The sequence below is a fragment of the Pantoea sp. GD03673 genome, assembly GCF_029844725.1.
Taxonomy (GTDB): Bacteria; Pseudomonadota; Gammaproteobacteria; order Enterobacterales; family Enterobacteriaceae; genus Pantoea.
Map to the genome: position 1 here is coordinate 57,672 of NZ_JAOCKJ010000009.1, position 57,671 is coordinate 115,342.

Sequence of the window (57,671 nt, forward strand, 5' to 3'; positions counted from 1 at the left end):
TGAGCAGGGCGAGCTGCAACCGGTGGGCGAGGCGTTACCGGCCAGCGAGCCGGATCGTGCGATTGCGAAATGGAGTTACAGCAAAGGCCAGCCTGCGGGCGCGGGCACCGATACGTTACCGGCGGTGCCCTATCAGATTCTGCCGCTGAAAAGCGGCGCGCACTGCCGGGGTCTGCTGGTGGTGGAGCCGCAGAACCTGCGTCAGCTGATGATCCCCGAACAGCAGCGACTGGTCGAAACCTTCACGGTGCTGATTGCTAACGCCCTGGAGCGGATGACGCTGTCGCACAGCGAGGCGGCGTCCCGGCTCTCGGCAGAGCGTGAACAGCTGCGTAATGCGCTGCTGTCGGCGCTATCGCACGACCTGCGCACCCCGCTGACCGTGCTGTTTGGTCAGGCGGAAATGCTGATGCTCGACCTGGCCAGCGACAACTCAAAATATGTGCCGCAGGCCAGCCAGATCCGCGAGCAGACGCTGAGCACCATCCGGCTGGTGAGCAACATGCTGGATATGGCGCGCATTCAGTCGGGCGGTCTTAATCTGCGGGAAGAGTGGCTGGCGCTGGAAGAGGTGATCGGCGGTGCGCTGAGCAGCATGGCCCCGTCGCTGAAAGGGCATGAGGTTCAGCTCGATCTGCCGGACGACATCGTGCTGATCAAAGGCGACAGCACGCTGCTGGAACGCGTCTTCACGAATCTGATCGAGAACAGCCTGAAATATGCCGGTAACAGCGCGCCACGTGGCATCCGCGCCTGGCGTGCGGCATCACGCCTGGAGATTGCGGTGTGGGACAGCGGTCCGGGCATTGCCGAAGCTGATTTAAGCCGGATTTTCGATAAATTCTGGCGCGGCGACAAAGAGTCGGCGGTGCCGGGCGTCGGGCTGGGTCTGGCAATCTGTAAAACCATTATCGAGAGCCACGACGGCCAGATTTGGGCAGAGAACCGGCCCGAAGGCGGCGCGGTATTTCGTCTCTCCCTGCCGCTGCCGCCGGTCCCCGAAATTTCTGACGAAGGGCTGAAATAACTTCACAGTGGATCGGTTATACTTTCGGACCTGTTTGATTATTCGTGGGATTGTATGGAACGTTTTACCGAAAACCTGATGTATGCATCGCGCTGGTTGCTGGCACCGGTTTACATTGGACTTTCGCTGGGATTGCTGGCGCTGACCATTAAATTTTTCCAGGAAATTTTCCACCTGCTGCCCAACATTTTCAGCATTGCGGAAAACGATCTGATCCTGCTGCTGCTGTCACTGGTGGATATGACGCTGGTTGGCGGCCTGCTGGTGATGGTGATGCTGTCAGGTTATGAGAACTTCATCTCCAAACTCGATATTGATGAAGACAAAGAGAAGCTGAGCTGGCTGGGCAAGATGGACTCCGGCTCGCTGAAAAACAAGGTCGCTGCTTCTATCGTGGCTATCTCCTCCATTCACCTGCTGCGGGTGTTTATGGAAGCGCGCAACGTCGAAAACGACAAGCTGATGTGGTACGTGATTATCCACCTGACCTTTGTGCTTTCTGCCTTTGTGATGGGCTGGCTGGACAAGATGTCGCGCTACGATAAAAAGTAAAGTCATTCGCTTTCCGGCGCACCGCTGACGCGGTGCGCCTGTTTTATCCTCGCCTCAACGCCTCAACGCCTCAACGCCTCAACGCCTCAACGCCATGATCCGCTGACTCTGCCCGCTGTTACTCCGCCTTGCCTGCGCGAGCCGGTTGCGAGGCCGGGCGCGTGCCCGTCAGCTGCGGCATCACCTCTTTGATCAGGGCAAAAAAATGTTGCAGCCGGGCAGGATAGTAGCTTGCCCAGGGATAGGTCAGCCACACCGGCAGCGGCGGAGCCTGCCACGCGGGCATCAGCTGAACCAGTTTTTCTTCGGCCAGATCCTCCTGCACCGCCCACGAGGAGACAATCGCTGCACCCATCCCGGCCAGCGCCGCTTTGCGCACCGCGTAGAGACTGTCACTGCTCAGCCGGGGGGTAATCGCCAGGTTCACCGGCTGGCCGTCGTCAATCTTCTGCAACGCCACTTCGTTACGGTAAAAGCTGGTCAGCGCCAGCCACGGCAGATCACGCAGCTGTTCCACCCGTTCAACAGGGGGATGCCGGGCCAGCAGATGCGGAGCCGCCACCACAATGCGCGGCACTTCAGCCAGCAGAATCGCCACCACCGAGGGATCGGTGGGCGCACCGACCTGAATGGCGCAGTCCACGTTCTCCGCCATAAAGTCGGGCGTGCGGTCATTCAGCATCCACTCAATATTGAGCCGGGGATAGCGGTGAAGATAGTCCACCAGCGGGGCGATCAGCTGATCCTGACCAAAGGCGTGCGGGGCACGAACCCGCAGCGTGCCCACCGGGTCCGCGCTGGCACCGGTCAGCTCATCTTCCAGCGCATGCCAGGTTGCCAGCAGCTGCCGTGCCTGGGCGTAGCAGCGTTCGCCATCATCGGTGAGCTTCAGCGCATGGGTGGTGCGCAGGATCAGCTTCAGGCCCAGCCGCTGCTCCAGGGCCTGCAGGCGACGGCTGACGGTGGGCTGCGTCGTGCCGAGCTGCGCGGCGGCGGCAGACAGGCTGCCGCTCTCGACAATACGGATAAAGGTCTGCATCAGGTCAATACGATCGCTGCTGCCGGGAGTGTTCATACGCACCACGCATAACGGTTTTGTCTGGCGTCAGTCTACCGCGTATAACCGCAATGCGCTTTAATGCTGTGACGAAATGATGAGGATGACACCATGTCAGCAATAGAAAACGCAACCCGAAACGAACCGCTCTCCACGCCGCTGGTGTTTACGCTGGCCGCCGGTGCCGGACTCAGCGTCGCGTCGATTTACTACAGCCAGCCGATGCTGGATATCATCAGCAGGCAGTTTAACGCAGGCATTGGCGCAGTCGGTATGGTCCCCATGCTGACGCAGGCGGGCTATGCGCTGGGGATTCTGCTGCTGGCCCCGCTGGGCGATCGCCATGACCGGCGCACCATTATCTTTATCAAAGGCTTATTGCTGGTCGCGGCGCTGCTGCTGTGTGGGTTTTCGGGTGGACTCAGCGCGCTGCTGATTGCCAGCTTTGTGACCGGCCTGACTGCTACCGTCGCGCAGGACATCGTGCCCGCGTCGGCGGCGCTGGCCCCGGAACGCAGCCGGGGTAAAACGGTCGGCACGGTGATGACCGGCTTGCTGGTTGGGATTCTGCTGTCGCGGGTGGTCAGCGGCGTCGTAGCGGAATATTTCGGCTGGCGCACCATGTATATGATCGCCGCGCTGGCAGTGCTGCTGATTACGCTGACGCTGTGGCGGGTGCTGCCGCGCTTCGCGCCGGGCACTTCGGTGAGCTATCCGCGCCTGTTGCTGTCGCTGGTGCATCTGTGGCGTCATCATCAGACGCTGCGCCGGGCCGCGCTGGCTCAGGGTCTGCTGTCCGTGGCCTTCAGCGCCTTCTGGTCGACGCTGGCGTTAATGCTCAGCGACCGCTTTCATCTGGACAGTGCGGTGGCCGGGGCGTTTGGACTAGCCGGTGCAGCAGGCGCGATGGCCGCGCCGCTGGCGGGCAGTTTCGCTGACCGCATCGGTCCGGCCAGGGTCACGCAGGCGGGTGCCGCGCTGGTGACGATCTCTTTTGCGCTGATGTTTCTGCTGCCGCTTTTGCCCATGCCCGCGCAGCTGGCGCTGATTGTGGTCTGTACCATTGGCTTTGATTTAGGGGTGCAGGCCACGCTGGTGGCGCATCAGACGCTGGTCTACGGTCTGGCACCGGAGGCACGCAGCCGCCTGAATGCGTTGCTGTTTACCGTGGTGTTTATCGGTATGGCGACCGGTGCGGCGCTGGGGAGTCTGGCGCTGGCACACTGGGGCTGGAATGGCGTGGTTGCGCTCGCAACCTTAGCCGGTGCCGCCGCGCTGGCGGTCCGCTTCGCCAGCCGTCACCTGAAAAACTGACACCTCGCCCGTCAAATAATGTGCCAGGCTTATTCATAAACCCGAAATATCTGGAGTGTTATGAACTTTTTAGCCTGGACAGCAGCGACGGGCGGCCTTCTGCTGTTGATGTCGCTGGCTTCCGGTTGGATTCACCGGGGGCCAGTCACTTCATTCGGACTGTTCCTCATCGCGGGTATCCTGTGCGGCCCGTGGGGATTTGATCTTATTCACATCGACATCGTCACCCATTCCGAAGCCGTGGCCCACATCACGGAAATCACCATGGCGGCCTCGCTGTTTATCACCGGTCTTAAGCTGCGTCTGCCGCTGCAGAACAACTGCTGGCACACCGGGCTGAAACTGGCCTTTCCCGCGATGCTGCTCACCGTAGCGGCAATGACGCTGCTGGCGCACTTCCTGGTGGGGTTAGACTGGCCAGTTGCGCTGGCGTTTGGTGCCATTGTCGCACCCACCGATCCGGTACTGGCGAGCCTCATCTCGGTAAACGATGCGCAGGATGATGACTCGCTGCGGGTGGCGATCTCCAGCGAAGCGGGTATGAACGATGGCTCCGCGCTGCCGCTGCTGATGCTGGCGCTGCTGCTGTTCAATGGCGAGAGCCTGAGCGGGGGAATGCTGGCGCACTGGGGGGCGGTCGAGGTGCTCTGGGCGATTGGCGGCGGTCTGATCATCGGTTTTGTTCTGGGGCAGCTGGTCGGCATGCTGGCGACCTGGCTGCGTAACGCCAACGGTGACGTCGCGCCCAACGATTTCCTCGCGCTGGCGCTGATTGCGCTGAGCTATTCGCTGGTGGAGTGGCTGGGTGCTTCCGGCTTCCTGGCCGCCTTTGCCGCCGGATTGGGCCTGCGCCGTGCCGAGCTGGGCGTGTTCCGTCGTCATCAGCCGGAGGATCTCTCAGATGATGAGCGCGTACTGCCTTCGGAAGCGCTGGTGAATCCCAACAAACGCCTTGCGCATCAGGGCGACAACAATATGGTGAAGTCGATTGGGTTTGTAGTAGGCGATGCCCTCTCTTTTGGCGATACTATTGAACGTTTACTGGCGGCGGGCATGATGGTGGTGCTGGGCGTCACGCTGGCGCAGCACTGGAATATTTACGGCGTCCTGACGGGACTGGTGCTGTTTGCTGTGGTGCGCCCGCTGGCCGTCTGGCTGGTGACGCTACGCGCCGGACTGCCGCTGGGGCAGCGGCTGCTGATTGGCTGGCTGGGCATCCGGGGAATTGGCAGCCTGAACTACATCGCCTATGCCTGGACGCACGGCATGCAAGGCCCGCAGATGGAAATCATGACGAATATGGCGTTAACGCTGGTGGTCTGCAGCGTGGTCATCCACGGCACCACCGTATCGCCGCTGCTGAACTGGCGTCAGAAGCGTATTGATGCCCTTCAGCGTAAGAGTTAACCCGAACGAACAGGAGTTAAAACATGAAAGTATCTCAGATAGTGCTGCTGAGCATCCTTGCCTCCGGCAGTGCGCTGGCGGCAGACGACGCTGGCACGGAGCAGAATGTCTACGCCAGTCAGTTGTGCCACATTGTCAGCGGCGAAAAAAAGGTGGCTACGGCGGATCATTACGTCGAGCAGATGAAAACGACGGTGGCGGGCGGCCAGTCACCGTCGGCGATGAATCAGCCTGAATTTGATGAAGAGTCTGCACGTGAAGTGGCCAGTGCCTGGCTGCAACTGGGCGACGATGAGCGGGCTAAACTGCGCGTCAATGAACAGCAGTGCGAGCAGGCCGTAATGGCGCAATTCCAGCAGGAAGATTAACCCCGCCGGAGAAGATAAAAACGCGCCTGCCGGGCGCGTTTTTTTATGGCTTTTCAGGGGGCATTGCGTACATAATCGCCACCCATGGCACCAGACTTGCATCTGTTGATTCTTCTGCAGCCTGCCGCAACGGTTCGCTGACATTTCGGGCATCATATAACAGGCATTATGATTACGCGTCGACGCTTTATTCTCGGCACGGGAGCGCTCGGGCTCTCCATGACCACCGGCAAATTATTTGCCCGCGATGACATTATTCCCCTCTGGCCGGACGATCCGCCCGGCGGCGGCGGCCCGTCGGGCCAGTTGCACATTAACAGCACCGGTTCCTGGTCAAATATCGTCAGCCCGGCGATTCAGCGGTTTAAACCGGAAAATCCCAATGGTGAAGCGGTATTAATCGCCGCTGGCGGCGGCTATCGCTGGATCGGCATGGGACGTGAAGCCTGGCCGGTGGCACGCTGGCTGAACGCCAGTGGCTACACCGCCTATGTGCTCAGCTATCGGCTGCCGCATGAAAAGTGGCAGGCGGGGCGGCTGGCTCCGCTGCAGGATGCGCAGCGTGCTATCCGGCTGGTGCGATCCTTTGAGCGCAAGGTGCATGTGCTGGGCTTCTCGGCCGGTGGCCATCTGCTGGGACTGGCGGCGGCGCGCCCGGACTTTGAATCCTATCCGGCCATCGATCCGCTGGATGAAGTGGTGCCCGCCGTAGACAGCGTGGGCCTGATCTATCCGGTCATCACCCTGGAAGCGCCTTATCAGCACACCAGCACGCATCTGATGATGGTCGGCAAAAATGCCACCCCGCAGGATGAGGCGAACTGGTCCGTGCAAAATTTCGTCACCCGGCAGTATCCCCCGACGTTCCTGGCGCAGGCCGAGGATGATCATACGTCCAACCCGTTTAACACCGAACTGATGCGCGACACCTGTCGCCGTAACCGCGTGCCGGTTGAGCTGATTCAGATCAGCAAAGGCGGACATGGATTTGGTCTGGGCAAAGCGGGCACGCCCGCGGCGTTGTGGGATCAGGCGTATGTACGCTGGCTGGATCGCGTGAGCTGAATTGCACTGGCGCGGTGCTGCACTGCACGGTCAGCAAGCGGATGTGGATGCGGCATAAAAAAACAGGCGACCGGGGTCGCCTGTTCTGTTTCTGAAGCCCGGTGCGGCTTAGCGCATGGTCTTGGCTTACTTCTACACATGCCCACTGTAGAAATCTGGAAACACTTTGATCTGCTCGCCATTCATTAATACACCACGATGGTTGTATCAAATGTGGGGCAGATTGGATCAAGTGAAACATGTTTTGGGACAAAAGCAAGTTAGTTTAATTACGCTAAAACGTTTCTATCAAACTAGAAAAAATATGCTAAAGACTTCATCGTTTGATATTTATAAAACTACTTCTGTCTCTATAATTTAGCTAGGGGTAACAGCTCCCTCTAGCATATCTATGCAACAATGCACAACGATACCAATGTGACTACCAATTAATTCTCTGTTGGACGGAAGTAGTGTCAGGGTCATATGTATTTTGACCATGACTGCGTATTACAGCATTTACTTTTATCGCATCGCCAATGACTTCCCTGATTTTTTCAACTGCCTCGTCAGAGGCAATGACAAGCCATCCATTCGAACAAATATCATCCATTTTAGGTGGTTGTCGAGATATAGGACCATCTTTCCAGTAGATGCTTTCAACCATTACATCCCCTTTCTCATTGATCCAGCGGAATAATCGTTCATCAGAAACAGACCAACCTAGGAAAAAACCAATAGCTGGATTCAGTGCTAACCACTCAATGCCTCCATGATCGACGTATGCACCTGTACCATAAATTACCAAGGATGGTTTGCTAGTGGCAGTGATTTCAGGGTAATCAATTGCAGACCAATGCATCATACTTGGGAAGAAACCATAAGGTGACGTAACTACTACATCATCATTCCATACAGGATGACAGACTGTAGACATACGAACCTCCGTCGGTAAATCCCAATCTAACCAGCGCCAGGTTGTAAATTCACCAATAATTTTTTTTCCAGTGTCTATACGATCAGGAAATTGTGCAATACATTGTTCTATATTTTCCAACCATTCATCATGATTATGAGATATGTTTCTATCTTTTGCTTTCGGTACAAAAATACACTCAGGTTTGATAGTGGGTTCAAGATCCAATAAAAATTCGTCACTACGTTTGAAAATATCTCGCAGAAGATCAACTGCTTGAGGAGGTATTCTCCCTGCATCTAATAACTCGCATACCACATACGACAGTGCTAGCTTTGCCACTTTTGGTCTCAGCCGATGATAAGTCAGCTTGAGTCCAATCCCTTCCAACCAGTTTCTATAACTTTCTTCAGCTTGCTTATTCCATTCATTCTCTGGAATCAAGGTTTTCATAAGCTCAGACACTCTGTAGGCTAAGTTCTCAAACGGTACGTTTGACATATCAGCCACAAGCTTCGCTTCATTCATTAAAGCTCTCAGCAACTCAATCGGGTCATCAACATCAGGGAGTGTTTCTCCCGGAAGGATAGCTGAAAAAGGAATAGCTTCATTTTTATTACTTATTTCTGGTAACTCCAATTCGTATATCAAAGGTAACTTTGAGCGTTCATGTGGAGGTAGCCTACCTTCGATTTCTAGCCTAATAGATAAATCCAAGGCAATCATCCTGACACTAAAGTCTTCCGACGCACAAAGTGAAGATATTTCCTGCTCAAATTGAAGAGCAAATTCTTTGAAATCCTTTGCCAAGCTACTTAACAAAGATAATACTTTTACCTGCGTCAACCCAATTTTTTCTATTCTATGAGTTACTTGCCTAAGAATATCTGGCCAATTTTCTTCATTTTTAGTCAACTCAACGATTGCCTGATGAGCCATAACCCCTAATTCTGGAATAGCGATATCAAGCATATCGAATGCAAACTCAATGAGTAAACTGGCATCATTCTTCTCGCCAATGTCATCTAACAGTGCTGGTGGTTTCGTATGGCCTTGTTCAAAAGCGTCTAGCTGGTATACATGCTCTTTGATTTCCTTCCAAATTGGCAGGACATCTTTATTCTCAAAGAGGATGTCGACAATTTCTGGTAAGTTCCAAATTAAACTGCTTGGATACCTATATTCACTAATATAATCATCAACTAAACAAGCGAGCGCTTGAGGTCGCCACTTTTTAGCATCAATTTTAATAAGGGCTTTAAATATCGACTGCCTAGAACCTCCATCCCAATGCAAATCCCAGCCTTTAGCATCCGAGTTATCGAATAAACCTTCTAATAGATTGTTCGCTTTATCTATTTCACCATGTGAAGCCAATGCGCCAGCAATACAAGAAATAAGATTATTATCAGGCTTAACTGGCTTTAGTAGCTTATAGAGTTCCTCTAATTGAGTGACGCTCATACCTTTCAAAAAAGGTTGAATTAAATTCATCCAGCGAAAATAATCAACGGATTTCACAGTTCGAAGAAGCTGAAAAAGGCCTTCAGAAGAATTAACTTTCAGCTGAGCCTCTTCATACGTAAGTCTTTCCCCGGTATTTAATATCAGATGGGGTTCATGAGTAGTATATTTTTCTTGGGGTGTAGAAATCGCCAATGATGCATAAGAACTATTGTCTAATCCTGCTTCTCTGACGCCAAGCGCTACCCCCTCTAACCACGAGTAACGATTTGAAGGTAATAAATGTATGTTAATAGATGAAATAAGCTCTTCGATCTCATCCGCAACACTATTATCAGAAGATTGGCAGCATCGAGATACTAATTTTTTAGGCAGATCAGAGGGATTGTACTCTTCGAAAGGGATCAGCAGATTTTTCACCATCACTGATATTTCTTTCAATGGCGGACTTGAGCCATCAAGCATTCCAGATAGCAACCCTGTTAGGCCCGGAGCATAATCAATTCCTTTATGATCGAATAACCACCGCAAGAGCTTTAAACCATATGCCGGATTCCAACGTGTAGTATTAGTGATGAGATCGAGCCCTGCTTCCTGAGTACCACGACCGTTTCCCGACTGTTGCAAATCTACTAACGCCAAAGAAAATCGACATATTTCATCGTAAGCTAAATTAGGATATTGACTGATGAACTTACCTAACCACGATACCCAATGGGAAAATTGCCTATCTTTCCTATGATATATTCCAAAAGAACTCATAAAGATTTTTGGTAACAAACTAGCCGCTCGATTTGCTTTACCAATCTTTGACCACATTATAGAAAGTTCATAGTACTCAGATATTTTGGAGTGAATTTCATCAAAGTCTGGAATCTCTTTTTCGATTTGATCCAGTATGCCAATTAAAGCATCCCTGCTATATCCTTCCTTATATAAAGTGAAAGCAATTTCTCTGCGCCAGCTAGTCGGCCAATATCGTCTATCCCAATCTTTTCTAAACGCATCGGCTAGAGCAAAAATACAATCATTTCCATGTTGAGAAGTAGCATTTATCGCGAATTTAAAATAATCAACAGCTGCCGATTCAAACTCATACCACCCAATCCAGTCCCTTGTTTGGTTAAAAGGTTTTCGTAACAATTCAAATGATGGTTTTATTTCTTGTACAATAAAGCTTGGTAGCAGCTTCTCTCCAGCCCAACCTCTTCCCCAAATGCTCGAAAATCTCACTAAAGCGCGTTCAAATAACACATTCCCTGTATATTTTTTTTCTCTTTCATTTGGAACAACTTTAATAAGGTCAGTGCCTTGTCCCAGAGCTGCTCGTAGTCTATTAAGACGAATTCTATCTGCAAATGGACTTAGGTTCTTCCATTGGCCATGAACACCATATTTATAAAGTTTTGGCTGTTCTAGATTTTTAAACCATTCATTAGTTTTTTCTAAACTTCCATTTACTCTGTAATCCAGTTCAGCAACCAACAGCTTGTCCGAAAAATCCAAGTCATTATTTTCAGACCAGCCAATAACAGCCTCGAATGCGGTGTCTACCAAAGCCAATGGAAATTTGTTAATGCATATGGAGACACATAAATCTATAAGGCTATAAAAGTACTCATTTTTTTTGGATAAGAAATAAAAAAGCTCAGTTGTTTTCTCTTCATCTTTTGTTTCATAAACACCCTTAACCAACCGTCTCATTAAGCGAACATGCAGGTCTTCATCACTTTCACTCCATGCTCCTGCATCATCAACTTCATACTTCGTTTGGTGTATAGTTGAGACAAGGGCGCCTAGCGGCATGAAATAATGAGCTACATCAGCCCATAGTTTTAAATCTTCAGTTCCACCATGCTGCGGAACAACAGCATCTCCACCCGACAAGTAACTTAGCGGTTCAGCACATTCAAATACTCTTTTAGCTTCATTAAAGAATTTATTCTCAGCTAGAACTTTAGAAAATTTAAGTGCTTGTGAATCACTAACCCTTAGCAGTTCCCCGTCGAATATATAGTTAAGCGCTGAACTTACCCCCTTCGATGAAAATAAGAGATTAAGTACATCAACCTCATCAAGGGCATCTCTTCGTTCTCTAACCTCATGTTCAATTAAGAGACATCTCACTATGGCAAGCGGATCATTGAGCTCCTTAGCCGACAATAGAACAGCGTCAATATCATCTGTCAAACTCGAAGTATTCCGAAGATTAAAGAACTGGTCTCTAAAGTAACCTTGAGTCCCTGTGTCAATTACAGCTTCCATCTGCTTAGCATTAAAAAGATGGTAAACTGCCTCCCAGCGCATTGGATTATTATCCTTAGAAGATTGAATACAGTATTCAGCTAATACCTTGTGATATTCAATATTTTTTGAATTATCTAAATTACCAAATAGATTTCGGCTAGTTTTATCTAAAATAAACTGTCGAAAACTGTTATGAAAAAAACGCCAACTTACATCACTATCCTTCTTGAAATAGTGGGATGCACCTGAAATAAAATCGCGAATAGTTGAATTATCAGACCATTTCTCAAGCAGTTGAGTATCAATTGGTACTCTCAATCTTGACAATAACGCAAGTAAGTCAACAAGCTTTTGATTACTCTCTATTTGTCGCCAATAAACTGAGTAGCTTTGTTCAATATGCCCTTGGTAAAGAGGAAAATCATCAATAGACTCATCATAATCCCTACCCGATCTACTAGTAATAAATTGCAGCAAATAAACCAAAGATAGTGGGTGCCCCAATGATTTTTCGAAAATTTTCTTTTTATTATCATCTGTTAGTTCGGAGCAACCCGGCCATTTGTTTATGGCTGCATAGACATTTGTCCGAGTGAGAGGAGATATGTTAATAGTTCGACTTTCATGCCTGACATGCTCCTTTATCGTGTTAGACAGATCTTTCAACTCCAGCGTTTGACTACCTAGAACGAATATCACCCCATCAGGCACGGTATTAGGTGGAGGTAAATCTGACAACAAACTCTGTAGAGGATTTTGCTCTCGCTGAATATGGTCTAATCCATCCACCATGATGACAGTTGTTACGCCATCATTTTTCCATTTCTCATGGGCTTGTTGAAGCTGCTCTCCTAACAGCGATAAGTATTCTTCTCTTGAGCCTGACTGCCCAGAACTTTCACCACGAAAGCCATGATTTTTTAGCGACAAGGTGATGTCATGAAGAAAAGTAGTCGCTTCACCACGCCCTTGATAAGTGCTATCGGGAACATACGCGTAATATCTAACTAATTTATATCCGGTTTTATACTTTAAAGTATTAGTAAGCGTTGTTGATTTTCCCGAGCCAGGAGTTCCAAGCAATGCGACATAGCCCTGCTTGGTTTGTGATAAAACATTAGATATAGAGCTAACAGTGTCCTCGATTTCTTGATAGGTTCGGTCGATTGGAAATTCGTGAACAAATTTATGCTTAAATCGATGACTCCACGCCATCCGATCCAACATATCATCTTTGGACAGCTCAATAATTCGACGTTCACCTCCTGCCATTTTCGTCAGTAGGTTATATATTTTTTCAATATCTTCTTGTTTTCTTGCTTGCCCCTGATTGGTTATAGGGATATCAGTTGGTCGCTTATAGTTAAATTCAAGCTCACAACAATGAATAAAATTCAAAAATTGGTCATCATTGAAATTTGACCGTTTCTGTAGGTCCAACAATGCCTCTTTCCAACATTCGGCTACTTTATCAAAGCCAGTTTCACACCATCTTCTATCAAACCAACATTCTTTTAAGAAAGATTGAAAGTGAGCATGTTGAGGGACTGTATCGCCTAAAGGAATCTTTGCGTTAGGGTTTGAGGTCGGTACTAATTTGTGAAGCAGATGAACTTTTACAGTTCTTTCTTTGTAATTTTCTTTTAAGTGTTTCCATCCTTCTGAAAGCTGCCTGAAAAGGCTAAGCTTTTCATCTCCTTGCTTTGTAGAGCTATCTCTTACAAAGTCTGCATAACTTATTGATTCAACGTATTCCGCCCATTTCACTTGATACGCATCAAGTTTACCAGTAGTCGCTATGAGTATGTCATCCAAACTTCCTGCATCTGGGTCGGCAACACGAAACCACTCGAGACTTCCATCAAGTAAAGCTTCATATATTAGGCCTGCAGCTATTTCATACTGAGGTACATACCCCAGCATGGCAGTACGCTCACCATTACCTGAATTAGTATTTGACACTCGAATATGCTCCTTAAAAAGATAATGCCACGCTTCCTTTAGATATTTAATAAAATAATTTAAATATACTTAACGAATACTAGTAGCCGGGGAATACTTAATCGATATGGTCTCCAAAGCTTATCGCTTGCCCCTTTTTCCCAATACTTATTCTTCCTATATACTGAAAACTAATTTATCTAAGCCATTAACAGTAGAGACTTTGAATCATTACTAATATTTGGTCAAGGACTTAGACAAGGTGAAGATAGTTCTGCAGGTCCTAACACCGAATCGCTACCGTTAAGACGTCACTTTGTCGCATTACTAAATTTTGATCAACACTAGGCGAGTGATGTTCATCTCAATTCACGTTGCTAACTTTGAATGGGCATAAACGTTCTAGTATCAATGAGTCAATAAAGGCCAGAGAACAATGCTCTGGCCTTTCAGTTTTTCTACAATACGAACGTGTGTAGATGGGTTTTCAACACTAACCCCTCATCGTCACAAACTCTTCTGCGGCGGTCGGGTGGATCGCCACGGTGTTGTCGAAGTCTTTCTTCGTCGCACCCATTTTCAGCGCCACGGCGAAGCCCTGCAGCATCTCATCCATGCCGAATCCGATACCGTGAATGCCGACGATCTTCTCATCGGCACCTACACAGACCAGCTTCATGCGGCACGGCTGACGATGCTGCGTCACTGCGGTATACATCGCCGTAAACGACGATTTATAAACCTTCACCTGATCGTCGCCATACTGTTCACGCGCCTGCGGCTCGGTGAGTCCTACGGTGCCAATCGGCGGATGGCTGAACACCACGGTCGGGACGTTGCTGTAATCCAGATGCTCGTCCGGCTTGTTGTTGAACAGACGCTCAGAGAGACGACGCCCTGCTGCCACCGCCACCGGGGTCAGCTCAACCGCACCGGTGTTGTCGCCCACGGCGTAGACGCCCGACACATTAGTGTTCTGGAATTTATCGACGCGGATATAGCCTTTGTCGTTCAGCGCCACGCCCGCAGCCTGAATATTGAGATTGTCTGTTTCAGGCTCGCGGCCAATCGCCCAGACCAGGCAGTCCACCGTGTACTCACTGCCGTTTTCCAGCTGCAGCGTCAGACTGCCATCGCTGTTTTTGATCACGGCTTTCGGAATAGCTTCGGTGTGCAGCGCCGGACCTTCGGTGTTCATCACTTCAACCAGCGTCTCGGTGAGCAGCGGGTCGAAGCTGCGCAGCGGCGCATGTTTACGCACGAACAGATGGGTTTCTGAACCCAGCGCGTTTACCACGCCCGCCAGCTCGACGGCGATGTAGCCTGCGCCGACAACCGCAGTGCGTTCTGGCAGCGCATCCAGCTCGAAGAAACCGTCGGAATCAATGCCGTACTCCGCACCCGGAATAGAAGGGTGAACCGGACGACCGCCTGTGGCGATCAGAATGTGATTAGCCGTGATAATCTCGCCGTTAACTTCCACGCTGTGCGCATCAACAAAGCGGGCATAGCCTTTGATCACTTCAACTTTATTTTTACCCAGCACGTTGTCATAGGAGCTGTGAATGCGATCGATGTAGGCGCTGCGATTTTTCACCAGCGTGGCCCAGTCGAAGCGGTTTACGGTGGTGTCAAAGCCATAATCCGGCCCGTAAAGATGAATAGCTTCGGCGATTTGCGCGGCATGCCACATGATTTTTTTCGGCACGCAACCTACGTTCACGCAGGTGCCGCCCAGCTCTTTTGCTTCAATCAGGGCGCATTTCTGGCCATACATAGCCGCACGGTTAATCGAGGCGATGCCGCCGCTGCCGCCGCCAATGGCGAGATAGTCGAAATGTCGGGTCATTGAAGTATCCATCCGGTTGCATAAAAAATTGGGGTTGAGTGTAACGCTGCGGGTCGAAATGACGCAAAGTTTGCGCCTATGATTGTAATAGGGTTCTGTTTTTTCATCGCTATCAGGGAAGCATACCATGCACCTTACTTTTCTTGGCACCGGCGGCGGTGCGCCCAGCCTGCAACGCAACGTGACCTCCATTGCTTTTACCCGGGCGCTGAGCGGTGAAACCTGGCTTTTCGACTGTGGTGAAGGCACGCAATTACAGTTTATGCGCTCCAGCCTGAAACCGGGCAAGCTGGATAAAATTTTTATTACCCACCTGCATGGCGATCATATTTTCGGGCTGCCGGGGTTACTTACCAGCCGGTCAATGGCCGGGCTGACCTCACCGATGACGGTCTATGGTCCGAAAGGCTTAAAAACCTTTGTTGAAACGGCGCTGGCGATCAGCGGCTCTTACACCGACTATCCGCTGACCATTGTTGAGATTGAGGCGGGCTGGACGCTGGATGACGGCGAGTTTCGTATCAGCGCCTGGCCGCTGATCCACCCGGTAGAGTGTTATGGCTATCGTATTGAACAGCATGACAAACCCGGCCTGCTGGATGCGGAACGGCTGAAGGCCGAAGGCGTCCCCCGCGGCCCGTGGTTCCAGCAGCTGAAGCAGGGGGAATCTGTGACGCTGGAGGATGGACGGGTCATTAACGGTGCTGACTACCTTGGCCCGGCGACGCCCGGTAAAAAGCTGGCCATCTTTGGCGATACAGCACCCACGGAGGTTGCGCTGCAGCTGGCGGCGAATGTGGACCTGATGGTGCATGAAACCACGCTGGAGGCGTCGATGGTGGAAAAAGCCAACGGGCGCGGACACTCCACCACGCTGCAGGCGGCGGACGTGGCAAAACGCGCCGGAGCAAAACGGCTGATCGCCACCCATTTCAGCTCCCGCTATCTGGCAAAGGATATGAGTCGCCTGCTGGCCGAGTGCCAGACCATTTTCCCCAGCACCGAACTGGCCTCGGACCTGGCGGTCTTCACGGTTTAGTGTTGCAGCGCCGGATAAGTAAAGAAAAGCAGGTGGGTGAGGTTAAGGGCAAAGTGCAGGGCGGTCGCTAGCCATAAGCGGCCGCTCCAGTGCCACGCCAGACCATAAAGCAGCCCTGCCAGCGTCGCGAAAACCACCAGCAGCATGCCGCCAGGGGCGTGCGCCAGCCCGAACAGCAGCGCGCTTAGCAGTAGCGCGGGCATCCCGCCCAGCGCCTCTCTCAGCCGCTGTTGCAGATAGCCCCGAAACAGCGCCTCTTCGGCCAGCGAAACAAAAAACAGATTCGCCAGCATAAACGCCCCCAGCCACGGCGGAAAGTGAGGCTCCACGGCCAGACCGCCTAGCAGCACGGCGCTAACCAGCAGCAGCGGAACGGCGGCGATTAACGCCAGCGCGGCTATCCACGGATAACGTGGCGGGCAGGCGCGGGCGCGGAACAGTGTGGGCAGGCAGGCCAGCAGGACAAAGGGGATCAGCGCTTTATCAGCGTTGAAGGAGAAACTGAACGGCAGGCTTTGCGCGCCCGCCTTTACGTTATCGACCTGAAGGGGATTATTAAAGCCAGGAAAGAGATGGAGCAGTAATCCCAGTGAAATCAGCACCAGCAGCGCTTCGCTGACGAGGTGCCGCCGGGAAGGGGCCGGATGCCAGCGTCGCAGTGCGGCCAGCACCCCGGTGCCCGCCAGCAGCGGCAGCACCGGCCACGTCAGAACATGATGATAAAACCCCAGTCCGACGGCGAATGCTAACAGCAACAGTGCCAGCCGTCGGGCGGGTTGCAGCGCACCCAGCGCGCCAGCCAGCAGAATCCACATCAGGCCGGACGCGGTTATTCAGGTACGATCTGGTTCACGACCGCGTGGCCGGTTCCGGCGGGCACCAGCTTTTTGTGCAGCCACGGCAGCAGGCTTTCCATCTGCTGCGCCAGCTTCCACGGCGGGTTAATCACGATCATACCGGAGGCGGTCATGCCGCGCTGATCGCTGTCAGGACGGGTCGCCAGTTCAATCTGCAGGATATTGCGGATGCCGGTTGCTTCCAGGTCGCGCAGCATATGCTTGATCTGCTGGCGTAACACCACCGGATACCACAGCGCGAAAACGCCGGTGCCAAAGCGTTTATGGCCTTCCTGAATCCCTTTCACCACCGCCTGATAGTCGCTTTTCATCTCATACGGCGGGTCAATCAGCACCAGACCGCGACGCGACAGCGGGGGCAGTTTTGCTTTTAGCTGCTGATAGCCGTCGGCACGCTCGACGCGCGCGCGGTTATCTTTGCTGAACTCGTTGCGCAGCAGCGGGTAGTCGCTGGAGTGCAGCTCAGTGAGTTGCAGCCTGTCATCTTCACGCAGCAGATGGCGCGCAATCAGCGGGGAGCCGGGATAGTAGCGCAGCGTGCCGCTGCGGTTCAGCGCCCTGATCGCCTCAAAATAGGGTTGCAGGAGTTCCGGCGCATCGGGCTGCTGCCAGATACGTGCAATGCCTTCCAGATATTCACCGGTACGCTCGGCGTGCTCACCGCTCAGCTGGTAGCGGCCAGCACCTGCGTGGGTGTCCAGGTAGAAAAACGGTTTTTCTTTCTCTTTCAGCGCCGTGATGATCAGGCTCAGAACGGTGTGCTTCAGCACGTCGGCATGGTTGCCAGCATGGAAGCTATGGCGATAACTCAGCATTGTTTATCCTGTTGAATGTATAAGGTTTTAATTGATGGAAAATCAATTTATACCAATTATTACCCCACGTATTACCCACAGAACGACGCACAGCAACCGATGCAGGAAAAGCATGAGAATCCGCGATTATATCAGGGATGGCCTGGCGATGGGCCAGAAGCGTGAGAACAAATCGGGATTGCCGGGCGCGCGTCAGTGCAGGGCGATGTGTTACCGGCCTTCAGACGCGAAAAGTGGCCGCAAAACCTCCGCTGCTTTCCTCTTCATCCCTTTTTATGGGACGCAGGCCTGCATCATCCGTGCGGTGATTAGCGCGTTTCTTCCCCACCTCAACCTGGCGGCCATTGATTTTCGCTACACTAAGCCGCATGTTACTTAGATTGCGTTGCGCGACCCGCTGCGCCCCATACATCGATAAAGGACTGCGCTATGACCAATCCGCTACTGACATCTTTTACGCTCCCCCCTTTTTCTGCCATACAGCCTGAACATGTCGTGCCTGCCGTGACGGAAGTGCTGAGCCAATGCCGCGCAGAAGTCGAAAAAGTGGTGGCGCAGGGCGCGCCTTACACCTGGGATAACCTGGTGCAGCCGCTGGCAGAAACCGACGATCGCCTGAGCCGCATTTTCTCTCCGGTCAGCCATCTTAATTCGGTAAAAAACAGCCCGGAGCTGCGTGAAGCCTACGAGCAGACGCTGCCGCTGCTGTCTGAATACAGTACCTGGGTTGGTCAGCATGAAGGCCTCTATCAGGCGTATCGCAACCTGAAAGAGGGCGATCAGTACGCTGCACTGGATCTGGCGCAGAAGAAAGCGGTCGATAACGCCCTGCGTGATTTTGAACTCTCCGGCATCGGTCTGCCGAAAGAGAAACAGCAGCGCTATGGCGAAATCGCCGCACGTCTCTCTGAGCTGGGGTCGGCTTACAGCAACAACGTGCTCGATGCCACTATGGGCTGGAGCAAGCTGATTACCGATGAAAGCGAGCTGGCGGGTATGCCGGAAAGCGCACTGGCAGCGGCAAAAGCCCAGGCCGAAGCCAAAGAGCAGGAAGGCTGGCTGCTGACGCTGGATATCCCAAGCTATCTGCCGGTCATGACCTACTGCGATAACGCGGCACTGCGTGAAGAGATGTACCGCGCCTATGCAACGCGCGCCTCGGATCAGGGGCCGAACGCCGGTAAGTGGGACAACGGCCCTATCATGGCGGAAGAACTGGCGCTGCGTCACGAGCTGGCACAGCTGCTGGGCTTCGACTCCTACGCGGATAAATCGCTGGCGACCAAAATGGCGCAAAGCCCGTCTCAGGTGATCGACTTCCTCAATGACCTGGCTGAACGCGCCCGCCCGCAGGGTGAAAAAGAGCTGGAGCAGCTGCGTGCCTTCGCGCAGAAAGAGCATGGCGTTGAGCAGCTGAATCCGTGGGATCTCACCTATTACGGTGAAAAACAGAAGCAGCATCTCTACACCATCAGCGATGAGCAGCTGCGCCCTTACTTCCCGGAAGAGCGTGCGGTTGCCGGTCTGTTTGAAGTGGTGAAACGCATTTACGGTATCACGGCGAAGCAGCGTACCGACGTTGAGGTTTATCATCCTGACGTGAAGTTCTTCGATCTGTTCGATGAAACCGGCGAACTGCGCGGCAGCTTCTACCTCGATCTCTACGCCCGCGAGCACAAACGCGGCGGTGCCTGGATGGATGACTGCGTCGGCCAGATGCGTAAAGCCGACGGCAGCCTGCAGAAGCCTGTTGCTTACCTGACCTGTAACTTTAACCGTCCGGTGAAAGGCAAGCCTGCGCTCTTCACCCATGACGAAGTGATTACCCTGTTCCATGAGTTTGGTCATGGCCTGCACCACATGCTGACGCGCATTGAAGCGCCTGGCGTGTCCGGTATCAGCGGTGTGCCGTGGGATGCGGTCGAGCTGCCAAGCCAGTTCATGGAAAACTGGTGCTGGGAGCCAGAAGCGCTGGCGTTTATCTCCGGTCATTTTGAGACCGGTGAACCGCTGCCGAAAGCCCTGCTGGATAAAATGCTGGCGGCGAAGAATTATCAGGCTGCGCTGTTTATCCTGCGTCAGCTGGAGTTCGGCCTGTTCGATTTCCGTCTTCACACCGAGTTTAACCCGGAAAAAGGCGCGCAGATTCTGGAAACCCTGCGCGAAGTGAAAAGCCGCGTAGCGGTGGTTCCGGGACCGGAATGGGGCCGTTTCCCGCACGCCTTCAGCCACATTTTTGCGGGCGGCTATGCGGCGGGTTACTACAGCTATCTGTGGGCAGACGTGCTGGCGGCGGATGCTTACTCCCGCTTCGAAGAAGAGGGCATCTTCAACCGTGAAACCGGTCAGTCGTTCCTGGATAACATCCTGACGCGTGGCGGTTCTGAAGAGCCGATGGAGCTTTTCAAACGCTTCCGTGGCCGTGAACCGCAGCTTGATGCGATGCTGGAACATTACGGCATTCAGGGATAAGTCGGTTCGTGAAAATCTGTTTGCTCGATGAATCAGGCACCGGAGACGGTGCCTTATCACGTTTAGCGCAGCGCTGGCAGCTGACCCACGACGAAGATGCGCTGCTGGCGCTGGTCCAGACCGCTTCGCACCTTGAACTGCGCAAGCGTGATGAGCCAAAGCTGGGCGGTATCTTTGTTGATTTCGTCACCGGCGCAATGGCGCATCGCCGTCGCTTCGGCGGTGGACGCGGTGAAGCCGTCGCCAAAGCGGTCGGCATCAAAGGCGGTTATCTGCCGGATGTGGTCGATGCCACGGCGGGACTGGGACGTGATGCGTTTGTGCTGGCGGCGCTGGGCTGTCGGGTACGAATGCTGGAGCGTCATCCGGTGGTCGCTGCGCTGCTGGAGGATGGATTACAGCGCGGGTATCAGGATGCGGAAATTGGCCCCTGGCTCCGCGAGCGCCTGACGCTGATTCATGCCGCCAGTGCGCAGGCGCTGGGCGAAATTACCCCGCAGCCGGATGTCGTCTATCTTGACCCGATGTATCCCCATCGTCAGAAAAGTGCGCTGGTGAAAAAGGAGATGCGGGTGTTTCAGTCGCTGGTGGGGCCGGATGAAGATGCCGATGCGCTCCTGGAACCGGCCCGGCGGCTGGCGAAGAAACGTATTGTGGTGAAACGGCCAGACTATGCCCCGCCGCTGGCGGGTGTCGTCACGCAGGCGGCTGTGGTCACGAAAAGCCATCGCTTCGATATTTATCCCCCGCTGTAAACGCATAAAAAAAGCCGGCCTGGTGCCGGCTTTATGCATTTATGCGGCTGAATTACGCCTCGTCTTCATCGCGCAGCGGCACAATCAGCATGTCGATGTGCACGGTGTTGATCAGCTGGCGGGCAGAAGACATCAGCTTGCTCCAGAAATCCTGATGATGACCACACACCACCAGATCAACGTCATATTTTTTAATGGCATCAACCAGCACCTGGCCGAGGTCGCCGCTGCCGCTCAGTGTCTCACTGATCGGGTAGCCTGCGGCATCTGATAAGCCTTTCAGTGCTGAGTGCGTCTCTTCAGAGATGCGCTTCTGCATATCCCCTAAGTTGACATCAATCAGGCCGGTGTAGAGGTCGGAGTAATTCACATCAACGTGAATCAGGGAAATTCTGGCATCGTACGGACGAGCCAGCGAGACGGCCTTATCCACCAGCAACTGGCTTTCGGGAGAAAGGTCTACTGCAATCAGGATGTGTTTATAAGCCATGATAAAACTCCTTTCACGAGATTAAGGATGGCATCCGGTGTTCCTGCCGCGTCACAGCTTAGCGAAATCCTTTGCGCGAGCGGGCGATGAGCGCCACCAAAGTGTCGACCTGCGTTGCAGGTGATGATGTTGTTATGCTCTGAGTATAGCCTTCTCTGACCGCAATTGCTGCCGTTGCCGCCTGGCTTATGAATAAGATCAAGGCGATGTCCGGTTTACTCGCGCTGAACGAAAATCATCGTTGGAAAAAATGTAAAGAATTCTCCTACACTGAAAAAAGGCGGTCCGGTTCGCAGCCGCTCAGGGGGTCGAAAATTTTCGCAGTCCGGTGATTCAGTGGCTGGTTTTTTCTGCAGGCGGATACGGTGTCTGACGCTGGGTCTGTAGCTGCGATGCCAGCCGGGAGGGGAGAATATGATCAGCACTATTGCGCTTTTTTGGGCTCTTTGTGTGGTGTGTATCGTGAATATGGCGCGCTATTTTTCATCGCTGCGTGCGCTGCTGGCGGTATTACGGGGCTGTGATCCGCTGCTGTATCAGTATGTCGATGGGGCGGGATTTTTCACCTCTCACGGTCAGCCGAGCAAGCAGGTGCGGCTGGTCACGTATATCTGGGCAAAGCGCTATCTTGACCATCATGACGATGAGTTTATCCGGCGCTGCGAGCGGGTGCGGGGGCAGTTTCTTCTGACCAGCGCGCTGTGCGGACTGGTGGTGATTAGTCTGGTGGCGCTGGCGATCTGGCATTAAAAAAGGGCGACCCGGGCCGCCCTTTTGTCTGCTGGCATCACACCAGTTTTAAGGCAAGCCAGTAGAGCGAACCTGATAGCAGAATACAGACCGGCAGGGTGAAGACCCACGCCATGGCGATATTCTTGATGGTCCGGCTCTGCAATCCGCCACCGTCAACCAGCATCGTACCGGCTACCGATGAAGAGAGGATATGCGTAGTGGAGACGGGCATACCGGTATAGCTGGCAACGCCAATCGACAGCGCGGCTGTCACCTGCGCTGACATGCCCTGCGCATAGGTCATGCCTTTTTTACCAATCTTCTCACCAATGGTGGTGGCAACACGACGCCAGCCAATCATGGTGCCGATGCCCAGCGCCAGCGCCACGGCCACAATAATCCAGATCGGCGCATACTCGATGGTGCCAAGCAGGTCGCTTTTCAGCTTATTGAGGAAGCGTTTGTCATCCGGCGAGGTCTCCTCCAGACGGGCCGCTTTATCAGCGGTATCGGAGATGCACAGCAGCAGACGACGCATCTGACCGCGCTGATCAACCGTCAGCTGGTCGTAGCTCTGCAGATTATTCAGCAACACCTGAGCACGCTGAACCGCCTGCAAGGCGCGTGCGCTGTCACAGTGGAACTCCTGCGGGCTGGTCGCGGGCACTTCTTCCGGCGTTGGCAGCTTAGGCGGTGCCATCTGGATGATGTGCGTCAGCGAGGCGTTATGCTGCTGGTAATACTGCTCCAGGTGATTGACCGCATCGCGGGTACGCGTGATGTCATAACCGGAGGCATTCATATTAACCACGAAGCCCGCCGGTGCCACGCCAATCAGGACCAGCATGATCAGGCCAATGCCTTTCTGACCGTCATTCGCACCGTGCGAATAGCTCACGCCAATTGCCGAGACAATCAGGGCGATACGGGTCCAGAACGGTGGCTTTTTCTTGCCGTCGATCTTCTCGCGATCAGCAGGCGTCATATGAATACGCGCACGCTTTTTGGTGTTGCTCCAGTAGCGACGCAGAATAAAGATTAAGCCGCCCGCTATCACCAGGCCGACAATCGGCGACAGGATCAGAGAAAGGAAGATGTTCAGTACTTTCGGGATGTTGAGCGCATCAACCACCGAGGTTCCGCTCATCAGGGCGTTGGTCAGACCGATACCGATAATGGCACCGATCAGCGTATGGGAGCTGGAGGCTGGCAGACCGAGATACCAGGTGCCGAGGTTCCAGATAATCGCCGCCAGCAGCATAGAAAACACCATGGCGAGACCGTGAGCCGATCCAACATTTAACAACAGATCGGTGGGAAGCATGTGAACAATAGCGTAAGCGACACTCAATCCACCGAGCAGCACGCCAAGGAAGTTGAATACACCCGCCATCACCACAGCAAGCTGGGCACGCATGGCACGCGTATAGATGACCGTCGCAACTGCGTTGGCCGTGTCGTGGAAACCGTTGATTGCTTCGTAAAACAATACAAACAGCAGGGCAAGAACCAATAACAGGCTAGTACTGAGGTCTAGACCAGCAAACAGATGTAGCATAAACGTTACGCCATTTTTGGAGGACATGAACGCGGCGCATTATCCGCGACAACGTGCTGTATGGGAAAGGAAAATATAGCGTTAATTTAACCTTTCGGTGTAAGGCATAAGGGGAAGTCAGCTAAAAAGGGTTACATATTAAGCAGTTACAATATGACACATTTACGGCAATTTTTTGACGCTGGCGTCTCAGTGAGCAGATCACTACAATCTGCGCCTTTCCCGTTAAGTGAGTGAACCGCAGTGGAACAGTTTGACGTTATCATCATTGGTGCCGGCGCTGCCGGGCTGTTCTGTGCCGCACAGGCCGGACAGCGGGGGCGCCGCGTATTGCTGCTGGATAACGGCAAAAAGCCAGGACGCAAGATTCTGATGTCAGGCGGTGGCCGCTGCAACTTCACCAATCTCTATACCGAACCGGCGGCGTATCTGTCGCACAACCCGCACTTCTGTAAATCGGCGCTGGCGCGTTATACCCAGTGGGACTTTATCGATCTGGTGAACCGTCACGGTATCGCCTGGCATGAGAAAACCCTGGGCCAGCTGTTCTGTGACGACTCGGCTCAGCAGATTGTCGATCTGCTGCTGGCCGAATGTGACAAGGGCAATGTCACCCTGCGGTTGCGCAGTGAAGTGCTCAGCGTGGTGCGTGATGAAAGCGGCTATACCCTGCAGCTTAACGGCAGCACGGTTCAGGCGGAGAAGCTGGTGATCGCCAGCGGCGGTCTGTCGATGCCCGGCCTGGGCGCTTCGCCGTTTGGTTACAAAATAGCGGAGCAGTTCGGCCTGCGCGTCTTTCCGACGCGGGCGGCGCTGGTGCCCTTTACCCTGCACAAGCCGCTGCTGGAGCAGTTGCAGACGCTGTCAGGCGTCGCGCTGGAGACCACCATCGATTCGCAGGATGGCACCCGCTTCAAAGAGGCGATGCTTTTTACCCATCGCGGTCTGTCAGGCCCGGCGGTGTTGCAGATTTCCAGCTACTGGCAGCCAGGTGAATTTGTCACCATCGATCTGTCGCCTGCCACTCCACTTGAGGCGTTTCTGACGGCACAGCGTGAAGCACATCCGAATCTCAGCCTGAAAAACAGTCTGGCGAAGATTCTGCCGAAGCGTCTGGTGGAAGTCTTGCAGGCGCTGAAGGTGGTGCCGGATGTCACCCTGAAGCAGCTCAACAGTAAACAGCAAACCGGGCTGGCGCAGACGCTGCACGCCTGGCGTATTCAGCCAAACGGCACCGAAGGCTACCGTACCGCTGAAGTGACGCTGGGCGGGGTGGATACTACGCAGCTCTCGTCAAAAACCCTGGAGGCGCGTGCGGTGCCGGGGCTGTACTTTATTGGTGAAGTGGCCGATGTCACCGGCTGGCTGGGCGGTTATAACTTCCAGTGGGCCTGGAGTTCTGCCTGGGCCTGCGCCCAGGCGTTGTAACGCGGGATTACCAGCGCTGATGCACGTGAGGCGCAATCTTCTCCTGATAAATCTGCTTCAGCGCTGTCATTGTCTCTGCGGAGAGCGCATCGACGTCGCTGGCGCGGGCGTTGGCTTCAGCCTGTTCACGATTTTTCGCGCCAGGAATCACCACGCTGACCTCCTCATTCATCAGAATCCAGCGCAGCGCAAACATCGCCATGGTGGTGTCGCCCGTTACAAAGCGGCGAATCTCCTCAACCGCCTCCAGCGCGACCTCATACGGCACGCCGGAAAAGGTCTCGCCCTTATCAAACGCTTCACCGTGACGGTTAAAGGTGCGATGGTCATCAGCGGCAAACACGCTGTCGGCCCGCATTTTGCCGGTCAGCAGGCCCGAAGCCAGCGGCACACGGGCGATAATCGCCACATCATGGCGTTTCGCCTCACGCAGCAGCAGTTCAGCCGGACGCTGACGGAAAATGTTGTAGATCAGCTGAATGGACGAGACGTTTGGAAACGCCAGCGCCTTCAGGCCTTCTTCGATTTTCTCAACGGAGACACCGTAGTGACGGATTTTTCCGGCAGCGACCATCTCATCCATGATCGCGAAGACGTCCGGGTTGTAATAGACCTCGGTCGGTGGACAATGCAGCTGCACCAGGTCGAGCGTGTCGGTCTGCAGATTTTCCCGTGAGCGATCGATAAAGGCGTTGAGGTTTTCGGCGTTATAGCCCTCTGCCACGTGCGGTGAAAGACGACGCCCCAGCTTGGTGGCCACAAACGGGCGTTCTCCGCCGCGCTGATTCAGCACCTCTGCGATAATCTTTTCGGAGCGCCCATCGCCATAGACATCGGCGGTATCAATAAAGGTGATGCCAGCATCCAGCGCAGCGTTCAGCGCGGCTTTGGCATCCTCCATGCTCACTTCTCCCCAGGTTCCGCCAATGGCCCATGCGCCAAAGCCAATTTCAGAGACGCGCTGACCGGTACGGCCCAGTGTTCGTAGTTTCATGCAAACCTTCCTCGATGCGTTTCAGACAGGGTGACAGAAAGTGGCTAACCATTGAGCTTAGCGCTTTCCGGCGATGAGGCGATCCGGTGTTGCTTCAGCCCCGGCCAGCGTGAAGATGATCTTTTTGCGGCAGGCTGCTGGTTACGTTGAGGATTTCTGCGAAAAACGGCGCGGGTCGGGTGGTTACCGCTTCGCTAATTAATTGATTTTAAGAAATTTCACCTGAAATTAAACAGGCGAGAGTGTGGATTCGGTCACATACTTCACTTTTCAGGCCAACAAAGGGATCGCCATGTTTAAATTTGTTAAGTCTGTCTTTGCCAGTCCCGAAAAGTTTCTGCAGATCATGACCCGTCAGGATATTAACGACTCAATCGCTGAAGGTGAGCGCATCATTATTGATGAGAACGGCAATATCTCGGTCAACACGCTGAGTGAGGAAGTCCACGAAGATTTTGCCCGCCATGTGAATTCGTTAAAGGGAGTGTGAGGTGGGTACCGCAATATTTATGGTGCTGATGGTCAGTGGTTACTGGTACACCAGCCGTGATTTAAACAGCCGCTTTAAGATCCGTCGCTCGTCGGGCTGGGATGTCTATTTTCTGGTCGCGCTCTACGGCTGCATTTTTGTTCTGCAGGGGGTGTTCGCTACCGGTATCGTCTGGTTACTGCTGCTCTGTATGTCCGGCATCGCCAATGCCTTGCAGGTGATCCCCGGCGTGCATCTGAAGTGGCAGGTGGAGTTCATGAACTGGAGTTTCCTGGGCATCCAGGCACCGGTTGTCATTATGCTCGCCTTTGCCATTCTGCTCTGCCTTTATCGCTCGAACTGGGCAGGCAGCGCACGCCTGAATGTCTCAGGTCGTAAAGACCTTTATCAGCGCCTGTCACGCTCCAATGGCGTGGAGCAACTGCTGTTTCAATGCATGGAAGAGGGCGAACTGGCATGGATTACGCTGAAGTCACGCCGCATTTACATCGGCATGGTTCATGCTTCGACCTTTGAATATGAGAGCACTAAAAACATTGTGCTGATCCCGATGCTGAGTGGCTATCGCGACAGCAAGACATTGAAGCTGGCGGTAGAGCATAACTACAGCAAGTGGTACGCCGAGCATGAGATCACACTCGACTCGAAGCCCAAAGATGCGATGTCGTTCCGAAAAGTGATCATGGTGGACCAGATTGAGAGCCTGTCACTGTTTGATCCCGCCAGCGCCACGGCGCTTTCGATGGGGCATCCGCAGGAAGTGGAGAAGAGCCAGGGCAATGATGACGGTGACAGCCCGGATAGCCGTGAAAGCCGGGAGGAGCCGGGTTAAAAAAGCGCATTCGGTTTTCCCTGGTTAAGCGGCTTAATCAGGGAAAACCGATTTCACTTCACACCATATTCTCCGCCGTAAACAGCCGGAACGCGACTTTGCCCGCCTGATACACATCCGGCTGATAACCGGTTTCCAGATGACTCAGCATCAAATCAATCGCTAACCGGCTATGTTGCCGGGCATGCTGATCCAGGGTAAACGCCACTTCATCGTTCAGCAGCAGCTGGCGGGTGACTGCATAAAGCTCATGCGTAATGTAGGTGCATTTGCCCAGCAGCTGATGGCTGCGCAGCGTGTCGCTGACCTCGGTGTTGCCCATGCCCGTGTTATAGATTCCGGCAATCGCCTGTGACGACCGCAGGTTGCGGGCCAGCACGCTGCGGATGGTTTCCCGCTGATCCTGACCCGACAGCACCTCTCGCAGATGACGCTGCGGCGCTCGCTGTGCCATGGCTTCACGGAAACCAGCGATACGCTGACGATGGGCGCGATAGTCAGAGCGGCCGCTGACCATCAGAATGTCGCCGGGCTGATTGGCGGTTTTACTCATCAGCAAGCCCGCCGTGCGGCCCGCCTGATACTGATCGATGCCAACGTGACACAGGCGGTCAGCGTCGGGCAGATCGGTGGCGAGGGTGATCACCGGCACATTACGGCTGCGGCACAGCGCCAGCGCCCGGTAAATGGGCGGCGAGTCATGCGCAAACACAATGATGCCGTCGCGGGTGCTGCTGCGGGCGATAATGCTTTGCGCCAGCTGCTCAGGCTGGGCGTCCGCCACCAGGGTTTTGTGCAGTTTCAGGCGGCGATAGCCAAGCTGACTGGCGATCTCGCTGAAAGAGGTGGTGAGTTGCTGAAAAAAGGAGGAGCCATTGTTGCTGAGGAAGACTTCGATTTGCCACGGATGCTGATACTCCTCTGGCAGCAAACGCTTAAGCCCCGCTTCGCGTGCGGCTTTCAGGACTTTGCGGCTGGTCTCCGGCGACACGCCGCCGCGCTCATTCAGCACCCGATCGACCGTCGCAATCCCGACGCCCGCCATTTTTGCCACCACCTCTAAGGTGAGCTTTTTCATTCAGACTCCACGCGAAAATGGCGAATTGATGACTGCCGGTCAGACGGTTTACCTCTTCTAACCGGTTAATAGTAAAAGATAAAGCGATTTAATGATGGAAAACCATCAACGGCGCTGAATCAGAACATTTTACCGTCAGTGCGGTCATCCGGCGAAAAAGCACAGCGGGCCGCTGTCCTGGCGGAAATACCGTTAAGCTTGTCATGAGACAATCAACGAGGAGTGAATATGGCTCAGCAAAACGACGTTCTGATTATTGGCGCATCCCGCGGTATCGGTCTGGCGGTGGTACAGGCGTTTGCCGGTGAAGGCTGGCAGGTCACGGCCACGCATCGCAGCGGCATTCCCGAACAGGGTAACCAGGCAGGCATTGACTGGCATGCGCTGGATATGACCCACGCATCGGCGGTTCAGCAGCTGGCTAATCAGCTCAGTGGCAAATCGTTTGATGCGATCCTGATTAACGCCGGGATTTCCGGGCCTTCGCACCAGCAGGTGTCGCAGAGTGACGATCAGGAACTGGCACAGCTATTTCTGACCAATGCGATAGCACCGGTTCGCACGGCAGAGATTCTGCTGCCGCTCCTGAAACCGGAGGGCGTGCTGGCGCTGACCTCATCCCAGCTCGGTAGCCTGAACGAAAATCCGGACGCGCAGATGCCGATTTACGCGGCCAGCAAAGCCGCACTGAATATGCTGAGCCGCACGCTGACCACGGCAGTGGAAGCGCAGCGCGGGACGCTGCTGACGCTGCATCCCGGCTGGGTGAAAACGGACATGGGCGGTGAGAGTGCGCCCCTGACGGCAGAAGAGAGTGCCACCGGTATTGTCCGGCAGCTGACCCACTGGCGCGGACGCGGCGGGCATCACTACGTCGACTACGCCGGCCAGCAGCTGCAATGGTAAGCGGATGCGGGGCGGTTACGCCCCGATATCACGCAGTGCCTTACCCTTCATCAGGTTGCGTTCAATGTGCTCCAGTGTCACATGCCTGGTCTCGGGGACCAGCATCATCGTCAGCACGATAAACACCAGATTGAGCGCACCGTAGAACCAGAAGGTGCTGGCATTGCCCAGCTGATCCAGCATGGTCAGGAAGGTGGCACCCACAATCATATTGCCGACCCAGTTAGTGGTGGTGGACGCCGTAATGCCGAAGTCACGCCCTTTCAGCGGCTGAATCTCTGAGCAGAGCAGCCAGACCACCGGTCCTGCGGCCATCGCAAAGCCGACGATAAACATCAGCAGCATTGCCACAGCAAAGTATTTGCGGAAATCTGTTTCAACGCCGATGTGCAGCAGCGTTCCCAGCACGCCCATGCCTACCGCCATCACCAGAAAACTGGTAGTGAGCATCGGCTTGCGACCCCAGCGATCCACAAAGAAGATGGCAATCAGCGTAGCCAGCATGTTGACCAGCCCGACAATCACCGTGCCCCACATCTGCTCACGGGTGCTGGAGAAACCGGCGATATTAAAGATTTTAGGGGCGTAATACATCACCACATTCATGCCGGTAAACTGCTGCATAACCTGTAACAGCATGCCCAGCCAGACCGTACGACGGAAATTGCCATTAGAGCGGAACAGCGACCAGCCGCGCTGCTTCACCTGCAGGCTTTCACGGATCTCTTCCAGCTCCTCTCTGGCCTGTTCGCTGCTGTTACGCAGCCTGTCCAGCACGCGCTGCGCTTCGTTAAAGCGCCCGTGTGCCGCCAGCCAGCGCGGACTGTTGGGCAGAAACAGTACACCGATAAACAGGATCACTGCCGGAATGGCGATAACGCCGAGCATTGCGCGCCAGTTTCCCGTGTAGCTGAACGCGGTGTCAGAGAGATACGCGACCACGATGCCGGTGGTCAGCATCAGCTGATACATCGAAATCATCGACCCGCGAATACGTTCAGGCGCAATCTCTGCCAGATAGAGCGGCGCGGTGTAAGAGGCGATCCCGACCGCCAGCCCCAGCATCACGCGGGCACAGACCAGCGACGCCACATCGGGCGAAAAAGCTGACCACAGCGAGCCAATCACAAACAGCGTCGCACCCGCCAGCATACTTTTCTTGCGACCCAGCTTTGATGACATCCAGCCCGCCGCCAGTGCGCCCAGCGCCGCGCCAAACATCATCGAACTCACCACCCACTCCTGCTGATGGTTAGTGATTTGCAAATCCTTCGCCAGAAACGGCAAGGCACCTGCAATAACGCCGATATCCAGACCAAACAGCAGGCCGGACAGCGCAGCCATAAAACAGACGAACCGGATAAAACGGTTCTGATGATTTCCCGATTTTTTAGCCGCGACCATGCGAGTCTCCTTGCAGTGATTCAATGTCAATATTGTTAATGTTATGTAAACATAGTCGATGCCAGTGTGGGTCTGATCACACTTCCGGCCATCACCTGGTGCAGCACAGCCGTGTTGTGAAAAGAAACCATCAGAGATCAGCAGGTTGGTGCAGAGTCGGGAAACGGCGGCAGAGGCACGAATACGCAAAGCAGGCGGCATCAGGTCAGATTTTGCAACTGACCGCCTGCGGCATTACACTTCCGCTTTTCTGCCATTGATTGAAGGTGCTTATGTCTGAACCTTTCCAGCGTCAGCCGCTGCCTCTGCCGGGCGGTCATAACAAAGTCCTGCTGCACTCCTGTTGCGCACCCTGTTCGGGGGAAGTGATGGAAGCGATGCTGGCATCCGGCATTGAATACACCATCTATTTCTACAACCCGAATATTCATCCGCTCAAAGAGTATGAGCTGCGCAAAGAGGAAAATATTCGCTTTGCCGAAAAATTCGGTGTGCCGTTTGTTGATGCTGATTATGACCGGGATAACTGGTTTGAGCGGGCGCGTGGGCTGGAGTGGTCGCCGGAACGGGGTGAACGCTGCACCATGTGCTTTGATATGCGCTTTGAGCGCACGGCGCTGTATGCCCATGAAAACGGGTTTCCCGTGATGACCAGTTGCCTGGGGATTTCACGCTGGAAAGATATGAAGCAAATTAACAGCTGCGGAGTCCGCGCAGCAGCGGCATATCCTGATCTGCTTTACTGGGAGTTTAACTGGCGTAAAGGCGGCGGATCGGCGCGCATGATTGAAATCAGCAAGCGCGAGAGTTTCTATCAGCAGGAATATTGTGGCTGCGTCTATTCATTGCGCGACACCAATCGTCATCGTGTCACCCAGGGACGTGAGCGCATTAAGATTGGTGTGCAGTATTATCAGCCGGATGAATCCTGATTAACTGATATCGCAGAAAGCGTCTGCCTTTGCATACCCGCGTGCTGAGCGTGTAACAGGCCGGACTACCACGCCGCCATTCTGCCTGCTTTCTCCTGGCCGAACGTAGCTGCAGAGCGTGCAGGAATCGTCAACGTCGGCCAGCTGCTGTTTCGCCTCATCGCTCATCAGACGTTTACGACAGACGCTTGGCGTACAGCCCATTACCTGCTTAAAAGAGCGGGTAAAGGATTGCTGGCTTTCAAAATGGTATTTCAGCGCCAGGCTGATAATGGGAATCCGACTGTTTTTTAGATCGTTAACGCTGGCGTTCAGTTTTTTCTTTCGGATATAACGTGCCAGCGTTTCATTATGATAACGGGCAAAGAGTTTCTGTAAATACCATTTAGAATAACCTGCTTTTTCTGCAATATCATCAACGCTTAAACGCTGATCAAGATTATTATTAATCCACTCGGTAATAGAGACGATCACGCTTTCGTTATATCTTTTTTCATTCATGGCTGTTCCTCCCCGCTATTTGATTCAGAAGGATTATGAATTATTTATCTTAGTGTGCTTATTCTTTGCGTAAAGATCTTTCAGTATTTGAATCGTTATCTCAAAAGAGATGCAAATAAACAGCAGTTATTAATGAAAAGGATGAATTGTAATTAGTCTGTTGATAATTGTGGGGTGAGATAATCAATGCTGTGCGGATAATAAAAGTGAGAGTGTGATTCGGCGGCCAGCTTTCCTGAAATCAAGGCTATCGCACAGCGCATCAATAGATTTTTGGCCGTGACATGCCAGGCTTACCACTCACCTTTAACCTGGAGACCCCCGGATGAGCCCGACATACGTGTTGAAAAAACCGCTTGCCGCTTTGCTCACCTCGCTGGCTTTATTTGCCCATGCGCCCGCCAGTGCTGCGCCTGCTTATGGCGAACAACTGGAAGGATTTCACTACCCTTATCCTTTACAGCACGTCCACTTTCAGTCCCAGCAGCAATCGCTGAGTATGGGCTACATGGATGTGAAACCGGCACAACAGGCCAACGGCAGAACGGTGGTGCTGATGCACGGTAAAAATTTCTGTGGCGCAACATGGGAAGAGACCATTCGCGCGCTAAGCCAGCAGGGATATCGTGTTATCTCGCCTGACCAGATTGGCTTCTGCAGCTCGACCAAGCCCGCCAGCTATCAATACAGCTTTCAGCAGCTGGCAGAGAATACGCATCAGCTGCTCGCCCGGCTGGGCGTGGAGAAGGCGGTGATCATCGGTCACTCTACGGGCGGAATGCTGGCAACGCGTTATGCGCTGATGTACCCGGAACAGACGCAGAAGCTGGTGCTGGTCAACCCGATCGGACTGGAGGACTGGAAAGCCAAAGGCGCACCGTGGCGCTCGATCGATCAGTGGTATCAGCGCGAACTGAAGCTGAGTGCGGAAGGCATTAAGAAGTATGAGCAGCAGACCTATTATGTCGGGCGCTGGAAACCGGAATATGACAAGTGGGTGGATATGCTGGCCGGACTCAACAGCGGGCCGGGCCATCAGAAGGTGGCGTGGAACTCTGCCCTCATCTACGACATGATCTTCACGCAGCCGGTATTTTATGAATTCGGCGATCTGAAAGTGCCCACCACGCTGATGATCGGGACATCAGACACGACGGCCATCGGCAGTGATATCGCCTCTGCGGAGGTGAAAGCCCGGCTGGGGAATTATGCGGTGCTGGGTAAAGAGGCCGCAAAACGCATTCCGGGCGCGCGCTTAATCGAATTTCCCGGTATGGGACACGCGCCACAAATGGAAGAACCGGCCAGGTTTAATCAGACGCTGCTCGACGATCTGGCGCGGCGATGAACAGTCAGGCGCGGTGGCGCCTGATCTCATACCGCTACGCTTTTCTGCTTTTTCCTGAGGTACATCTGCTTATCGCTGTCGTGCAGCAACTGTTCCAGCGACTGCGGATGCGCCGCGTCAAACGCCACGACGCCGGAAGAGAATTGCAGACGATAACGACGATTCAGGTTGACTGACTGCTGTTGCAGGTAACGGTCGAACTGCGCGAGCAACGCTTCGCTCTGCTGCTGCTGCAGGCCGTTAAACAGCACCACGAACTCGTCGCCGCCCAGACGGGCAAACAGATCGGAGTGATTAAACACAACTTTCATCGCGTCGGCAAAGTCCATCAGTGCGCGGTCGCCTTCGCGGTGGCCCAGCGTGTCGTTAATCTGCTTAAACTTGTCGAGATCGAGGAAAGTCAGGCAGGCGGGCCGGTTTTTAATGAGGCACTCATTCAGCACCATCTGTCCCAGCGTCATAAAGCCGCGACGATTGGTAATCTGGGTCAGCTCATCACAGGTGGCGGTCTGAAAGGCGACCAGTTCCGCTTCGGCCATTGCGGCCAGATCACGCATCGTGGCCTGATCTTCCTGATTAAACTGACGCGGTTCACGGCCAATAATGCAGAACGTACCCATTTTGGCACCGCCCGGCGCACGCAGCGGACAGCCTGCATAAAAGCGAATGTATGGCTCGCCGGTCACCAGCGGATTATCATGAAAACGCGGATCTTTTTGCGCATCTTCAACAATCATGATCTCATCCTGCAGGATGGCATGGCCGCAAAAAGAGATGTTGCGGGGCGATCCTTCAGGTTCATAGCCCTGCGCGGATTTAAACCACTGATGGTCCGCTTCCAGCAGGCTGACCAACGCGATAGGAACGTCATACAGGCGGCGTGCCAGACGGGTTAGACGGTCAAAGCGCTCCTCCGCTGGGGTGTTCATTATGTTCAGCGCACGCAGCTGCGATAAACGTTGTGCCTCGTCGGCAGGGATTTCAGGTGCTTTCATCACAGAGACCTTTATTGTTTTAGCTGAAGCCAGGTTCTGGTGTTTGCCTTACGGCGAAGAAGAAGAGCGTGATACAGGAACCACGCTCTTTATGAGGAGGGGATCAGAGCACTTTTTGTTCTGCGAGATCAAGGGCGAAATAGCTGAAAATCAGGTCCGCACCGGCTCGTTTAATTGCACCGAGGCTTTCCAGCACCACATTACGCTCATCAATGGCACCGGCCTGCGCGGCAAATTTGATCATCGCGTATTCGCCACTCACCTGATACGCCGCCAGCGGCAGTTCGGTGCGTTCACGAATGTCGCGCAGGATATCCAGATAGGCACCTGCCGGCTTCACCATCAGTGAATCCGCGCCCTGCGCCGCATCAAGCAGCGATTCACGAATCGCTTCACGACGGTTCATCGGGTTCATCTGATAGGTTTTACGGTCGCCTTTCAGCGCTGTTCCGGCTGCTTCACGGAACGGGCCGTAAAACGATGAAGCAAATTTGGTGGAGTAGGACATGATGGCAGTCTGGGTAAAGCCCGCCGCGTCCAGTGCCCGGCGAATCGCCTCAACCTGACCATCCATCGCCGCTGACGGCGCAATAAAATCTGCTCCGGCTGCTGCGGCAACTACGGCCTGCTTACCCAGGTTTGCCAGGGTTGCGTCGTTATCGACGCCGTGGTCGCAGAGCACGCCACAGTGGCCGTGGCTGGTGTACTCACAGAAGCAGGTGTCAGACATCACAATCATTTCCGGCACGGTGTCTTTGCAGATGCGGGACATGCGTGCCACCAGACCGTTTTCGTTCCAGGCATCGCTGCCGGTGGCGTCGGTATGGTGCGAAATACCAAAGGTCATCACGGAGCGAATGCCCGCTTTGGCGATGCGTTCAATCTCCCAGGCGAGACGTTTTTCCGGAATACGCATCACGCCAGGCATCGCCTGAATTGCTTTGTAATCGTCAACGTCTTCTTCAACAAAAATAGGCAGAGCCAGATCGTTCAGGCTCAGGGAAGACTCCTGGAACATTTCACGCATTGAAGCGCTGGCGCGCAATCTTCTTGGGCGCTGGATAAGGGAATAATCAGACATTTTCATTCTTACGCAGGTGAAAAAAGTGACAACAGTTTACTCCCTTTGCCTGCGAGGCATGAAGGTTTGTGTGCGGTAAGGCGAGGGGAAAAGTACTCTCCCGCCGGGCGGCGGGAGAGCAGAACGATTACTCGTTAATATCCGGGTGCTGCTGCACCAGGTTTTTACGTTTCGCTTCCAGGCGGGCAATTTCTTCGTCGATATCTTCGATTTTGTTCTCGATGTTATCGTGATGCTCCTGGAGGATTTCACGCGCTTCTTCCATATCCGAGGCAGCGGGCGTTGCACCTTTCAGTGGCTTGTTTGCTGTCTCTTTCATGAACAGACCGGTAATCAGACCAATAACCGCAACCACCATCAGATAGTAGGCTGGCATGTAAAGGTTGTTGGTGGATTCAACCAGCCAGGCCGCCAGCGTTGGCGTCAGACCGGCAACCAGTACCGAGATGTTAAACGCACTGGCCAGCGCACTGTAGCGGATGTGCGTCGGGAACATTGCAGGCAGTGACGAGGCCATCACGCCGGTAAAGGCGTTAAGGATGACCGCCATCAGCAGAAGTCCGGCAAAAATCATTCCCAGTACGCCACTGTTGATCATCATAAATGCAGGAATCGCAAAGACCAGCAGGGCGATACTGCCGATGATGACAAACGGACGACGGCCAAAACGGTCACTCATCATGCCGATCATTGGCTGAACAAACAGCATACCGATCATGATGGCGATGATAATCATCACGCCGTGATCTTCGCTGTAGTGCAGGTTATGCGACAGGTAGCTCGGCATGTACGTCAGTAACATGTAGTAAGTGACGTTTGTGGCGATAACCAGACCGATACAGGAGAGCAGGCTGCGCCAGTGTTTGGTCGCAATCTCTTTAAACGAGACCTGCGGACCATCCTGCAGGCCTTCGCGGTCGCCCTGTTCCAGTTTGTCCACGTGCTGCTGGAATGCCGGGGTCTCTTCCAGCGCATGACGCAGGTAAAGACCAATGATGCCCAGCGGCAGTGCCACAAAGAACGGCAGACGCCAGCCCCACTCAAGGAAATTTGCTTCCCCGATAATCGAGGAAATCAGCACGACCAGGCCCGCCCCGAGCACAAAGCCCGCAATCGAACCAAAATCGAGCCAGCTTCCCATGAAGCCGCGTTTACGGTCAGGCGAATATTCGGCGACAAAGATTGAGGCACCGGTATATTCACCCCCTACCGAGAAGCCCTGCGCCATCTTGGCTAACAGCAGCAGAATCGGTGCCCAGATGCCGATGGAGGCATAGGAGGGTATCAGACCGATACAGAACGTACTGACCGACATGATGATGATGGTGATGGAGAGAATTTTCTGACGACCATATTTGTCGCCCAGCATACCGAAGAACAGACCACCCAGCGGGCGAATCAGGAAGGGTACAGAGAAGGTACCCAGCGCGGCAATCATCTGCACGCCTGGTGAAGCATCCGGGAAGAAGACTTTACCCAGTGCATAGGCCACAAAGCCATAAACACCGAAGTCGAACCACTCCATCGCATTACCCAGAGAGGCTGCGGTGATGGCTTTACGTAAACGGGCATCATCGATGATGGTGACATCATCGAGCCCAATTGGTTTTACACGCTTCCTACGCAATTTCATAGAATTACCCTGTAATGGAACACGAAAGTCCTCAACGGCGCGAGCCGGGGTGAATCAGTCAGACCGCTGCGTTGAGAAATTTAAGCATAGCTTCAAATAAGCGCTGTTTACGCGCCAGCTGACACAATAATTACTGTTGTGATTATTGCGAACAGCGACAGAGTATACCGTTTTTGTGTGATATCTGTCATGTTTGGGCTACATGCAGGCTATTTTGACCACCAATGTGGCTGTTTAGCTGCGCAAAAAAATTATCACGCTGCGTGACGACCGCCGGTTTTTTCAGCAAATCGGAGCGGGAATGAGTGATGTGCGGAGAAGCCGACGCCGCAGGGGAAGAGCCGCTACACAGAAGCGGGTGGCAGTAAGCCAGGCTGCATAACGAAAGAAGACAACAGGCCCCTGGTGCGCGGCGGGCCTGTTAAGTTCAGCGCCGGTTCAGACGCTGGCCGTCCGGTGCGCCTTCAGAGCATGATCCGGTTCAAACGGCGTTTCACCCTCTCTGGCGAGCCAGGCGATCAGCGCCGCGTTGTCCATCGGACGGGCATAATAGTAGCCCTGGATAAAGATCACGCCGCGCTGCTTCAGATAGCTGAACTGCAATGCGCTCTCGACGCCTTCCCCCAGCACTTCCAGTTCAAGCTCATGACTGAGCTGGATAATTGCATCCAGTACCGGGGTCCGGCCCTCCAGGGATTCAATGGCGTTGATAAAGCCGCGGTCGATCTTCAGATAATCCATCGTGAAGGTCTGTAAATAACTCAGCGAACAGTGGCCGGTACCAAAATCATCAATCGCCACCTTCATGCCGCAGCCACGTAACTGCTCCAGCTTGCGTGCCACCTGCGCGCCATCTTTGATCAGGCTGCGTTCGGTCAGTTCCAGGGTGATCAGGAATTGCTTATCTTTAACACGTGCGGCGAAGTGCAGCATATCGCTAACAAAATCAGGATGCTGCAAGTGATCTGCCGCCACGTTAATGGCCAGGTGGAAGCCTGGCTCAACCGGCCACGCCTGCACATCCTCTGCAATTAAATCGAGCAGATGACGGGTTAGTGGCACAATCATGCCTTCCGCTTCAGCGGCACCGATAAAAATATCAGGCCGGATGCCGTTACCGTCGGGCGTTGTCCAGCGCAGCAGTGCCTCTGCGCCGCTACAGCGTTGCCGCCGGTTGTCATAGACCGGCTGATAGTGCGCCCTGAACTGGCCGCCGGAGATGGCCCGCCGAATCTCATCGCGCCAGGAAATACGCCGTTGCAGCCAGTTCGCCACCAGCATCATCAGCAGAATAGCGAAAATGACTGCCATCGGCATGATGATCAACATCACCTGACGCCAGGCCGAGATCAGCTCAGAGGGTGAGGCAATAAGGGTGACAGAGATCGGATAGCGGCTGGAACTGGCCTGATAAATCAGCGGTTCAAACCAGCCGGACTGCGCGATTTGCGGATCGCCAAACGAAACGGGCGCGCCGTCGCTAAATTTCATGCTGAAATGATAGCGATGGGTGCTGCTGATTGCGTGCATAAAGTCGATCAGATACTGACCATCAATCACTGCCCAGAATCCCTCACCATCGGGCAGATTGCGCATAAAAATCACGGCCGGACGATCCGGCACACCCGCGGTTCCGGCAATCGACAGGCTCCACCAGGATTTTCCGGTGACCGGCGCGTCACGCATGATCATATGGCTCAGAAAAGCAGGCTTTGTCCCGTAGGCTGAAGAGCAGGCAATTCTGTTTTTTTCCATTTTACCGATGGCGCGGAAATAGGCATTCAGCGAACCGATGCGCTGTAACTGGCTTTCAATCTGGCTGCAGGGCTGATGCTGAAACTGACGCAGGGTGGTAATCATATCCCAGGCGCTGTCGCTCATTCTCTCGGCCTGGGATAGCAGGGTATTTGCCGCGCTTACCTGCTGTTGCCGGACGGTGTGGCGTGCATCAAGGGCGGCGAAAAAAATGCCCATAATCAGAGGCAGCACGCCGGAGATAATAATCACCAGCCTGGCGTAGTCGCGTTTTCGTTTCAGTAGCGGCACCGCTAACTCCTCTGGCTATTATTGGTATTATACGGAGGGGCTTATCAGTGACGCAGCATAGCATTTCTCCGGGCGGTGAAGATTAGCGTTTTTGCCATCAACTGAACTGACGCAGGTCAATTATCGACCAGACTTTGCCTTTATTGACAGGTTGTTTTGCCTTCATTGGGGCTCAGCAGAAAAAATGCAGGAGAAACAGTGACAGGGGAAAAAGGCGAAACGCAGCAGCAGCCAGGGGAGACCCCGGCCCGCCTGAGGGCGGACGCAGGGTAAATTAATCGGCAAAATAGATCTGTTTCAGCGCCACCTCAACGCCGCGCAGCTCCGCCAGTCCTTTCAGACGGCCAATGGCGGAGTAACCGGGATTGGTGCGTTTATGCAGGTCGTCCAGCATCTGATGACCATGATCGGGGCGCATCGGAATCGCCCGCTGGTTGCCCGCCCGACGACGGCGCTGCTCTTCCGCCAGAATAACCCTGATCACCCCGACCATATCGACGTCGCCCGCCAGGTGCGCGGCTTCATGGAAGCTGTTGGGGTTTGCCTCGCGTTTAGTGGCACGCAGATGGACAAAATTGATGCGGTCGGCATAGGTTTCCGCCATCTCAACCAGCGCATTGTCGGCACGCACGCCGTAGGAGCCGGTACAGAAACAGAAACCGTTGTGCAGGCTGTCCACGGTTTCCTTCAGCCACTGCATATCTTCCTGGGTAGAGATAATGCGCGGCAGGCCCAGAATTGGACGCGGTGGATCGTCCGGATGCACTGCCAGTTTAATACCCACTTCTTCGGCAACCGGCACGATGGCACGCAGGAAGGTTGCCATATGCTCGCGCAGTTTTGCTTTGTCGATGCCGTCATACTGCGCCAGCTGTGCCTGGAACTGCTCCAGCGTGTACCCCTCTTCGGCACCGGGCAGTCCGGCAATAATATTGCGCACCAGCGTGCTTTTATCCTCAGCGCTCATGGCGGCAAAGCGCTCAGCGGCGGCCTGTTGTTCGGCCGCGCTGTAATCCTGTTCGGCTCCCGGACGCTGCAACAGATAAAGTTCGAAGGCGGCGAAAGCATCGGCGTCGAAGCGCAGCGCTTTTGCGCCATCCGGCAGCGTCCAGGCGAGGTCGGTGCGCGTCCAGTCCAGCACCGGCATAAAGTTGTAGCAGACGGTATCAATGCCGCAGGCAGCCAGATTGCGAATCGACTGCTGATAGCTGGCGATATAGCGAAGGTAGTCACCGCGCTGAGTTTTGATCGCCTCATGCACCGGGATGCTTTCCACCACCGACCAGACCAGCCCTTTTTCCGCCAGCAGAGCCTGACGCGCTTTAATCTCCTCAACCGGCCACACTTCACCATTAGGGATATGGTGCAGCGCCGTCACAATACCGGTTGCGCCCGCCTGTCGCGCATCATCCAGTGAGACCGGGTCGTTCGGGCCGTACCATCGCCATGTATGTTCCATTTTTACTCCTCAACTGTGATGTGGCCCAGTGGTCAGGCCGCTGGGCCAAGAGTATGATAGCGGGCAAAACAGGGCCGTGATCCGGATCGCAGCATGACAAACTGCATCCCTGAGGTGATCGGTTTATGCGGAATAAAGGAGAGGACAATGACCCTGCCAGTCATTAAAACGGAGCGCCTGTACCGTCAGATTGCCAATGCCATTATGGCCGGTATCACGCGCGGTGATTTTGTGGCGGGTGGCCTGCTGCCGCCCGAGCGCGAACTGGCAAAACAGCTGGGTGTCAGCCGTTCGTCAGTGCGTGAAGCGTTGATTGCGCTTGAGATGACCGGCTGGGTCGATATCCGTACCGGCACGGGTGTTTACGTCGCTCAGCCGCTGCCGCAGGCCGCGATCCCGCAGGAGAGTGAAGCCTGCAGTCTGCAGGATATTTTGCAGGCGCGTGAAGCCTTTGAAGGCATGCTGGCAGGATTTGCCGCACGGAATGGCACGCCCGATCAGCGTGCAGCACTGCTGACGCTGACCGCTGAATTGCAGCAATACAATGAAAACGATGCGGCCTTTCTGGAACAGGATAAACGCTTCCACCTGCTGATCGGCGAGATGAGCGGCAATGATGTCTTACGCGACCTGCTGGAGCAGTTATGGAACAAACGCCACAGCCCGCATGTGCAGCGACTGGAACGCCATTATGCCGATGACAGTTTTGCGCAGGAGATGAATGCTGACCATCAGCAGATCGCCCGTGCGATTGTGTCGGGTGATGAAGCCGCGGCCCGCCAGGCTATGGAGCGCCATCTGCAGCACGTCCAGCAGCGGCTACTTGGTTAATCCCCGAACGCGTTTAGGTCGTCCGGTGCCCAGCATAATCGCCAGACGGCTGCCGCCTGGGGTGGTCTCCATCAGAATTTTGGTAATGCTGGTCAGCGGCACCGAGAGCAGCATACCGACCGGACCAAGCAGCCAGCCCCAGAACACCAGCGACAGGAACACCACCAGCGTTGATAAGCCAAGACCGCGCCCCATCAGTCGCGGTTCCAGCATGTTGCCGAACACCATATGAATGGCGGTAAACAGCGCTGCCACCATAGCGGCATCGAACAGGCTGTTGAGCAGCAACGCCTGCAGAAACGGCGGTAAACCGGCGATAATCGGGCCAATATTGGGAATAAAGTTGAGGATAAACGCCACGACGCCCCACAGCAGCGCGAACTTCACATCCAGCAGATACAGCGTCAGCCAGACCGCGATGCCGGTGATCAGACTGACCAGGGTTTTGAGCGCCAGATAGTGCGTAACGCCCTTCAGCGCCTTATGCAGCCCGGCGATACGAATTTTCGGGTTCACCAGCGCGTTACGCATTTTGTAGGGCAGGTGATGGACCTCAAACAGCATAAAGACCACGGTCAGCACCAGCAGCACGGTATTGGTCATCGCGCCTGAAAAGCCGCTCAGCGCGGCGCTTGCCAGGTTCATCATGGTATTAGGGTCGAAACGCTGTATCAGCGCATTCGTTGAAATATTGAGATGAAAGCCCGCTGCCAGATGTTGCAGCACCGTCATTTTCTGCTCCAGCGTGGCGCGGAGTTGCGGGTAAAGGTCTGAAAACTCGCTCATCGAGCTGGCGATGATGGCACCCAGCAGCAGGAGACCGCAGAAGATCACGGTGATGACCAGCCCAATCGCCAGTCCACGGCGGAAGCCACGACGCATCAGCATCGTCACCAGCGGATTCAGCACAATGGCAAAGAACGCCGCCAGCAGAAGCGGGACCAGAATATCGGACGCGGCCCTGACCCCGGCGAGAATGATGACCAGCATCGCCAGTTTTATCAGAATATTTTGTCCAATCTTTTCCCGTTGCAGCTCGCTCATTGCCTCTCCCGTGACGTAATCTGGCTGCTGAAAGTGTAGCAGCAAGAAAATTAACAATCTGATTTATCAGAGAAACGGTAAAGCGCGGCGGCAAAAGGGTGGGGTAATCAGCGCCACCGTACTCAGCTATGACGGCAAAGCCGCGACGCCATGCTGTGCCTGTTTTTACACTGCTTTCTCCTGCCCGATAACCGTGCCATTGTGATGCGCCAGTGGCGAAAGCGGGTATAGTGAAAGGATAAACCTTATCATTCAGCCAAATACGAGCGCGAGGACTCATGCCTGAACAGCCTGCGGCGGAACAGAACGCCCCATCCGGAAGCCTGCATATTTCTCTGCTGATCCTCTCTATTGTCGCTTACAACTTTGCCAGCTATCTCACCATTGGTCTGCCGCTGGCGGTCCTGCCGGGATGGGTGCATGAGCAACTGGGCTTCAGCGCATTCTGGGCGGGCGTGGTGATCAGCCTGCAATATGTGGCGACGCTGCTGAGCCGGCCACACGCCGGGCGCTATGCCGACCTCTGGGGGCCAAAGAAAGTGGTGGTGACCGGCCTGGTGGGCTGTCTGATCAGCGGGTTGTGTATTCTGCTGGCGGCGCTGATCGAATCCCCGCTCTGGAGCCTGACGTTACTCTGTGTGGGCCGGATGATTCTGGGCGTGGGCCAGAGTTTTACCGGCACCGGCACCTCGCTGTGGGGAGTTGCGCGGGTGGGGTCGCTGCACATTGGACGCGTCATCTCCTGGAACGGCATTGTCACCTATGGCGCGATGGCGATAGGCGCGCCGCTGGGCGTGATGATCTTCCAGGCGGGTGGGCTACTGTGGCTGTCGCTGGTGATTGTGGCTATCTGCGTTGTCGGCATCGCCTGCGCGGTCCCGCGTCCGGCGGTAAAAGCCAGCCGCGCCAGACCGCTGCCGTTTCGGGCGGTGCTGGGGAAAATCGCTGGCTTTGGCGCGATTCTGGCGATGGGATCGGCAGGTTTCGGCGTCATTGCCACCTTTATCACGCTGTTCTATCAGGATAAAGGCTGGGAAGGCGCGGCCTTTGCGCTCTCCCTGTTCAGCGGTGCTTTCGTTGGCGCACGCCTGCTGTTTCCGAATGCGATTAACCGTCACGGCGGCCTGCGGGTCGCCAGCGTTTGTCTGGCCGTTGAGGCTGCCGGACTGTTTCTGGTCGCCGCAGCGGGAGATCCCTGGATGGCGAAAGCGGGTGCGTTTCTGACCGGCGCGGGATTCTCGCTGGTGTTCCCGGCGCTGGGCGTGGTGGCGGTAAAAGTGGTGCCGCAGCAGAATCAGGGCAGCGCCCTGGCAACCTACACTGCCTTTATGGATTTGTCGCTGGGGATAACCGGGCCACTTGCCGGATTTATTATGAATTATGCGGGTGTCTCCCGCGTCTATCTGCTCACGGCGCTGCTGATCTGCGTCGCGTTTTTCTGCACACTGCGCCTTCAGCGTCGTCAGGCATCAGCGCCTGTTACAGACGATACGTCAGGATAAAAAAATGGCCCAGCAGCGGGCCATAACGTCTTTGCAGACACAGATAAACCAGTAAATGTCGGAGGTGAACAGGATTCAGGCCTGTAGCAGTTCAATACTGTGGCGGATCTGCCGTTCGATCTCCGCCGGGGTCCAGCTGTTGAGCTGTTCAGAGAAAGGCTCAAAGGCGTAGACGCCCTTGTAGCCGAGCATCTCCAGTCGCTTCACCTGCACCGCGCTCTTCAGCACATCGTTATCACTCAGCATAATGCGTTCGTCGTCGGTCAGTTCAGCGGTCGGTCGCCTGTCTTCCACACCCGAAAGATGCACCAGCCCAATCTGTCCGGTATGGATACCCGCCGGGAATTCCTGCTCAGCCTGTTCATAGAGATGATGGTGGAACGTATCCAGCAACAGCTTAAAGGGGACATCTGCCTCGGCAATCCAACGCTGTGCCTGTACGATCGAACGCAGTGAGCTGACCGCAAACCCCAGCGGCTCCACCAGCCCCTGAATACCGTAATGGGCAAAGCGCGGTGCCAGCTGCTGCATTGCCGCCTGCGTCTGCTGCGCCGACACGGCAATCCCCTCATTCAGCGGACACATGACCAGCGCCTTTGCACCAATCTGCTGTGCGGTCTGTAGCAGCGCCTCGGCCCGGCTCAGCAGCGCGTCATCAACGCGGTTAAACGGATAAAGCGCATTAATGGTGACGATATCGATGTGATACTTATCGGTCAGGGCACGCAGCTGGTCGGTGCTGAGATCATCGGTGACGCTGCCGCCGGGCATGTCATTACGCAGTTCCACTTTACTTAGCCCCAGACGCTGAACCAGCTGAAAAAAGGCCTCCAGCGAGAGCCGGGGCGCTATTTTGCGGTTAATACAGAAACGGGTGGGATCGATGGCCATGCGCTGACTCCGGGACAGGAGAAGGTATGGGTTAAAGAAAACATTTATTTCATTAATAGTGAATTATGAAATGCAGAATATTAGATCGGTCTCGCATTAATTTCATATTTCGTTTCAGTCTGATGCATAAACACTGGATCAACTTCGCAGTCACTCACCTTCTTCCTGCCTCTGCTGTTCGCCTGTTGCGTAAGGCTGATGGCGCTTAATCACCGCCTGCCATCGTGATGCCGTCAGACACTGACGGGCGGGAAAAATGCGATCCGTGCCGCTAAAAGCAAATTTTCCAAAAAGAACTATTTGAAAAATTTGTTCCACTGTAATAGCTTCATAACACGCTTTCAGGTTTGCCGGGTCAGGCAGTGTGGCAGGCCACAGGGTCCGTCTGCAGGGAACTTAACCATCTTAAGAGGCAACATCATGACAATCATAGGTAACTTTATTGGCGGTAAAACCACTTTCAGCGCCAGCAACGAAACCATTCCTGTTTACGATCCGGCAACCGGCAAAGTGGTACGTGAACTGACGCAAAGTACCGCTGATGAAGTGGCCCAGGCGATTGGTGTCGCGCATGATGCATTTGCCGCGTGGTCAAAAACCTCGCCGCTGCGTCGCGCCCGCGTTCTGTTTAACTTTAAAGCCCTGATGGAACAGCACCGTGATGAAATGGCGGCGCTGATTGTCTCTGAGCATGGCAAAGTCTGGTCTGATGCGCTGGGTGAACTGACGCGCGGCATTGAAGTGATTGAGTTTGCCTGCGGCATTCCCCATCTGCTCAAAGGTGAATATTCCCCGAACGTCGGCGGCGGCGTTGACAGTTATTCGCTGATGCAGCCGGTAGGTGTCGTGGCGGGTATTACACCGTTTAACTTCCCCGCGATGGTACCCCTTTGGATGTTCCCGATCGCCCTGGCCTGCGGTAACACCTTTGTTCTGAAGCCACCAGCGCTGGATCCCTCTGCGTCAGTGCGTATGGCTGAACTGCTGACCGAAGCGGGCCTGCCGGATGGCGTCTTTAACGTCGTGCATAGCGCTAACGAAGATGCTGAGCAGCTCTATAAAGATCCGCGCATTGCCGCGGTAAGCTTCGTCGGTTCGTCGGGTGTGGCTGAGCATATCTATAAAACCGCCAGCGCTCACGGCAAGCGGGTGCAGGCGTTTGGCGCGGCGAAGAACCACGCGATTGTCATGCCGGATGCCGATCTGGACGCCACCGTGAACGCTATCATGGGCGGTGCATTTGGTTCTGCCGGTGAACGCTGTATGGCGCTGCCGGTGGTGGTCGCGGTGGGCGAGGATACCGCCGACAAACTGATTGCCCGTCTGACCCCGCTGGTGAAAGCGCTGCGCATCGGCCCTGGAATGAATCAGGGTGCTGATGAAAATGAGATGGGCCCGGTTGTCTCAGCCGCGCACCAGAAGAAAGTGCTGGGTTACATCGACAAAGGCGAGCAGGAAGGCGCGAAGCTGGTGGTCGATGGCCGTAACGTGCAGGTCGCGGGTCACGCCGAAGGGTACTACGTTGGCGGCACGCTGTTTGATAACGTCACTTCTGAGATGGTGATCTGGCGTGAAGAAATTTTTGGCCCGGTGCTGAGCATCATGCGCGCACCGGACTATGACACTGCGCTGAAACTGGTTAACAGCCACGAGTTTGGCAACGGCAGTGCCATTTTCACCAGCAACGGTCACACCGCGCGTGAGTTTGTGCAGAACGTTGAAGCGGGCATGGTCGGTGTCAACGTGCCGGTTCCGGTGCCGATGGCGTTCCACAGCTTCGGCGGCTGGAAACGTTCCGTGTTTGGCGCACTCAATGTCCACGGGCCGGATGGCGTGCGCTTCTATACCCGTATGAAAACGGCCACCGTGCGCTGGCCGTCCGGTCAGCAGACCGTGTCTGAATTCAGTATGCCAACCTTAGGCTGATTCATTTTCAACGCTGATCGCGACCGGCAGGCTAATCTGCCGGTCGCTTTGTTCGCGGGCACCGCGCCCGCGAGCCTATCGCAGCGTCAATCGTGACAGAGAGGAGGATCAGGATGTCTTTACTGTCGAAAGCACAGGCCCCTGACGCGCAGGGTCGTATTCAGCATGTAACGCCTGAACGCGCTGGCTGGCGTTATGTGGGATTTGATGCTTATCTGCTGAAGAAAGGGGAAACCCTGCGCCTTGCCAGTGGCGACAAAGAACTGTGTCTGGTGCTGGTAGCCGGGCTGGCCTCGGTGAAAACCCGCCATGCTGAGTTTCCCGGTATTGGTAAGCGCATGTCGCCTTTCGAACGCGTGCCGCCCTATTCCGTTTATGTGCCGCATGACGATGATGTGGAAGTCTACGCTGACAGCGATCTTGAACTGGCGGTCTGTAACGCGCCCGGTCAGGGAAATCTGCCTGCGCGGCTGATTGCGCCAGCCGATGTCGGCGTTGAGCATCGCGGAAAAGGGCGCAACCAGCGGCTGGTGCACAACATCCTGCCTGACACTGAACCCGCTGACAGCCTGCTGGTGGTCGAGGTTTACACCAACGAAGGGGATACCAGCTCTTACCCCAGCCACAAGCATGACCAGGAGGAAAGCGAAAACGAAACCTACCTGGAAGAGACCTACTATCACCGCTTTGATCCGGAACCTGGCTTTGCCATGCAGCGTGTTTATACCGACGACCGCTCACTGGATGCCTGTATGGCCCCCTATAATCGCGACGTCGTGATGGTGCCACGCGGGTATCATCCCGTGGCGACGCTGGCGGGGTACAACAACTACTATCTGAACGTGATGGCAGGGCCGGTGCGGTTGTGGAAATTCAGCTGGGAGAAAGATCACGCCTGGGTGAACAGCGACAGCTATCCGCGCAAAGAGTAAGCCACGGCAGTGTTATCACTGCAAAGCGATCACTAAGAAGGGCAGCCGATCGGGCTGCCCTTCTTTGCTGTAAAGAACGAGATTACCGGTCAGAACTCAGAGCGTTTCGGCGTTGTTCAGCGCCAGTGACACCGCCAGCGTCTGCGCCAGGCAGAGTGAGGCGACCTGCGAACGGAAGCCATCAACCTGGGCTTCACGGACGACAAAGCAGACATCACTGAAGGCGGCCAGCGGGCTGACCTGGCTGTCGGTAATGGCGATCTGATGCGCACCCCGCTTGGCACCCATCTCCACCACTTCTACCGCTTCACGCGCATAGGGTGAATAGCTGATCGCAATCACCACATCTTTCGGATTGACCAGGCTGAGCTGCTCGGTAAACATCCCGCCCAGGCCATCAATCAGAAAAGCGCGGCGCTCCAGGTGGCGCAGCGCGTAGACCAGATAAGAGGCGACGCTGAACGAGCGACGCAGGCCAATCACATAGATGTTCTCGGCTTCATTCAGCAGCTTAACCGCTTTGTTCAGCTGATCAGGATTCACCTGCATCGCCAGCTGCTGCAGCGCCTGGCTGTTCACCATGGTGAAGACATTGAGGATCTCGGCCGGACTTTCAGGCGCGCTGGCGCTGTCATCCGTGGAGGTCTGACGGAACAGACGGGCGCGTTCGGTATAGTTGACCGTCTCTTCCATCAGGTGCTGACGAAAAACCTGTTTCATTTCGTTAAAGCCGCTGAAGCCAAACGCATTCGCAAAACGGATCAGGGTCGACGGTGGCACATCGGCTTGCTGGGCAATCGAGGCGACGGTATCGAAAGCAATACTGTTACTGTTATCAAGGATGTAGCGCGCAACCTGTTTAAGACGCTTGCTCAGCGTTTCGTAGCGACGACGAATATCGTCCTGCAGGAGAGAAAGTTGGGTGGGATTATTGTTCATCACTTCTGCCCGTATCATGAGAATAATGGCTGCATATTGAGCGCTATAGTATCAGATGGATGGAAAATTTCATTTGTTTGCGTCAACGATGCAGTTTATTTCATGGCTTTATGAAATGGTTCACAGATTAGCTTTAACGCGCCCGGACGTGCATCTTTGCGGGCAATGGCAGGGTGAAAACCAGTATGGAATGACAGCAGGCGGGAAGTATGCAGTCTTTCACCATCCAGATTGGAATGGCCGCAGATTGCTGAAAAATCGGGTCTGGTAGCAACACATTAGCTAAACAAGCAGGGAACACGGTCAGAAGAGGAAAGCGTCCCGCACCAGGGATGGTGCGGGCCGAGCATGCCATGGATGGCGGCTTTTGCGTCTTTCCGATCTGACCGTGTTCCCTGTGACTGCACGGTCTAAGAGCGGCTTTTAGGCAGAGCAGCAAATCAGGCGCGGGCAGCACGCCAGTATTCAATCAGCCGCAGGTAGTTCCCTTTTACAGTCTCAATCAGCGCCTGATCGTCCAGTTCACCCTGCAACCACTGGCGCGAAGGCTGGCCAAAGATGGTGCGACCCACCGCAAAACCTTTCACCCAGGGCGCATTGGCCGCTGCGGCAAAGCCCGCTTTAAGCTTCTCTTCGGGCGCATCCAGGCCGAGTAACAGAATGCCACGACAGTGTGGGTCCTGCTGCTCAATCAGCTGGCTGATTGCCTGCCAGCTCTCTGCGGAGAGCGGGGGCAGTTTCCACCAGTCCGGCTGGATACCCAGGCTGTAGAAATGACGCAGAATATCAAGGTAGTACGCTTCGTTCTTATCCGGGTTGCTCTCGGGCAGAATCACCTCCAGCAACAGCTCATGACCACTTTTGTTACAGCCTTTCCAGACGTCGAGCACCAGATCATCCTGCTCTTTACGCAGTTCAGCACTGTCATGAGGATGATAGAAAACCAGACATTTCACCACGTGTTCGGCTGGCCAGTCGATCAGCTGCGAGCCGATGTTGCCATGCTCCAGGCGCAGCGGACGTGAGCTGGGTAGCTCAATCGGCCGGCCAATCCACCACCCTTTACCGGTGATGGCATTCAGCGCTTTCTGACCATACGTGGTATCCGCCAGAATGCCGCTTTTGCTCTCTAATCCCGCCTCACTGGCCGCCTGCTGAGCCGCTTCGAGCAGCAGCAGTTTGAGCTGTGGAATACGGCTCTCATCCACGCCCGCTTCCTGCGCCATATCAGCCAGCTGCTTACGGTGGTCAAAGGCAAAAACGTTCAGCTCAGGCCACTGCTGCTTGCGGGTGGTTACGCGGTGCAGGTGGGTCAGGCGGCTGTCGAGGTCGGGGCGTTTCACCTCTTTGTCGCGGCTCAGGAAATCATCCAGCTCCGCTTTGGTTGGCATGGCGGGTGCGCAGCCGTGGCGTGACACCACCAGCGCGCCGCAGGCGTTGGCGTAACGGCACGCCTGCTCCCAGCCTTCATCATTCAGCCAGCCGCGCAGCAGGCCAGACATAAAGGCATCGCCCGCGCCCAGTACGTTGAGCACGTCAACGCGCACGCCGGTATGCAGCGCAGTCTCTTCCCAGCTATCCGGGATCTCACCTTCAAACACCACACAACCCAGCGGACCGCGTTTGCAGACCAGCGTTGCCTGGCTCGCCTGACGCACGTTTTTCAGTGCGGTCAGGGTATCGGTACTGCCACCGGCAATATGAAACTCTTCTTCGGTGCCGACGATCAAATCAAAATAGTGCACCACTTCCTGTAACTGCCGGGTGACCTGAGATGATTCAATGAAACGCGTTTCACCGTCGCCCAGCGAGGTCAGTCCCCACAACACCGGGCGGTAATCGATATCCAGTGCCGTGCGCAGGCCGTTGCGACGGGCGATATCCAGCGCTTTCAGCACCGCTTCGCGGGTCTGTGGATGGGATAGGTGGGTGCCGGTTACCGCCACCGCACGGGCAGAAGCAATAAAGGTTTCGTCGATATCTTCCGGCACCAGCCCCATATCAGCGCAGTTATCACGGTAGAAAATCAGCGGAAAAGTCTCTTCGTCTTTAATCCCAAGGATCACCATGCCGGTCAGGCGTTTTGCATCGGTGATCAGGGCATCGGTGTTACAGCCTGCGCGCTGCAACTCCTCACGCAGAAAGCGACCATTATGCTCATCTCCCACCCGCGCCAGCATCGCCGATTTCAGCCCCTGAATCGCGGTGCCATAGGCGACGTTGCCCGACGAGCCACCCAGATATTTAGCAAACGAGGTGACGTCTTCCAGCCGCGATCCAATCTGCTGGCCATAAAAATCAACGGCGATGCGCCCGATACAAATCACATCAAGCGGCTTCTGTTGTGTACTCATACCTGTGTTTTCCTTCTGTGATTCGCAGAGCTGGCGGGCAAAAAGACCGATCCAGGCAGGCTCTGCTTCCGGGTCTGTTGGTGTCTGGCTGGGATAAGGGGATTATGAGGAATAAAAATTCCATATTCAATATGAAATGAAATATCCATCGCAATTTTGTGAACCAGGTAAAACTCCTGATTGCCGTTCACCTGCGCGGTCTCCGCTATCACGATGGGCGGTATGTCAGGGTTGTGAGGGGGATCGCAGGAATCCATATGTCAGTCAGGCAATCTGCGGCATTGAAATGAATTTTTTCATCATCCATCACTCTCTGCGAAACGTTCCAGATTTCCCCATCGCTATTGCCCGCCAGACCGGTTGCCATCGTTAAATTTGATCTCACTCGCAAAATGAAATGTTTCTTCTGTAATCGTATTTTATGAAAAATATATTTGTTTATAATCGCCTCACGTTTCAGTTATTCCGGCCGCCTTTTCCGCCGATGACTACGCCTGGCGCGGTGTCGCGGAAGTCGGGGTCCACCAGCATGTAAGGAAGGAACATGGGCACAATCAGACTGACCACGGCACAGGCGCTGGTTAAATTTCTTGATAATCAATTCATTGATGTCGATGGCGTCGAGACGAAGTTCGTCAAAGGCATCTTCGCCATCTTCGGACATGGCAACGTGCTGGGGCTGGGCCAGGCGCTGGAACAGGATAGCGGCGATCTCAGGGTTTATCAGGGCCGCAATGAGCAGGGCATGGCCCATGCCGCCACCGGCTTTGCCCGTCAGTCGCTGCGCCGCCAGATTATCGCCTGCAGTTCGTCGGTGGGTCCGGGTGCGGCCAACATGATTACTGCCGCCGCCACCGCGACCGCCAACCGCATTCCGCTATTGCTGCTGCCCGGCGACGTCTTCGCCACTCGCCAGCCCGATCCGGTGCTGCAACAGATTGAGCAGAGCTACGATCTCAGCATCAGCACCAACGATGCCTTCCGTGCCGTCAGCAAATACTGGGATCGTGTCAGTCGCCCGGAGCAGCTGATGTCCGCCTGTATTAATGCCATGCGCGTACTGATCGATCCGGCAGAAACCGGCGCGGTCACGCTGTCGCTGCCGCAGGATGTTCAGGGCGAAGCCTGGGATTACCCGGACTATTTCTTCCAGAAACGGGTACACCGTCTGGATCGCCGTCTGCCGGTCGCGGCGCAGCTGGCGGATGCCCTGACGCTGATTAACCGTAAGCGCAAGCCGATGATTATCTGCGGTGGCGGGGTGAAATATTCTGAGGCGGGCGAGGCGCTGCGCCAGTTTGCCGAGCGCTATCAGATTCCTTTCGCCGAGACGCAGGCGGGCAAAGGCACGCTGGTCTCTGACCATCCGCTGAATGTCGGCGGCGTGGGTGAAACCGGCTGTCTGGCCGCTAACCTGCTGGCGAAAGAAGCCGATTTAGTGATCGGCATCGGCACCCGCTACACGGACTTCACCACCGCTTCGAAATGGATTTTCCAGCATCCCGATGTCAGCTTCCTGAATATTAACGTCAGCAATTTCGACAGCTACAAGCTGGACGGCGTGCAACTGCTGGCGGATGCCCGCGAAGGGCTGACCGCGCTCACCGCCGCGCTGGCCTCACAGCACTACAGCAACGACTGGGGCAACCAGATTGAGCAGGCGCAGAGCCAGCTCATGAAAGAGACGCAGCGCGTCTATCAGGTGGCATACCACGAGGGCGACTTTGTGCCGGAGATTGCTGACCACCTCGACCGTGAAGCGGTGTTCGCGGAATTCAGCCGCCTGACGCAGTCGCTGCTGACGCAAAGCAGCGTGCTCGGCACCTTAAACGAGCAACTGCCGAAAGACGCGGTCGTTGTAGCGGCGGCGGGCAGCTTGCCGGGCGACCTGCAGCGCGTCTGGCGCACCAAAGATTACAACGCCTATCACGTCGAATATGGCTACTCCTGCATGGGCTATGAAGTGAACGCCGCGCTGGGGGCGAAGCTGGCGCAGCCGCAGCGCGAGGTCTATGCGCTGGTCGGCGACGGCTCCTTTATGATGCTGCACTCTGAGCTGGTCACCTCGATTCAGGAAGGGGCGAAAATCAACGTGGTGCTGCTGGATAACATGACCAACGGCTGCATCAACAACCTGCAGATGGAACACGGTATGGACAGCTTTACCACCGAGTTCCGCTTCCGTAATCCGGAAGGAGGCAAGCTGGATGGGGGCTTTATCCCGGTCGATTTCGCGGCTATCGCTGCCGGTTATGGCTGCAAAACCTATCGTGTCACCACGCTTGAGCAGCTGAAAGCGGCGCTGGACGATGCCCGCACCCAGACGGTTTCCACGCTGATCGACATCAAAGTGCTGCCGAAAACCATGATCCACAAATATTTCAGCTGGTGGCATGTCGGCGTGGCGCAGGCGTCAAAAACCGAACGTGCTCAGGCGGTGGCAGACAAACTCAACAGCCATCTGGATCAGGCGCGCAAATACTGATTTCCGGGCCGTGCTGCGGCCCTTTTCCTCTTCTCCGTACGAACCCTACACAGGTGTAATTATGACTTTGAAACTTGGCGTCATCGGTACAGGTGCAATTGGTCAGGAACATATTCGGCGCTGCAGCCATGTGCTGCAGGGCGCTCAGGTGGTTGCCGTCTCTGATATCAATGTCGATGGCGCACGCGCCGCACTGCAACGCCTGAACATCGAGGCGGAGGTGTTTGAGAACGGTCACGATGTCATTCAGTCACCCAACGTTGATGCGGTGCTGGTCACCTCCTGGGATCCAACCCACGAAGAGTTCACCTTAGCGGCGATTGCCGCCGGTAAACCGGTCTTCTGTGAGAAGCCGCTGGCGATGAGCGCCGAAGGCTGTCGCCGGGTGGTGGATGCAGAGATTCAGGCGGGTAAACGACTGGTACAGGTCGGCTTTATGCGCCCTTACGATGCAGGCTACCGTGCCCTGAAAAAGGTGATCACCAGTGGCGAGATCGGAGAGCCGCTGATGCTGCACTGCGCGCACCGTAACCCGACCGTGCCGGAGAACTACACCACGCCGATGGCAATCACCAACACCCTGATCCACGAGCTGGATGTGCTGCGCTGGCTGACCAGTGACGACTATAAAACGGTGCAGGTGATCTTCCCGCGCGTCACGTCAAAGTCACATGGTCAGCTGAAAGATCCGCAGATCGTACTGTTTGAAACCCACAAAGGGGTGCGCATTGACGTCGAGATCTTCGTTAACTGCGCCTACGGCTATGACATCCAGTGTGAAGTGGTAGGCGAAGAGGGGATTGCCCGCCTGCCAGAGCCTTCTTCGGTGCAGCTGCGCAAAGATGCCCGTCTGTCGAACACCATTCTGGTGGACTGGAAAGATCGCTTTATCGAAGCGTATGACGTGGAGTTGCAGGCATTTATCAACGACATCAACGCGGGCCAGCTCACCGGTCCTTCAGCCTGGGATGGCTTTGCCGCCTCGGTGGCCGCCGATGCCTGCATCAAAGCGCAGAACAGTGGTGCGATTGAGCCGGTAGAAATGCCGCCGCGTCCTGCTTTTTATAACTGATTCAGCCCACTCCATCCGGGAATAAGATGATGAACAAAGAGAATGTAAAACTGGCGATCGCACCTATCGGCTGGACCAACGATGACATGCCGGATCTCGGCAGTGAAAACACCTTCCAGCAGACCGTCAGTGAGATGGCGCTGGCGGGATTTACCGGCAGTGAGGTGGGCAGCAAATATCCGCGCGACCCGGCGATTCTGAAACCGATGCTCGACATTCGCGGCATCCAGATCTGCAATGCCTGGTTCAGCACTTTTTTTGCCAACGGCGACAAAGAGAAAACCATCGATGAGTTCATCAATCACATGAACTTCCTGCATGCGATGGGCGCACGGGTGATTGGCTGCTCTGAGCAGAGTAAAAGCATTCAGGGCACCACGCTGGCGGTGTTTGAAGAGAAAGCAATTTTTACCGATGAAGAGTGGCGGTTAACCGCAGAAGGCTACAATGAGCTGGCCCGCATCGCGGCGGAGAAGGGGATGCGCGTGACGCTGCATCACCACATGGGCACCGGCATTCAGACCACCGAAGAGATTGATCGGTTTATGGCGATGACCGACGAGCAGGTCGGGTTGCTCTATGACACCGGCCACGTCTACTACTCTGAAGGCTCCCAGCAGAAGATGCTGGCGGTGCTGGAAAAATATCTGTCGCGCATCTTCCACGTTCACCTCAAGGATGTACGCGATGAGGTCGTCGCCGGGGTGCGTGAAAATCATCTTTCCTTCCTGGAAGGCGTGAAAAAGGGCACCTTTACCGTGCCAGGCGATGGCGTAATCGACTTTAAACCCGTGTTTAAAATTCTGGATGATTACGGCTATAAAGGCTGGATGGTTGTTGAGGCGGAGCAGGATCCGGCGCTGGCCAATCCGTTTGAGTATGCGGTGAAAGCGCGGAAATATATCCGGGAAAATACGGGCTTATAACCGGCCCTGAACAGAGGCTGACTTCCCCGCGACAGGGAAGCCAGCCGTCTGGTTTATTTCAGCGTAATGCTTTTCACAATGCTGTCAGCATCGCTCTGCGCCTGCTGCTGATTATCGCCTGGCAGCGTAATCTGTAGCGTCACCAGCTTGCCATCCACTTTTGCCAGAACCACAGAAGACCATGAGGTCTGGTTGTTGGCAGAAATCACCGTATCCAGCTGCTGTGCAGGCTGATCTTTCAGCGTTACCGCTTTGTTCGACACCACCTGCAGCTGCGGGTCGCGGTTACGCTGCTGCTGTTCCATGCGCTGCGACAGCACATCCAGCCCATCATTTGTCGGGTCACCGGCAATCACAATAATGGCGCGGGCACCGGTTTCATCCGCATAAACGTGCATGTTCGTGGTCTGCGAACCCAGTTTACCGCTTTTATCTGACATGCCTGGTGGCAGTGAGAAGCTCAGTTTGCCATCCATCAGCGTGACGGTTTGCGCCGACTGACTGGCGCTGACGCCGTTGTCATTCGCCGCTTCATCTTTCTTCTGGTCACAGGCCGCTAAGCCAAGTACCAGTAAACCCATTCCTACATATTTCACCAGGTTGCGCATCAGAATCCCTTTTTAAGTTTCCAGTCAGGCATTAATACAACAGGAATCAGGTTGCAAACGCAACCTGATGATTGTCAGAAGATCTTAGCGGGTAATGGCAGAAAATGCAGGGCGGGCCTGAAGCGGGTCGGTCAGGCTTTTTAATTTGTCAGCCTGAACACGGGCAGTGCTCACAATCCTCACGTACGCCGTGTACGTTCCGGTTGTTCCGCGCTGTCCGGGTCCAGACTGACTGCCGCAATGACGCTTATGCAGCAGACGCTTAGCCGAAATTGACCTGACGGGCGGTCTGGCGTTCAGCCAGTCGCTTCAGCGCAGCGTTAAGCAGTACGCCGTAGGCAGGCAGGAAGAAGATCATGCAGATCAGGACCTTGAAGCTGTAATCCACCAGGGCAATCTCGACCCAGTGCTGCGCCATAAACGCATCGGGACTTTTATAGAAAGCGATAAAGAAGAAGGCCAGCGTGTCGCTGATATTCCCCAGGAACATGGCGCAGCCGGGGGCAATCCACCACTGTGGCAGGCGACGCAGACGGTTGAACACATGAACGTCGAGGATCTGACCCAGCGCATAAGCCATAAAACTGGCGCAGGCGATGCGGGCAACAAACAGATTCATCACTTCCAGTGCCTGCCATCCCTGCCATTCACCCTGATAGAACAGGGCGGAGACGCCGTAAGAGATAAACAGCGCCGGGATCATCACGGCCAGAATAATGCGCCGGGCCAGCGGTGCGCCAAAAATACGCACGGTGAGATCGGTCGCCAGGAAGATAAACGGGAAGCTGAACGCACCCCAGGTGGTGTGGAAGCCAAAGACGGAAATGGGCAACTGAACCAGATAGTTACTGGAGGTGATCACCAGCAGGTGAAACAGCGATAACCAGAAAAGCGCATGCATGCGCTGACGTGAAGAAAATGCGAGCATATTCAACCTTTTTAATGTTGGGGTGAGGGAACCCATTGCGGGACGCCGTTCGTGCAGCGCCTGGCAGTTTTATGAGCAAAAAGCGGCGGCATATTACCGCGTTGTGCTTTTTATGCAATGGTTAATTTTAACGCAATCGTTATCGCCTTGCTTCACCGCCAGCACGCGCTAGAATGAGCGCCCCTTACCTGAACCGAGTTGA

46 protein-coding genes (1 of these 46 only partly in view) are annotated in these 57,671 nt (G+C 54.7%); 24 read left to right on the forward strand and 22 right to left on the reverse strand.

The genetic code is table 11. The annotated features are described in order from the left end of the window. Together kdpD and N5J69_RS17590 are read left to right on the forward strand one after the other, a co-directional pair. Positions 1-1,027 carry the end of a two-component system sensor histidine kinase KdpD gene (gene kdpD / locus N5J69_RS17585; protein ID WP_279771870.1) on the forward strand. It extends 1,649 nt beyond the left edge of the window, so only the last 1,027 of its 2,676 coding nucleotides appear in the window; its start codon lies off the left edge, out of view; the stop codon is at positions 1,025-1,027. 54 nt (positions 1,028-1,081) lie between these two features. Then, a complete protein-coding gene (locus tag N5J69_RS17590) occupies positions 1,082-1,579 on the forward strand; it encodes a TIGR00645 family protein (RefSeq protein ID WP_003852093.1) in 498 nt (165 codons plus the stop codon). A 118-nt stretch (positions 1,580-1,697) separates the two neighbouring features. Here N5J69_RS17590 and N5J69_RS17595 read toward each other — a convergent pair whose 3' ends face one another. After that, positions 1,698-2,654, reverse strand: a complete 957-nt coding sequence (locus N5J69_RS17595; protein ID WP_279771871.1) for a LysR family transcriptional regulator — start codon at positions 2,652-2,654, stop codon at positions 1,698-1,700. 93 nt (positions 2,655-2,747) lie between these two features. Between N5J69_RS17595 and N5J69_RS17600 the strand changes: the two genes are divergently transcribed. The 4 genes from N5J69_RS17600 to N5J69_RS17615 all read left to right on the forward strand — a co-directional run bounded on the left by N5J69_RS17600 (position 2,748) and on the right by N5J69_RS17615 (position 6,790). Beyond that, positions 2,748-3,950, forward strand: coding sequence for an MFS transporter (locus tag N5J69_RS17600; protein WP_279771872.1), 1,203 nt, complete (start codon positions 2,748-2,750; stop codon positions 3,948-3,950). Between the two features lie 60 nt (positions 3,951-4,010). Further along, positions 4,011-5,357: a cation:proton antiporter gene (locus N5J69_RS17605; RefSeq protein WP_279771874.1), complete on the forward strand. Its 1,347-nt coding sequence runs from the start codon at positions 4,011-4,013 to the stop codon at positions 5,355-5,357. Positions 5,358-5,380: 23 nt separating this feature from the next. Beyond that, positions 5,381-5,725: a hypothetical protein gene (locus N5J69_RS17610; protein ID WP_279771876.1), complete on the forward strand. Its 345-nt coding sequence runs from the start codon at positions 5,381-5,383 to the stop codon at positions 5,723-5,725. Positions 5,726-5,893: 168 nt separating this feature from the next. Next, entirely contained in the window at positions 5,894-6,790 is an 897-nt protein-coding gene (locus N5J69_RS17615) for an alpha/beta hydrolase (protein WP_279771877.1), read from the forward strand. A gap of 421 nt (positions 6,791-7,211) precedes the next feature. On the opposite strand, the gene N5J69_RS17620 is transcribed toward N5J69_RS17615, so the two are convergent. Both N5J69_RS17620 and gorA read right to left on the reverse strand, forming a co-directional pair. Further along, positions 7,212-13,358, reverse strand: a complete 6,147-nt coding sequence (locus tag N5J69_RS17620; protein ID WP_279771878.1) for a hypothetical protein — start codon at positions 13,356-13,358, stop codon at positions 7,212-7,214. A gap of 472 nt (positions 13,359-13,830) precedes the next feature. Then, complete coding sequence (gene gorA / locus N5J69_RS17625) at positions 13,831-15,186, reverse strand: glutathione-disulfide reductase (protein WP_279771879.1); 1,356 nt, start codon at positions 15,184-15,186, stop codon at positions 13,831-13,833. A gap of 127 nt (positions 15,187-15,313) precedes the next feature. On the opposite strand from gorA, the gene rnz reads away from it, so the two are divergent. Beyond that, entirely contained in the window at positions 15,314-16,225 is a 912-nt protein-coding gene (gene rnz / locus N5J69_RS17630; RefSeq protein WP_279771880.1) for a ribonuclease Z, read from the forward strand. On the opposite strand, the gene N5J69_RS17635 is transcribed toward rnz, so the two are convergent. Beyond that, positions 16,222-17,040, reverse strand: coding sequence for a CPBP family intramembrane glutamic endopeptidase (locus N5J69_RS17635; RefSeq protein ID WP_279771881.1), 819 nt, complete (start codon positions 17,038-17,040; stop codon positions 16,222-16,224). The genes rnz and N5J69_RS17635 overlap by 4 nt on opposite strands. 14 nt (positions 17,041-17,054) lie before the next feature. Beyond that, positions 17,055-17,897, reverse strand: coding sequence for a 23S rRNA (adenine(2030)-N(6))-methyltransferase RlmJ (locus tag N5J69_RS17640; RefSeq protein ID WP_279771882.1), 843 nt, complete (start codon positions 17,895-17,897; stop codon positions 17,055-17,057). 112 nt (positions 17,898-18,009) lie between these two features. Here N5J69_RS17640 and N5J69_RS17645 point away from each other — a divergent pair, with 112 nt between their 5' ends. Genes N5J69_RS17645 through rsmJ form a run of 3 tightly spaced genes read left to right on the forward strand, consistent with a single transcriptional unit; the run spans position 18,010 to position 21,124 of the window. After that, positions 18,010-18,276: a hypothetical protein gene (locus N5J69_RS17645; RefSeq protein ID WP_279771884.1), complete on the forward strand. Its 267-nt coding sequence runs from the start codon at positions 18,010-18,012 to the stop codon at positions 18,274-18,276. A 50-nt stretch (positions 18,277-18,326) separates the two neighbouring features. After that, positions 18,327-20,369, forward strand: a complete 2,043-nt coding sequence (prlC, locus tag N5J69_RS17650; protein ID WP_279771885.1) for an oligopeptidase A — start codon at positions 18,327-18,329, stop codon at positions 20,367-20,369. A gap of 8 nt (positions 20,370-20,377) precedes the next feature. Next, positions 20,378-21,124, forward strand: a complete 747-nt coding sequence (gene rsmJ / locus N5J69_RS17655; protein WP_279771886.1) for a 16S rRNA (guanine(1516)-N(2))-methyltransferase RsmJ — start codon at positions 20,378-20,380, stop codon at positions 21,122-21,124. A gap of 52 nt (positions 21,125-21,176) precedes the next feature. Here the strand turns inward: rsmJ and uspA are convergent, their stop codons facing one another. Further along, entirely contained in the window at positions 21,177-21,614 is a 438-nt protein-coding gene (gene uspA / locus N5J69_RS17660) for a universal stress protein UspA (RefSeq protein ID WP_279771887.1), read from the reverse strand. Between the two features lie 414 nt (positions 21,615-22,028). On the opposite strand from uspA, the gene uspB reads away from it, so the two are divergent. Continuing rightward, positions 22,029-22,364, forward strand: coding sequence for a universal stress protein UspB (gene uspB, locus N5J69_RS17665; RefSeq protein ID WP_150011237.1), 336 nt, complete (start codon positions 22,029-22,031; stop codon positions 22,362-22,364). Between the two features lie 37 nt (positions 22,365-22,401). Here uspB and pitA read toward each other — a convergent pair whose 3' ends face one another. Beyond that, positions 22,402-23,904, reverse strand: a complete 1,503-nt coding sequence (gene pitA / locus N5J69_RS17670; protein ID WP_279772068.1) for an inorganic phosphate transporter PitA — start codon at positions 23,902-23,904, stop codon at positions 22,402-22,404. Between the two features lie 243 nt (positions 23,905-24,147). On the opposite strand from pitA, the gene N5J69_RS17675 reads away from it, so the two are divergent. Continuing rightward, positions 24,148-25,332, forward strand: coding sequence for an NAD(P)/FAD-dependent oxidoreductase (locus N5J69_RS17675; RefSeq protein WP_279771888.1), 1,185 nt, complete (start codon positions 24,148-24,150; stop codon positions 25,330-25,332). 7 nt (positions 25,333-25,339) lie between these two features. Here N5J69_RS17675 and N5J69_RS17680 read toward each other — a convergent pair whose 3' ends face one another. Next, positions 25,340-26,326 (reverse strand): aldo/keto reductase, encoded by a 987-nt coding sequence (locus N5J69_RS17680; RefSeq protein ID WP_279771889.1) that lies wholly within the window; start codon positions 26,324-26,326, stop codon positions 25,340-25,342. A 292-nt stretch (positions 26,327-26,618) separates the two neighbouring features. Between N5J69_RS17680 and N5J69_RS17685 the strand changes: the two genes are divergently transcribed. Both N5J69_RS17685 and N5J69_RS17690 read left to right on the forward strand, forming a co-directional pair. Then, positions 26,619-26,816 carry a hypothetical protein gene (locus N5J69_RS17685; RefSeq protein WP_279772069.1) on the forward strand — a complete coding sequence of 66 codons (198 nt, stop codon included), beginning with the start codon at positions 26,619-26,621 and terminating at the stop codon, positions 26,814-26,816. A gap of 1 nt (position 26,817) precedes the next feature. After that, entirely contained in the window at positions 26,818-27,648 is an 831-nt protein-coding gene (locus N5J69_RS17690; protein WP_279771890.1) for a hypothetical protein, read from the forward strand. A 58-nt stretch (positions 27,649-27,706) separates the two neighbouring features. Here N5J69_RS17690 and N5J69_RS17695 read toward each other — a convergent pair whose 3' ends face one another. Next, positions 27,707-28,726: a LacI family DNA-binding transcriptional regulator gene (locus N5J69_RS17695; protein WP_279771891.1), complete on the reverse strand. Its 1,020-nt coding sequence runs from the start codon at positions 28,724-28,726 to the stop codon at positions 27,707-27,709. A gap of 228 nt (positions 28,727-28,954) precedes the next feature. Here N5J69_RS17695 and N5J69_RS17700 point away from each other — a divergent pair, with 228 nt between their 5' ends. Continuing rightward, positions 28,955-29,632 (forward strand): SDR family oxidoreductase, encoded by a 678-nt coding sequence (locus tag N5J69_RS17700; RefSeq protein ID WP_279771892.1) that lies wholly within the window; start codon positions 28,955-28,957, stop codon positions 29,630-29,632. A 15-nt stretch (positions 29,633-29,647) separates the two neighbouring features. Here N5J69_RS17700 and N5J69_RS17705 read toward each other — a convergent pair whose 3' ends face one another. Then, positions 29,648-31,036 carry a sugar porter family MFS transporter gene (locus N5J69_RS17705; protein ID WP_279771893.1) on the reverse strand — a complete coding sequence of 463 codons (1,389 nt, stop codon included), beginning with the start codon at positions 31,034-31,036 and terminating at the stop codon, positions 29,648-29,650. 272 nt (positions 31,037-31,308) lie between these two features. On the opposite strand from N5J69_RS17705, the gene N5J69_RS17710 reads away from it, so the two are divergent. Continuing rightward, positions 31,309-31,968, forward strand: a complete 660-nt coding sequence (locus tag N5J69_RS17710; RefSeq protein ID WP_279771894.1) for an epoxyqueuosine reductase QueH — start codon at positions 31,309-31,311, stop codon at positions 31,966-31,968. Here N5J69_RS17710 and N5J69_RS17715 read toward each other — a convergent pair whose 3' ends face one another. Further along, the gene (locus N5J69_RS17715) at positions 31,969-32,469 is read right to left on the reverse strand and encodes a helix-turn-helix domain-containing protein (protein ID WP_279771895.1); all 501 of its coding nucleotides are present in this window, start codon (positions 32,467-32,469) and stop codon (positions 31,969-31,971) included. A gap of 325 nt (positions 32,470-32,794) precedes the next feature. Between N5J69_RS17715 and N5J69_RS17720 the strand changes: the two genes are divergently transcribed. After that, positions 32,795-33,817, forward strand: coding sequence for an alpha/beta hydrolase (locus N5J69_RS17720; protein WP_279771896.1), 1,023 nt, complete (start codon positions 32,795-32,797; stop codon positions 33,815-33,817). Positions 33,818-33,843: 26 nt separating this feature from the next. On the opposite strand, the gene N5J69_RS17725 is transcribed toward N5J69_RS17720, so the two are convergent. The 5 genes from N5J69_RS17725 to uxuA form a co-directional block, all read right to left on the reverse strand. Beyond that, complete coding sequence (locus N5J69_RS17725; RefSeq protein WP_279771897.1) at positions 33,844-34,812, reverse strand: sensor domain-containing diguanylate cyclase; 969 nt, start codon at positions 34,810-34,812, stop codon at positions 33,844-33,846. Between the two features lie 103 nt (positions 34,813-34,915). After that, positions 34,916-35,893: a porphobilinogen synthase gene (gene hemB / locus N5J69_RS17730; RefSeq protein WP_279771898.1), complete on the reverse strand. Its 978-nt coding sequence runs from the start codon at positions 35,891-35,893 to the stop codon at positions 34,916-34,918. Positions 35,894-36,020: 127 nt separating this feature from the next. Further along, positions 36,021-37,526: a glycine betaine/L-proline transporter ProP gene (proP, locus tag N5J69_RS17735; RefSeq protein ID WP_279771899.1), complete on the reverse strand. Its 1,506-nt coding sequence runs from the start codon at positions 37,524-37,526 to the stop codon at positions 36,021-36,023. A 438-nt stretch (positions 37,527-37,964) separates the two neighbouring features. Then, a complete protein-coding gene (locus N5J69_RS17740) occupies positions 37,965-39,572 on the reverse strand; it encodes an EAL domain-containing protein (protein WP_279771900.1) in 1,608 nt (535 codons plus the stop codon). Between the two features lie 274 nt (positions 39,573-39,846). Next, entirely contained in the window at positions 39,847-41,031 is a 1,185-nt protein-coding gene (gene uxuA / locus N5J69_RS17745) for a mannonate dehydratase (protein WP_279771901.1), read from the reverse strand. 147 nt (positions 41,032-41,178) lie between these two features. Here uxuA and N5J69_RS17750 point away from each other — a divergent pair, with 147 nt between their 5' ends. Then, a complete protein-coding gene (locus tag N5J69_RS17750) occupies positions 41,179-41,862 on the forward strand; it encodes a FadR/GntR family transcriptional regulator (protein WP_279771902.1) in 684 nt (227 codons plus the stop codon). On the opposite strand, the gene N5J69_RS17755 is transcribed toward N5J69_RS17750, so the two are convergent. After that, positions 41,851-42,906, reverse strand: coding sequence for an AI-2E family transporter (locus N5J69_RS17755; protein ID WP_279771903.1), 1,056 nt, complete (start codon positions 42,904-42,906; stop codon positions 41,851-41,853). The genes N5J69_RS17750 and N5J69_RS17755 overlap by 12 nt on opposite strands. 278 nt (positions 42,907-43,184) lie before the next feature. Here N5J69_RS17755 and N5J69_RS17760 point away from each other — a divergent pair, with 278 nt between their 5' ends. Next, a complete protein-coding gene (locus tag N5J69_RS17760) occupies positions 43,185-44,408 on the forward strand; it encodes an MFS transporter (protein ID WP_279771904.1) in 1,224 nt (407 codons plus the stop codon). Positions 44,409-44,483: 75 nt separating this feature from the next. Here N5J69_RS17760 and N5J69_RS17765 read toward each other — a convergent pair whose 3' ends face one another. Then, a complete protein-coding gene (locus N5J69_RS17765) occupies positions 44,484-45,299 on the reverse strand; it encodes a TIM barrel protein (protein WP_279771905.1) in 816 nt (271 codons plus the stop codon). A 420-nt stretch (positions 45,300-45,719) separates the two neighbouring features. Between N5J69_RS17765 and N5J69_RS17770 the strand changes: the two genes are divergently transcribed. Together N5J69_RS17770 and iolB are read left to right on the forward strand one after the other, a co-directional pair. Continuing rightward, positions 45,720-47,225, forward strand: a complete 1,506-nt coding sequence (locus tag N5J69_RS17770) for a CoA-acylating methylmalonate-semialdehyde dehydrogenase (protein ID WP_279771906.1) — start codon at positions 45,720-45,722, stop codon at positions 47,223-47,225. Positions 47,226-47,338: 113 nt separating this feature from the next. Further along, on the forward strand, positions 47,339-48,157 hold the full coding sequence (iolB, locus tag N5J69_RS17775) for a 5-deoxy-glucuronate isomerase (RefSeq protein WP_279771907.1): 819 nt from the start codon (positions 47,339-47,341) through the stop codon (positions 48,155-48,157). A gap of 96 nt (positions 48,158-48,253) precedes the next feature. Here the strand turns inward: iolB and N5J69_RS17780 are convergent, their stop codons facing one another. Both N5J69_RS17780 and iolC read right to left on the reverse strand, forming a co-directional pair. After that, positions 48,254-49,096: a MurR/RpiR family transcriptional regulator gene (locus N5J69_RS17780; protein WP_279771909.1), complete on the reverse strand. Its 843-nt coding sequence runs from the start codon at positions 49,094-49,096 to the stop codon at positions 48,254-48,256. A 440-nt stretch (positions 49,097-49,536) separates the two neighbouring features. Next, positions 49,537-51,450 carry a 5-dehydro-2-deoxygluconokinase gene (gene iolC / locus N5J69_RS17785; RefSeq protein WP_279771910.1) on the reverse strand — a complete coding sequence of 638 codons (1,914 nt, stop codon included), beginning with the start codon at positions 51,448-51,450 and terminating at the stop codon, positions 49,537-49,539. 544 nt (positions 51,451-51,994) lie between these two features. Between iolC and iolD the strand changes: the two genes are divergently transcribed. From iolD to iolE, 3 genes are all read left to right on the forward strand, one after another. Then, positions 51,995-53,935 carry a 3D-(3,5/4)-trihydroxycyclohexane-1,2-dione acylhydrolase (decyclizing) gene (iolD, locus tag N5J69_RS17790; protein WP_279771912.1) on the forward strand — a complete coding sequence of 647 codons (1,941 nt, stop codon included), beginning with the start codon at positions 51,995-51,997 and terminating at the stop codon, positions 53,933-53,935. 61 nt (positions 53,936-53,996) lie between these two features. Further along, complete coding sequence (locus N5J69_RS17795; protein ID WP_279771913.1) at positions 53,997-55,007, forward strand: Gfo/Idh/MocA family oxidoreductase; 1,011 nt, start codon at positions 53,997-53,999, stop codon at positions 55,005-55,007. A gap of 29 nt (positions 55,008-55,036) precedes the next feature. Continuing rightward, positions 55,037-55,933, forward strand: coding sequence for a myo-inosose-2 dehydratase (gene iolE / locus N5J69_RS17800; RefSeq protein ID WP_279771914.1), 897 nt, complete (start codon positions 55,037-55,039; stop codon positions 55,931-55,933). 53 nt (positions 55,934-55,986) lie between these two features. On the opposite strand, the gene N5J69_RS17805 is transcribed toward iolE, so the two are convergent. Further along, positions 55,987-56,541, reverse strand: a complete 555-nt coding sequence (locus N5J69_RS17805; protein ID WP_279771916.1) for a DcrB family lipoprotein — start codon at positions 56,539-56,541, stop codon at positions 55,987-55,989. A gap of 262 nt (positions 56,542-56,803) precedes the next feature. Continuing rightward, on the reverse strand, positions 56,804-57,469 hold the full coding sequence (locus tag N5J69_RS17810) for a 7-cyano-7-deazaguanine/7-aminomethyl-7-deazaguanine transporter (protein WP_279771918.1): 666 nt from the start codon (positions 57,467-57,469) through the stop codon (positions 56,804-56,806). Positions 57,470-57,671: the final 202 nt, after the last annotated feature.

Excerpts from the sequence above, each read along its gene's own strand:
- N5J69_RS17795 (WP_279771913.1), top strand. The coding sequence starts at position 53,997 with ATGACTTTGAAACTTGGCGTCATCGGTACAGGTGCAATTGGTCAGGAA.
- N5J69_RS17720 (WP_279771896.1), top strand. The coding sequence starts at position 32,795 with ATGAGCCCGACATACGTGTTGAAAAAACCGCTTGCCGCTTTGCTCACC.
- hemB (WP_279771898.1), bottom strand. The coding sequence starts at position 35,893 with ATGTCTGATTATTCCCTTATCCAGCGCCCAAGAAGATTGCGCGCCAGC.
- iolC (WP_279771910.1), bottom strand. The coding sequence starts at position 51,450 with ATGAGTACACAACAGAAGCCGCTTGATGTGATTTGTATCGGGCGCATC.
- proP (WP_279771899.1), bottom strand. The coding sequence starts at position 37,526 with ATGAAATTGCGTAGGAAGCGTGTAAAACCAATTGGGCTCGATGATGTC.
- N5J69_RS17610 (WP_279771876.1), top strand. The coding sequence starts at position 5,381 with ATGAAAGTATCTCAGATAGTGCTGCTGAGCATCCTTGCCTCCGGCAGT.
- N5J69_RS17635 (WP_279771881.1), bottom strand. The coding sequence starts at position 17,040 with ATGTGGATTCTGCTGGCTGGCGCGCTGGGTGCGCTGCAACCCGCCCGA.
- N5J69_RS17615 (WP_279771877.1), top strand. The coding sequence starts at position 5,894 with ATGATTACGCGTCGACGCTTTATTCTCGGCACGGGAGCGCTCGGGCTC.
- N5J69_RS17640 (WP_279771882.1), bottom strand. The coding sequence starts at position 17,897 with ATGCTGAGTTATCGCCATAGCTTCCATGCTGGCAACCATGCCGACGTG.
- pitA (WP_279772068.1), bottom strand. The coding sequence starts at position 23,904 with ATGCTACATCTGTTTGCTGGTCTAGACCTCAGTACTAGCCTGTTATTG.
- N5J69_RS17805 (WP_279771916.1), bottom strand. The coding sequence starts at position 56,541 with ATGCGCAACCTGGTGAAATATGTAGGAATGGGTTTACTGGTACTTGGC.
- N5J69_RS17685 (WP_279772069.1), top strand. The coding sequence starts at position 26,619 with ATGTTTAAATTTGTTAAGTCTGTCTTTGCCAGTCCCGAAAAGTTTCTG.
- N5J69_RS17715 (WP_279771895.1), bottom strand. The coding sequence starts at position 32,469 with ATGAATGAAAAAAGATATAACGAAAGCGTGATCGTCTCTATTACCGAG.
- rnz (WP_279771880.1), top strand. The coding sequence starts at position 15,314 with ATGCACCTTACTTTTCTTGGCACCGGCGGCGGTGCGCCCAGCCTGCAA.
- N5J69_RS17695 (WP_279771891.1), bottom strand. The coding sequence starts at position 28,726 with ATGAAAAAGCTCACCTTAGAGGTGGTGGCAAAAATGGCGGGCGTCGGG.
- N5J69_RS17750 (WP_279771902.1), top strand. The coding sequence starts at position 41,179 with ATGACCCTGCCAGTCATTAAAACGGAGCGCCTGTACCGTCAGATTGCC.
- N5J69_RS17770 (WP_279771906.1), top strand. The coding sequence starts at position 45,720 with ATGACAATCATAGGTAACTTTATTGGCGGTAAAACCACTTTCAGCGCC.
- N5J69_RS17725 (WP_279771897.1), bottom strand. The coding sequence starts at position 34,812 with ATGAAAGCACCTGAAATCCCTGCCGACGAGGCACAACGTTTATCGCAG.
- N5J69_RS17810 (WP_279771918.1), bottom strand. The coding sequence starts at position 57,469 with ATGCTCGCATTTTCTTCACGTCAGCGCATGCATGCGCTTTTCTGGTTA.
- uspA (WP_279771887.1), bottom strand. The coding sequence starts at position 21,614 with ATGGCTTATAAACACATCCTGATTGCAGTAGACCTTTCTCCCGAAAGC.
- N5J69_RS17710 (WP_279771894.1), top strand. The coding sequence starts at position 31,309 with ATGTCTGAACCTTTCCAGCGTCAGCCGCTGCCTCTGCCGGGCGGTCAT.
- N5J69_RS17590 (WP_003852093.1), top strand. The coding sequence starts at position 1,082 with ATGGAACGTTTTACCGAAAACCTGATGTATGCATCGCGCTGGTTGCTG.
- iolD (WP_279771912.1), top strand. The coding sequence starts at position 51,995 with ATGGGCACAATCAGACTGACCACGGCACAGGCGCTGGTTAAATTTCTT.
- N5J69_RS17700 (WP_279771892.1), top strand. The coding sequence starts at position 28,955 with ATGGCTCAGCAAAACGACGTTCTGATTATTGGCGCATCCCGCGGTATC.
- N5J69_RS17600 (WP_279771872.1), top strand. The coding sequence starts at position 2,748 with ATGTCAGCAATAGAAAACGCAACCCGAAACGAACCGCTCTCCACGCCG.
- uxuA (WP_279771901.1), bottom strand. The coding sequence starts at position 41,031 with ATGGAACATACATGGCGATGGTACGGCCCGAACGACCCGGTCTCACTG.
- gorA (WP_279771879.1), bottom strand. The coding sequence starts at position 15,186 with ATGACCCGACATTTCGACTATCTCGCCATTGGCGGCGGCAGCGGCGGC.
- uspB (WP_150011237.1), top strand. The coding sequence starts at position 22,029 with ATGATCAGCACTATTGCGCTTTTTTGGGCTCTTTGTGTGGTGTGTATC.
- N5J69_RS17765 (WP_279771905.1), bottom strand. The coding sequence starts at position 45,299 with ATGGCCATCGATCCCACCCGTTTCTGTATTAACCGCAAAATAGCGCCC.
- N5J69_RS17595 (WP_279771871.1), bottom strand. The coding sequence starts at position 2,654 with ATGAACACTCCCGGCAGCAGCGATCGTATTGACCTGATGCAGACCTTT.
- N5J69_RS17755 (WP_279771903.1), bottom strand. The coding sequence starts at position 42,906 with ATGAGCGAGCTGCAACGGGAAAAGATTGGACAAAATATTCTGATAAAA.
- N5J69_RS17760 (WP_279771904.1), top strand. The coding sequence starts at position 43,185 with ATGCCTGAACAGCCTGCGGCGGAACAGAACGCCCCATCCGGAAGCCTG.
- N5J69_RS17705 (WP_279771893.1), bottom strand. The coding sequence starts at position 31,036 with ATGGTCGCGGCTAAAAAATCGGGAAATCATCAGAACCGTTTTATCCGG.
- N5J69_RS17605 (WP_279771874.1), top strand. The coding sequence starts at position 4,011 with ATGAACTTTTTAGCCTGGACAGCAGCGACGGGCGGCCTTCTGCTGTTG.
- iolE (WP_279771914.1), top strand. The coding sequence starts at position 55,037 with ATGAACAAAGAGAATGTAAAACTGGCGATCGCACCTATCGGCTGGACC.
- N5J69_RS17680 (WP_279771889.1), bottom strand. The coding sequence starts at position 26,326 with ATGAAACTACGAACACTGGGCCGTACCGGTCAGCGCGTCTCTGAAATT.
- prlC (WP_279771885.1), top strand. The coding sequence starts at position 18,327 with ATGACCAATCCGCTACTGACATCTTTTACGCTCCCCCCTTTTTCTGCC.
- iolB (WP_279771907.1), top strand. The coding sequence starts at position 47,339 with ATGTCTTTACTGTCGAAAGCACAGGCCCCTGACGCGCAGGGTCGTATT.
- N5J69_RS17780 (WP_279771909.1), bottom strand. The coding sequence starts at position 49,096 with ATGAACAATAATCCCACCCAACTTTCTCTCCTGCAGGACGATATTCGT.
- N5J69_RS17645 (WP_279771884.1), top strand. The coding sequence starts at position 18,010 with ATGAGAATCCGCGATTATATCAGGGATGGCCTGGCGATGGGCCAGAAG.